A 57,671-nucleotide genomic window follows, 5' to 3' on the forward strand; every position below is an offset into this window, starting at 1 on the left:
GAAAACGGTTCCAGTTTTTTACCAAAACTCTTGGATTAATTTCAGGAGGCAAATGTAATGATTTCTACGACCGTGTGAATATTTTCATTTAAAATTGTGAGTGTTCCATATTCATTCATCCCAATCTTTTCCATCCGATCATTTCAAAATACTCCTTACTTCTCCGATATAAAAAAGCGATCCAAAGGCACATATTGCACCGCCTTTTGGCGTCTCGACGAGGCTTTTTTTCACCGCGGTTCCAACTGTGTCGCAGATTTGAATATTTTTGCAATATTCCTTCGCTGCTTTCGCCAGATCGGCAGCGGAGAGCGCCCTGCCACTGTTTGGAGTAACCGTGAACAGCTTTGCGCAGCCCGGCAGAATCTCTGCAAGCATGGACTGGTAATCCTTGTCGCCCAGCACTCCCATAATAAACGTCAGCGCTTGGCCCGGGAATAGGGAATCCAGGCTTTTCTTCAAGGCTGCCACACCTCCCGCGTTATGCGCACCGTCTATCAAAAAAAACGGATTCTTACTTAGTACCTCGAGCCGTCCGGGCCATCTCGCCTTTAAAAGTCCGTTTCGAATCGCTTTTTCCGTGATATTATACCCCTTGTTTTTTAGCACCTCTGCCACGTGAACCGCTACGGCAGCGTTTTTAACCTGATGTTCTCCCAGCAGGGATATTTTAAGAGCCGTATACTGTTTATAGCTGAAAGTTTGTCCTTCCATATTTTGCTCTATGATTTTTATCCCTGAAAAATCTGTCCTATGAAGCTTAGCACCTTTTTCTCTACAGGCTTTTTCTATGATCGCTGTGACGGAAGGAGGATTCGAATATGCCACAATATCCCCGCCGCGTTTGATAATGCCCGCCTTTTCTGCGGCAATCTCCTGTATTGTGTTCCCGAGTATGTTCATGTGGTCATAGCTGACCGCTGTTATTACGCCCAGGTCCGGCGTGTCGATCACATTGGTCGAATCAAGCCTTCCACCAAGCCCCACCTCAAGGACAACAACATTACAGCCCTGTTCGTAAAAATATTGAAATGCCATTGCGGTAAGAATTTCGAATTCCGTGGGATGACACCCGCCGTGTTCCAGCATGATTTTAATCTTGCTTTGAATCAATTCGGTCAATCCTGCAAACCGGGATTGTTCTATCTCAGCGTTGTTTACTTTGATCCGCTCTGTCACCCTTTGAATATGCGGAGAAGTAAAGATACCGGTCTTATAGCCGGATTCCATCAGGATACTGCTGATAAACGCTGCCGTCGAGCCTTTTCCGTTTGTACCGGCTATATGGATATACCGAAGCTTCTTTTGCGGGTTATCCATGCGCTCCAGCAATTCCGATATCGTATGGAGCCCGGGTTTCATTCCGAATTTTTGTGTATTACAGATAAATTCTAAAGCTTCCTCGTAGGTCATAGCCTATTACCACCCTGCTTTTTATATTTCATAAACACATAGTTTAAGCCTGATTGTGTTTTTTCTGCGCTGCGGGAAACCATTTTCCATTCATTCAATTGATCCAGATTCGTAAAATACGTATCGGCGTCATAGGAATGAAATATTTTTGTGACATAAGCCGTATCGCAATAGGGCAGCAGGAGCTGGTAGATACTTCCTCCTCCGATAACATACATATTTCTGCCGCCGTAATTTTTAAGTTCTTCCATCAGCTCTTTCAGGGAATGAACCGCTATCGCGTTCTCCACCTGAAAGTTTTTGTTTTTTGTCAGCACAATATTGGTTCTGCTCTTCAAAGGCATTCCTCCCGGTAAACTGTCCAGTGTCTTTCTTCCCATGACGACTACCTTTCCTATAGTCTTTTCGCGGAAAAAGGCCTGATCCTCCGGGATCTTGATGAGCAGTTCATTTTTTTTCCCGATTGCCCAATTTTGGTCAGCTGCTACGATCAGATGCATCTGTTTTAATGAGACAGGCCCGGATTGTACTGTCAGTAAAAATTCATGATACAGTTCCCGAATGCTCTTGCTGCATACGGGATGTATCCTTTCCGGAGCTATTTCATTCAAAGGCTTCAGCACAAATTCCCGTTCCAGCATTCTCGGATGCGGAATGGTTAACGACGCATCGTTCAAAACCAGATTCCCAAATAGCAGGATATCCAAATCGATGGTGCGCGGTCCCCAATGAACGATTCGTTCCCTTTTTAATGTTTTCTCTATGCCGCAGCAGATGCCTAACAGCTCATACGCGGTAAGTGACGTTTCGATCTCCGCGACCGCATTCAGGAAATCCGGCTGTTCCGTATAGCCCACGGGAGCAGTATTGAAATATGCGGAGACCTTGATAACTCTGACTCCGGAGGTATTTTCGAGCATCTCGACCGCCCGGTTGAGATGCGCCTCTCTGTCGCCAAGGTTTGAACCCAACCCGATATACGCGGTAACGAGACTACCACTCATCTTTGTCACCCCGTTTCCGTTCCAACTCAACCGCCGCATATTTTAGATGATGTCCCATTGGGGCCCATGGCTTTTTCAGCGTGATGCTTATTTCCGCAATGTCCGAATATTTTCGAAACAGATGCTGGATGATGTTCATGGCTGCGGCCTCAATCAGATTGCATTTACCAGACTGCATTACGGTTTGTACATCATTGCACAGGTCGGCGTAGTTGAGCGTGTCGTTCACGTCGTCGCTTGCCGCCGCTCTTTCCAGATTCGACCCGATCCGAAGGGAGACGAAAAACATCTGTCCGATTGTTCTTTCTTCCTGTGCAACCCCGTGATAAGCGTACACCTGCAAATCCTCGATGATGATCCTGTCCATTCGCAATCACCTCACCATACTGTCCGTCATTGCCGCGACCCTTACGTTTTGCAGCACATCATGTACTCTAACGATATCTGCCCCTTTCAGTATGCCGACTGACGTAACGGCCAATGTACCTTCCAACCTGTCATTTACCTCCAACCCAAGGGTTTTGCCGATGAAGCTTTTCCTTGACGCGGCAAGAAGGATGGGGTATCCCAGTTCTTTCAGCAGATTAAGATTCCGCATGACCGTTAAATTCTGCTCCCATGTCTTTCCGAATCCGATTCCCGGGTCCAGAATGATATTTTCATCCTTTACTCCTGCCTTGACGGCAAGCTCAATGCTTTCCCCCAATTCGGACAGAATGTCTTCCATCAGGTTGTCGTAGCCCGTGTTGGTTCTGTTATGCATGATACAGACCGGTACTTTACATGAAGCCGCAACATCGGCCATCTCTGGATCTTTTTTGAGGCCCCATATGTCATTAATCATATGAGCGCCGGCTTCAACCGCAAGTGCTGCTGTCTTGGCCTTATAGGTATCGACGGAGATCGGCAGAGCGCTCTCTTTGGAAAGCCTCTTGATGACGGGAATGACTCTACGAATCTCTTCCTCGGCCGACACCGGAACGGTGACCCCCGGCCTTGTGGATTCTCCCCCCACGTCAATGATATCTGCGCCTTCTTCCTCCATTTGCGCGGCATGCTTCAAGGCGGAGTCCATATCAAAATAATTTCCGCCGTCCGAAAACGAATCCGGCGTTACGTTCAATATGCCCATGATATAGGTCCGATTTCCCCATTTCCAAATCCTGTCTGCAATATTTAACTGATCTGTCATAATCAAGATTCTCCTTTTCAAAGCAGATTTCAATACGTTAACTCAGGATTTTTTCCGTCCGTAAACCGATTGCATACGTCTATGCTTTTGCAAAAAATGCAGGGTCTGCAAGCCTTATCGCTTTCATAGAGCACGGTACCCAAAAGAGATTTCCGGGTATCTTTTCTGCGATGAGTTTTTATGGCGTCCGTTATTTCTTCGGTGTCTTTACCGCTAACGCCGATATCCTCCAGAATTTCCTTTGCCAGAACAGCGCCTTCCAGTGCATGGTCCGATCCATCCCTGTATTGCTTCCATTTTGCGATATCATGAAGAAGCGCGGCCGCGTATATAATCTCTCTTGAAATTGGAAATTTCCTCTCCAGGCACATGATATAGGCCACTCTCGCCACGTCAAAAGAATGCTGCAAATCATGCCTGCAAAACAGTCTGTCTTTTTCCGCTTCGACATTCAGTTCCATATCCCTGATATACTGCGGATGTTTGAGAAGCTCATTTACCATCTTCATCAGAAACACTCCTTCCGTTAAAACCGGTAACGAATGTCTCATGTTTATTACAAAGTATCAGGAGTTTGTTCATCAGGTTTTGATCGCTGTTGAATCTTCCCCGCAAAGCCGTCGTCACGGTAAGCGCATTCGTATTTTTAATCCCTCTGGTCGCCATACAGGCATGCTGACCCTCGATGATGACGGCAACGTCCTCTGTCTGCGCGGCCTTCTGCATAATCTCCGCAATATCCGACCCGATCCGTTCCTGAAGCTGCAGCCTTTTGCTGACCATATCCGCGATTCTTACGATTTTGCTCAACCCCAGGACTTTACCGTTGGGTATGTATGCCACTGTCGCCATCATGTTGTACATCAGAGCAAGATGGTGTTCGCAGCAGCTGAAGATTTCAATATCCCTCACCACTACCAGGTCGTTGTTGTTTTCCGGCGTATACAGATCGTCTTCGAAGGTCTTGTGAAACATCCCGGCGATCTCATCATTTGTGTAGTTGATTCCCTCGAATCTTTCTTCGCACATCTTAGCCACACGGGCGGGAGTCTCCAGCAGTCCCTCGCGTTCCGGGTTCTCTCCCAAAGCCAATAAAAGCCCGCGTATGTGTTCTTCTATTTTCGTTTTATCTATTGACACTGTCATTTCCCTTTCTGCCAATCTGGCTGACAACCGACGGAGCAAAAGCCGGAGCCCCGTATTCCGATTCGTTTTCCGGTATGAAAATCCCCCCTTTATGTGGCAAAATTCCATGCCACATAAAGGGGGGATTACCCCAATATGCAGCAGCGGGATGCGAACCTTGTACCGTAAGCCTGTTAAAGCTTTTCGTCCCTCTGACAACTCCCCGTTCAGAAGGCACTGTAAATCAATGATTTACGCACAAAATTCTACTCTGCTCATGATTTTAAATTTGACAATCAGAACGAAATAAAAAAAGACCCACCAATCCAAGCATTACGCCCAGACGGTCGGCTTCCAAAACGCTGTACTCCCTGTGGTTAAATCCACTTCCGTCAGTCGTACAACACGTTTATGCTATCACTACTTCTCAAGATTGTCAACACCTCGGCCGGTTCGAATTGGCGATGTGCAGGGTGGCTGCACAAAATACAGGAAAAAACAGATGTAGATTGTTAACAATCCATGGCATGTGCCCGCTTTTTATTTCTAATTGACATTGATTTAGAAGCATGATAACATGAAACCAACTTCATATTTTGGGAAAGAGGGGGATTATGAAAACAAAAGTCAAAGAATTGCGAATGACGACCAAAATGACGCAACAGCAGTTGGCCGATTTGGTTCATGTTTCTTCACGGACAATCATTTCTATTGAAAAAGAACAGTACAGCCCTTCTCTTATGCTGGCTTATCGGATCGCGGAAGTGTTCGGAGTAACTGTTGAAGAACTGTGCTGCTTGAAAGAAAATAAAGAATTGGAGGATAAGCAATATGAAAATCTATGACAAAAAGAAATTTGGCTCCGGCTTAGTCTGTATGGCCTTAAGCTTGTTAAATCTGATCGCCAGCTTTTGGACTGGATTTGACGTGAGCGGTATCATTCTCATTTTGGCCCTCTTGCTTTTCGGGGTTGTATTGTTAGCACGCAGTCTTTCGTACAATTTGTCAAGAGAAGATCAGTTAGAAGGTTTGGATGAACGCAACCAACTTATTGAATTGAAAACAAAGAGTAAATCTTTTCGCTTGACACAGGGCATTTGTTTTGGATTAATGCTCGTATTCCTCGTCATGGGGAAAGTATCAGGAGAGAATTTGTTTATAAGTATGGGAGTTGGACTTGCATTTGCATATGCTGTTTCTATGTTTACGGAGATTTTTACATGCTTTTATTATGACAACCATATGTAGGAGGCCATATGAATAAGAGAAGTAAAATTGAACAACCGCTTCAAGATGAACAAGACGGGGAAACCGACATGTTTTACCATTAGATACAATAAAACGAGTAACTCAACATTTCACAACGTAAAGGCGGCATTCCACAACAATTCTATTGAAATTGGCTGTATGATTTGAAAAAATAATAAGATAGGCTACGTACAAAAATGTTGTTGGCACTTTCGGGACGGTCTCGAGCCGCTAAAACAACGTGTATGTGAACCGTTGTTTTAGCGGCTTATTTCTTCATCGCTCTGCCTCCTTTTTAAATATTAACTCATTACATGGAAAATCTGATGGGCAACACATCACCCGTCAGACCGTTACCCTGTGCAGTCTCTTGTAAACTGTACCTTGATAACGAATAACTAACAGTTTCATTTATGCCTATTTTATTTGAGGTAAGTTCAACAGCAAGACCACTTGATAAAGAAATCCGAAAACCATTAGCCTTGACTGGCTTGTACCTGAAAGCAGAGCACCGTTTGATACCCCTGCCCCGGCTCACTCTCAATGGTCATGGTGCCACAGTGTGCTTCCACAATCTGCCGAACCAATAGAAGCCCTAAGCCGTGGCGCAGGTTTAGCCGCTCGTCCGTGCTTTCCATGTAGTGGGTACTTTCTTTAAGCTCCCGCAGCTTTTCAGCTGAAAGCCCCACACCGTTGTCTGCAACCGTAAGAGTAATCACTGCTTCGGAGTAATCAAGAGTTAGCGAAATTTCACAGCCTTGCGGATTGTGACGGAAGCTGTTTTGCACCAAATTATTGATTGCACGCATAATTAAACGGGAATCACATTCCAGTATGACATTTTCAGCGGCAGGTTTAATCCCAACCTCCACCGGATAGGATTCAGAAAGCCCGCCATTCAGCAGTTCCACCGCATAGGATCGCAGAAGTTTAGATAAGCGCACCGGTTCCTTATGGAGTGGCTGCATTTCATATTCCAGATGTGACACCAAATTCAAATCCTGTACCAGTTCCTTTATTTTAATGCTTTGCTGTCTCACAATTTCAGCCTGATCCTTTACAGAGCTGTTTATGGTTTTATTATCTGCAATGCGTCCGGCGTATCCCAGAATCATGGACAGCGGCGTCCGTATATCATGGGAAACACCGCTGATCCAGTTCGCTCTTGCTTCGTTCTGTTTGCTCAAAATGCGAGATGCTTTATTGATACTTCCCGCAACCTCTGATAAATCACCGCCGATAGCCAGCGATACCGGCTTACCGTCGGAAAGCGTCTCAATCGCATCAATGATCGGTTCCGTACTTCGGATAATTTTCCGTCTGGAGAAGTAATAGGCTAAAAACAAAAATAAGAAGTCGGCGGTCAGCATTCCGGTCATATAGAGCGGAAGCGTTTGAATCGCATGGATCGAGAAATAGTTGCTGGTCAGCTTGGTATAGCTGTCTTTCGGATAGCCCAATACCAGCAGGCCATCTTCCGTGTTCCAGACAAAAACGGGATAATCCTTTAAATATCCTTTGGAAAAGAGGGCAACATCCTGAATAGTATAATCTCCGGGAATGTCTTTGGGTATATTAACGGCCCATATACGATTCCCGCCCTGGTTCAGGAACATGGCCCAAATATGAGCACTCTCCAGTTTTTGACGAGCATCGTCCGATACACCCTCTACCGTCGAGGCAGCGGCAATTTCCTCCAACATGGTTTGCGGTGAGGTATCTCCGTAGTCGTTTCTAATAACGCTCTGAAACGTAATACCAAAGGCCAGTACATTGAGCAGCGCCAACACAAGGTTAAAAGCGGCAAAGGATGCCAGATGTTTTGAGATATATTTTCCGAATGCTTTCATGGCGTCACTTCCTTATGTTCAGCTTATAGCCCAGCCCTTTGATTGTAATCAGGGAAACCGGTTTTGACGGATCTGTTTCAATTTTTTCCCGAATGCGCCGCACATGGGCGTTCAGGCTGTTCTCATACCCGAACGGATTGTCGCCCCAAAGGGCTTCGCAAAGCGAATCTATGGAAACAATTTTTCCCTCATTCCGCGCAAGGGTTTCCAGCAGGGTGTGTTCTTTTGCCGTCAGAGGAAGTACCTTGCCTGCTTTATGAACTTCGGCGCGGCTGAAATCAACCGTGCATCCGTCCAGCTTCAGGAGTTTCCTATCCATTTTGTAGCAACGGCGCAAAACAGCATAAACACGCAGCAGCAGTTCCTGTCCCATAAAAGGTTTTACGATATAATCATCGGCCCCCAGACCAAGACCGGCCAATTTATCCGCAGCCTCGTCCTTCGCCGTCAAAAAAATGATCGGCACATCGGTAAAAGAGCGCAATTGCTCCATAAGGGAAAAGCCGTCTCCATCCGGCAGCATCACATCTAAAATTGCTAAATCAGGCTTTTCAATTTCGGCAGCTGCGGTGCCTTCTTTTACAGAAGCGGCCAAGATAATGTTTTCAAAACCGTCATCCTTTAAAATGGCGGTTACCATTTTAAGCAGCTCCGGCTCGTCATCCACAAGCAGGAGCTTTTTTGTGTGTAAAAATGCCTGATCCATTCCTTCACCTCCAATAGGATCTATTATACCAAAGCATGTCCGTTTTGTGTGGTGATCGGCAAAAAGTAAGGTAAAAGTAAGGATAGGAGAATGTGGATGTCAGGTTGACGCTGTACCATAAGAGCATCGAAAGGAGATGTTCTTATGGATACCATGATTACAACGGAACAATTGACAAAAAAATATAAGAATTTCACATCTGTCAACAGTGTTTCGCTTCATATCCGGAAAGGCAGCATTTATGGCTTTCTTGGGCCGAACGGTGCCGGGAAATCTACCACCATGAAAATGCTGCTGGGATTGACGGCCCCCACAAAGGGCAGTTTTATCATCGATGGGAAGCACTTTCCAAATGACCGGATGGCCGTTCTGAGGGAGATCGGCTCCTTTATCGAATCCCCCTCGTTCTATGCCAACCTGACCGGACGTGAAAACCTCGATATCATCCGACGAATTTTAAAGCTGCCGGAAAGCTCGGTAGAGGATGCGTTGGAACTGGTTGGCCTCACAGAGTTTGGCGGTCGGCTGGCAAAGAATTATTCGCTGGGCATGAAACAGCGGCTGGGGCTTGCGGGGGCGCTGCTGGGCAGACCGCCCATCCTCATTCTGGACGAACCGACCAACGGCCTTGATCCCTCCGGCATCCACGAAATCCGCAATCTGATCAAATCCCTGCCGGAGCTCTATGATTGCACCGTGCTGATTTCTTCCCACATGCTGTCGGAAATCGAGCTGATGGCGGATGATATCGGCATTCTGAACCACGGCCGCCTGCTGTTTGAGGGCAAGCTTGGACGAGCTGCGGCAGAGTGCGCTGCAGGCCGGTTTTTCCTCGGATAATTTGGAAGAAATGTTCCTTTCCCTGATAGAAAAGGACAATGCAGCCAGAAAGCAGAGGGCACAGTTATGAACGCACTTGCCATCGAACTGCGGAAAGAAAAGCGGACAGGCGTAATTCCCGTCCTGCTGGTTGTCGGCGTTTTGGGAGCGGCATACGCCTTTGTCAACTTCATGTTGCGAAAGGACACTCTGCTGAACCTGCCGCTGGCTCCGATGGATGTTCTGTTGACCCAGCTCTACGGCATGATCATGATCTTAAATATGTTTGGCATCGTACTCGCCGCCTGCATGGTCTACAACATGGAGTTCAAGGGGAATGCGGTTAAGAAGATGTATATGCTGCCCATGAGCGTTCCGGGGATGTACCTTTGCAAATTTCTGATCCTGACCGTGATGCTTCTGGTTGCAGTTGCGCTGCAAAATCTGGCTCTGATGAATATTGGCATGACCGAGCTTCCACAAGGCACCTTTGAGATGGGTACGCTGGTGCAATTTGCCGCCTATTCGTTCGTTACCGCCATGCCGGTGCTGTCCTTCATGATCTTACTTTCCTCCCGTTTTGAAAACATGTGGGTTCCTCTCGGGATCGGAGTTGCGGGATTTTTAAGCGGGATGGCCTTGGCAAACTCGAAAGTTGCTTTGCTGATGATCCACCCCCTTTGTCGTGATGCTAAAGCCGGCAGTTGCTAGGAGCGCACAGCCGGATAGCACGGTGATCCTTGTTTCTTTGGTGGAAACGATCCTATTCCTTGGGGCAGGGCTGTGGATGGCAAAGCATCTGCGCTATGAATAAGGGGAATTAAAATGAGTTTTTTAGAACTGCTGAAAATTGAGTTTATGAAAGTGAAGCGCTCAAAAATCATTCCATTGATTTTTGTTGCCCCGTTATTGGTGGTAGCATCCGGGATTGCGAATTTGAGCAGCTATTTCACACCGGAATATACGAATGCTTGGCCTGCTATGTTCATTCAAAGTGCACTGGTCTATGCCTATTATCTGCTTCCGCTGAGCATGGTCGTTGTTTGCGTTATGATTGCAGGAAGGGAAACACAGCACAACGGCGTCTTAAAGATGCTGGCTCTGCCGGTCAGCCGGCATGCCCTTTCTCTGGCAAAGTTCTGTGTACTGATGTTCTATTTGTTCATGGAAATGGTTGTGTTCCTCGCAGTATTTATCGTTGCCGGATGGGTTGCCACAAACACGATGGGAGTCACCGAAACACTGCCTGTCCTTTACCTGCTCAAGTGGTGTGCGGGGCTGTTTCTTACGATGCTGCCCAGCGTGGCAACCATGTGGGCTGTTACTGTGTTGTTTGAAAAACCGCTGCTGTCCGTCGGCCTGAATCTGCTTCTTGTCATTCCCGGCGTCTTGGCCGCCAATACGCCGCTCTGGATTGTCTATCCATATTGCTACAGTGGTTATCTGGTGTCCTGCTCGCTGCACGAGTTTACAACGAATACCTCAGGGATAGCCTTTGAGCTGTTTCCGTTCCTGCCCTGTGCCGTCCTGATCTTTGCATTGGTGCTTACCATGGCCGTAACACAATTTGGAAAGAAAGAAATGAGGTAAAAAGATGGAAAACAAGAAACATCAAAAAACAAGCATTGCTGCACTGATTGTTAGCGTATTGCCGCTCGCAACCTTTATTCCTATTTTGCTGAAAATCACGATATCGGACGAAATACGTAACCTTTGGGCTGGGGCCAATATTCTTTCTATTTTGGCAGGGCTTTGTCTTTCCATTGTCTGCGTGAAAAGTAGCGAAAGCCGTAATGTTTTGAATATCATCTCTACAATAATATGTGTCGTCTTGATATTGATCGTAATTGGAATCATTATTCTGGCATTGTTTTTAAATTTTTTACAATAAGATGATTTGCTCCTTTGTCTAAATCGAATTTTGGGGTGAATTACCCGCCATATAAAAAAGCGGTAGTTTGGCGGGATACTTTACATGCTTAAATGCCGTTTGAAACCTTCCAAACCCGTGAAGTTTGGAGGGCTTTTCTATGTTATATGTGTAGGCGTGCTAACACCTAAAAGGTTTTTGACCTACGTTCTGGAATTGAAAGTCCTCGGTATAGTGGTGGAGTTTGAGGAAAATGGCCTCAAGACACAGACCAAGCTCTGCTGGAGAGTGTAACGGCAGTTCTGAATACGATATATAAATGAGCCTAGCCTGCTGGAGCTTCCTGCCCGCATCGGGAAAACTATTCCCTGACGGATAACCAAATCAACCGGGAGCTTGAAAAAGCGAGGTGGACGGCGACTACACCAAGCTGCTGATATTCGCTGTGCCGCTGCAAAATATGAGGCCGGTCACAGCGTCCAGCCCGCCGCCTTATTCTGCAGTTCAACCATGTGTTTGAATAGGCCGCCCTGCTGTAGCAGCTCTTGGGGAGAACCCTGCTGGGAAACACAACCGTTATCGAGCACTACAATCTTGTCCGCATCGGCAACGGTCCTCATACGGTGTGCAATGACTAGCACGGTTTTGTCCCGGATGAGCTGAGAGATTGCGGACTGAATGAAGGTCTCGTTTTCCACATCAAGAGAAGCTGTCGCTTCATCCAGAAGAATGATTGGAGCATCTTTCAAAAATGCGCGCGCGATGGAAATGCGCTGGCGTTCACCCCCGGACAGCTCCGAACCGTTTTCGCCGATCATGCTATCGAAGCCGTCCGGAAGCTTCTCGGCAAATTCATCGCAATGCGCGTATCGGGCCGCTGTCAGAACTTCCTCATCGGTAGCCTCCTTCCGGCCGACACGGATATTTTCCTTTATTGTATTATTAAACAGCGTAACATCCTGAAAAACAATCGAGTACAGCGAAAGGAGCGTCTCCGGATCGATTTTTGAAATATTCGTTCCTCCCACGGTGATTTTCCCGCAGCTTATGTCCCAGAACCGCGCGGCAAGCCGCGATACGGTCGTCTTTCCGCCTCCGGACGGGCCGATCAGTGCGGTCACTTCACCCTGCCTGGCGGTAAAGGATACGTCGCGCAGAACGTTATCTTTTCCGTTATAAGCAAAACCAACGTGATTGAACCGGATGTCACAGCCCTCATTTTTCAGAATAGACCCGCCGCTCTGAACAGGGTGATCAAGGATTTCGTTCATTCGCCCGGTCTGGACGTTGGCCGCTATAATGGCGGCGAGGTTTTGAAGTGCGGCCTGCATCGGGTCATACATGCGCGAAACCACAAGCAGGAACATAAAAAACGTCAAAATGTTGAGGTTTCCGTTGATAAGCAGGACTCCTCCGGTCAGCGCAACCGTTGCGATACCCAGTTTCAGAATCATCTGCGCGGAAGCGACAAATAAAGCGGTACCGAGCTCAGTTAAAATGGCGCGTTTCTCTACGGCCTTTATTTTTTTATCGAGTCCCGTAAGATAGTCTCTCTCGGCATTGTTCGCTTTCAGATCCCGGACAGATTCAAGGCACTCCTGGATCCCGTCGGTACAGGCCATCTTTACCGTCATCTGCTTTCGTCCAAGCGCGTTTTGAACTTTTGAGGAAAACAGCACGACGCAGAATGAGACGGGAAGCACCCAGATCGCTGCGAGCGCCATACGCCAATTGAAAAAGAACAGACTGACGGCGACAAGAAATGTTGAGGTTACCGCGCCGATCAGTTCCGGGATATAGTGAGAGAAAGCAGTTTCAAGTGATGAGCAGTCCGCCATGATCGTACTGGTCAGGTCGGATAGATCTTTCTTTCCGAAAAAAGATAACGGGAGTTTTCTGAGCTTTTCCGCAAGCGTAATCCGTCGGACACCGCTTTCCACATAGGTAGCAAGGTAGCAGGCGTTATACTGAATCCGCGAAGTCAGGAAAATCAGAAGAAGGCATATCGCGCACCCTATGATATAGAAGCTGATTCGGCTTCCGGGCACGCCGCCGTTCATAAGATCACCTACGAGGTAATAGAGAAGCCCTACCGGAACCATAAGGACGAAATCCGCCGCCGCACATGCGGCACAGCTTTTGACAAGATCTTTCGCCCCCTGTTCGGAGAGCGCGTATTTATGTTGGACGGTTTTAAGCAAGTTCATTTTTGGCACCTACCTTCCATTTCGCGGCACGGCTGTATTCTTGCCACATGCGTGTGTAAAGGCCCTCTCCCTGAAGAAGTTCTTCATGATTGCCGCATTCTTCGATATGTCCATCTTCCAATACGAATATCTTGTCGACTCCTGCAACGGCGGACAGTCGGTGGGCAATCATGAGAACGGTTTTATCCTTCGAAAGCGCTTTGAATGCCGCCTGCACCTTAAATTCATTGTCCGGGTCGGCGAAGGCCGTAGCCTCATCCAGAATAATAATCGGCGTATTCTTCAGCATGACGCGGGCAATGGTAATCCGCTGCTGTTCGCCGCCTGAAAGATAAACGCCTTTCGTCCCAATCACGGTGTCTATCCCGTTCGGCATTTTTGAAAGAATATCGCCGCACTGCGCCGCTTCCAGGGCTTTTATAACCTCCTCGCGTGTGGCGTCCGGTTTTGCCATACGGACGTTTTCTAAAATAGATGTTTTCAGCAGCCTGCTGTCCTGAAAGACAAAGGATACCGTGTCCATCAGCTGCTTTTTCGGGATCTCCTTGACGTCTACGCCGCCGATTATGATTCTGCCGCGGCTGACATCCCAGAAACGCGCGATGACGCTGGCAAGTGTCGTTTTGCCGCCGCCGGACGGACCGACGAGGGCGACATGCTCACCGGGTTTAATCTGCAGGGAAATGCGATCCAGCGCGTTTGCTTTCGTGTTTTGGTACCGAAACGAAACGTCGTCCAGCACGACGGAATTGTCTTTTGGACACAAAGGCCGTATGGGCTCTGGCATAGGCGTGAGCGCCATCACGCTGTCGATCCGCTCCAGCGCATCGGCGACAATCATTTGATTTTCACTGGAAAACATGATCTTTGTCAGTGTAACGGTTATAATCGGCGTAAATATAATATAAAAAAGCAGATTCAGCAGGAACGCATTGCCGACGCCGTTTTGCGTCATGAAAAGTGCCGCCGCGATGAGGACGGCAAACACGGCGTTGATCGCCGTCGTGTAAAACATCATCGGCAAACGCAGCTGCTTCGTGTAAGCAATGACCCATTTTTCGTAATTGTCGATGGACGCCTTGAACCTTTTAAACGAGAATACCGACTGCCCGAAGGTCTTGACGACAGGTATTCCGCGGACGTATTCAACGGCTTCATTGGACATTTGTCCCAGAGCATCCTGGTATTCCTTCATTTTCGTACGCATTTTAGCGCCGGTCATTGTTGCCATCAACGTAAATGCCAGCGCGATCGGAACGAGGCTTAAAAGGCCGAGCCTCCAGTCGAACAGGAGCAGAAGCGCCAGCATGCCGACCGGAGTCGTGATCGCTCCGGCACGGTCCGGCAGTTGATGAGCCAGGTAGGTCTCCGTAGCTGCGCTGGACTCGTTGACGATCTTTCTCAGCTTGCCGCTTCCGAAGCTGTCCATGAACCCGAGCGGAAGTGTAACGATATGATGCATTGCCTGACTCCTGATATTGGATGCGACCCTGAACGCAGCGATATGCGAACACATCAGAGCACCGATATAAATGAGCATCGATACGACCGCAAACAGAACGGCCATCCAGCCGTTATGCGCCAGATTGTGTGCCGCGCCGAAATCCGGCGCGACTTCAAGTACCTCTTCCATCATTTTCCATATGTATACGAATGGCAAAAGCGCGACAAGCGCGCTGATCGCGGACAGAATCCACGAGAATATCGTCAGATATCGGAAGTTTCCGGCATAATCAAAAAGCTTCAATAGGTCAGACTGTTTTTTCAATGGCTTTTTCCTCCTTTGAATTGTGTATAAAAAAAATTAATTAACCGTTGACCGCCGCTGTTGTCAAGCGGGTAGAATTCGCCGGCCACTCCGTTTTCCATATGCAGAACAGTGACCTCATATCAAGAGCTTGTTTTTTGCCGTCATAGGAGCAGCAAAAATCATGAAGCTCCAAGGTGTCTCCCGGAACTGCGGGAGGAGATTCGTTCTTCAGATTTGTAAGCGACAGCGGACGGAGGCCAAGCCTTCGCAGTTTTTCGGGCGGCAGAGCCGCAAACTCGTTCATTGGAAGATCAAGGCTGATTCTGCCGCCGCTCATATAAATCACCCTGTTGCAGATATCTTTCAGCCAGTGGAGCCTGTGTTCGGCGATCACGACAGTTTTGCCGCGCGACTTCCATAAAAGAATGGTACGCCTGAGGCTTTCTATCGCATCCATATCCAGGTTGGAGGTCGGCTCATCCAAGACAAAAACATCGGGATGCGCGGCGGATACCGAAGCGCATGCGACCTTTTGTTTTTCACCGCCGGACAGATTGAAGATACTGCGTCCGAGCAGTTTTTCCGCCTCCATATCGCGGGCTGCTTCATGTATTCTTGTTTTTCTGACCGTCACCCCAGCCGAAGGAGCCGAACAGAGCGATTTTTTTGCCGCTCAGCGAGTTTTCCAGGGCAGAGAACATAGGTCCGAACTCCGTATCATCCAACTCTTCGGTTCCCATCGCGGGGCAGCCAAATGCCACGGCATCATATCCAGGCAGTTTATCAGCCGAGAACCCTGAGGGAGTTAAGAGGGTATCTTCGTAGGATTTCCAATAACCGCTGCATGTAAAGTTTCGGCCGTTGTTTTCAATGAAACCGACGACGTCATGAAGCGGATAGCCAAGGAACAGGCCAATCTCATGCGGAAACTGCCGCTCAAGGCGAAAACGATTTGATAACTGCCGAAGAATACCTGTAAACCCATTTGAAATCGCATATCCCGATCGCTCCAGAAAATCACGGTTTGCCTGCTCGGATAGAATTCGGTTAATCCATTCCATGCGATAGGTATAGATTAGAAAGAAGCCTGTTTTGCATTGCTTCAAGAGGCAAACAGAGAGTCCGTATGCATGCAGTTCCAAATCCTGTCCCGAAACCGCTTTTTTTACAATGTCTTCGTCAAACGATTGGAAGCTGAACAGATTCGACGGCTTTACGCCGGCCAGCGTTGGAGCGCATTGCTCCACGAAAACCGATTCAAACGATCGCCTCATGTTCCTCTCCTTCCGGGGCATTCGCAATGATTCTTTATAATGGCCCGCAGGGCGTTCAGACTGCTGAGATGGGATTGTTCAATGCTTGCGTTACACCGTGCTGATTCCAATACCGCAATTTCCTTCATCTTATGCGAACCCGTATTTGCAAACAGTTTAATCAGATCGGGTGAACCAATCTTTCGTTTCAAGTTTCCCTTAGTTATCACATAAACCTTTGCCTTACAGCCATATGTTTCGCAGGTATCGACATAAAGCCGCTGCATGCAGCGGCTTCCGCCGACAATGACAACGCTCATGGCCTTCCTCCTTAATACTGAGTTAGAGTACTTTAACCAATGCTCTGTTTTTTAGCGCCTCTCGGCGCTTTTAACCCATAGACAAGACGGCTCACGCTCGTCAGTCCGATATTCCGCTGATCAGCCAGTGCCGTTTTTTCGCAATGTTTATTTTAACCGCATACCTTCCGATTGCCTGCGGCAACGCCCAGACGCAACTTATGGTCAGCATGGCAGTAAGCCCGTACGCGAAAGAAAGCATCGCGTCAGCATCCACTTTCATTTTTGGCGGTTCTTTCAATCTTCATAACCCTTTTGGTAAACAGTCAGGACATATCCCGCATAATTTCGCACATGCTCCCGATACGCTCATCGGATATCCCGGCAAGAAGCGCAAATACGGCGTTTCCGGCATCTTCCGGTGGTAATGCGAACTCTCGACAGAGGAACCGAAAGATAATCTCGTAATATGCGGAATAACGCACAGCCAGCTCACGGCCATTCTCCGTGAGAAATACCATGCCGTATTTCTCCTTTTGAACCAGCGCTTTGTCGCTGAGTGCTTCCATCATTCTGTATACGCTTGGTTTTGTGACATGGAGCGCTCGGGCAATGTCGACGCATCGCATTCCGCGTTCACCGCTGAGCGAATGCATGGTGATCAGATATCGGATGGATGATGCGGACAGTGTCTGCATTCTCATACATCCTTCCCTCAGGACTATTTTCCATGATGGCAGCTGCCGCTCATGGGGCAGCCCGCGCAGTTGCAGGAGGACCTGCCCTTCTTTTTTCTTCCGACCATGCTGATAATAACCAGCGTCACCACAGCGGCCAGAATAACGCAGATGATCATGGTCGCAAGGTTTTCAGTCAACCACATAAGCGTTTTATTGTCCTCCTCTCTTCGTTTTTTTGTTATATTCCGGATTTCGCGCCTATTTTTACATTGGATTTCAGCGTTTCGGACTCTTTATATGGTCTGAACAGCATGGTAACGATGAAAGCGACGTTGAGGATAGCAACGATAGAACCGATGACGTTTCCGTTGCCAGAAAACAGCATGCCGAGCTGATAGACGGTCAGCGCGACGGCATAAGCAAAGACGCACTGATATCCGATGGCGAACCAGGTCCACTTGGCGTTGTTCATCTCACGCTTGATGGCGCCCATGGCTGCGAAGCAGGGGGCGCAGAGCAAGTTGAAGATCAGGAAGGAGTAAGCGGAAAGCGGGGTGAAGACGGCGCGCATGTTGTTCCATACCTGCCAGCCGTTCTCCGCCACCTCGTCGAAGCCCCCGAACAGGACGCCAAATGTTCCGACGACGTTCTCTTTGGCAATCAGGCCGGTGATGGAAGCGACCGCACCCTGCCAGTGGCCCCAGCCGAGCGGAATAAAGATCCAGGCGATCGCGGAGCCGACGGCGGCCAGAATGCTGTTTTCCATATCGCCGACCATCCCGAAGGAACCGTCTTCAACGCCAAAGCTCGACAGGAACCAAATCAAGATCGCCGCCAACAGGATGACGGTGCCGGCTTTCCGGATGAACGAGGATGCGCGTTCCCACATGGAACGAAGCAGATTGGAAACCGTCGGCCAGTGGTAAGCGGGAAGCTCCATGACGAACGGGGATGGGTCTCCCGCGAACATCTTACTCTTTTTCAGCATGATGCCGGATATAACAATGGCGCAGATGCCGAGAAAATAGGCGCTGGGGGCGACCCACCACGCGCCGCCGAACAGCGCGCCGGCAATCAGGGCGATGATTGGAAGCTTCGCGCCGCAAGGAATAAAGGAAGTCGTCATAATGGTCATCTTGCGGTCCCGGTCGTTTTCGATGGTACGCGAAGCCATGATGCCCGGAACGCTGCAGCCCGTGCCGATCAGCATCGGGATAAACGACTTTCCGGAGAGTCCGAATTTTCGGAAGATGCGGTCCATGACAAAGGCGACGCGCGACATATAGCCGCAGGATTCAAGAAAAGCGAGGAACAGGAACAAAACTAGCAGCTGAGGGACAAAGCCAAGCACCGCGCCCACGCCGGCCACGATGCCGTCGAGGATCAGGCCTTCCAGCCAGTCCGCGCAGTGAATACTGTCCAGTCCGTTCTGCAATAAGACGGGAATGCCCGGCACCCACACGCCGTAGTCGGCGGGATCGGGTTCCTCCTTATCGGCGACCGCCAGATAGCTGTCGTACGTCACGGGGATTTCCTCTTCCACGTTTCCGACGTCGTCGTAGAGATAAGCGGTCGCGGCAAGCGCGGCCGCTTTTGTGGGATCGACGCCAGCTTCTTCCGCGGCGGATTCAAAAGCGCCTTTGATCGCGCCGGGTTCGGTATATGCATCAACTGCTTCAGAGTAAGCGGAGGAGCCGATGCCGAACAGATGCCAGCCGTCGCCGAACACGCCGACGTTGGCCCAGTCGGTCGCCCAGGAGCCCACCGTCGAGACAGAAATGAAGTATACGATGAACATGACCACTGCGAAAATGGGCAGCGCGGCCCAGCGGTTTGTCACCACACGGTCAATTTTATCCGATGCCGAGAGTCTCCCGGCCTTTTTCTTTTTGTAACAGCTCTTGATGACGGAAGCTATGTAGAGATATCTCTCGTTTGTGATAATACTCTCGGCGTCGTCATCAAGCTCCGTCTCCGCGGCTTTGATATCCTCCTCGATGTGATCGCGCACCGGTTGACTCAACTTCAGCGGAGTCAGAACTTTTCCATCGCGCTCGAAGATCTTGATGGCATACCAGCGCTGCCGCTCAGGCGGCATGTTGTGCACGGCGGCTTTCTCAATATGGGCAATTGCATGTTCCACGGCGCCGCTAAAGGTGTGCATCGGGATTGTCTTTGTGGATTTGGCAGCTTCAATTGCGGCCTCCGCCGCTTCCATAATCCCTGTGACCTTCAGCGCTGAGATCTCAACAATTTTGCAGCCGAGTTCACGGGACAGCTCGCTGGTCGTGATCTGATCCCCGTTTTTTCTCACTACATCCATCATGTTTACGGCGATCACTACAGGAATGCCGAGTTCCGTAAGCTGCGTTGTGAGGTAAAGGTTCCTCTCGAGGTTGGTGCCGTCCACGATATTGAGGATCGCGTCAGGCCGCTCACTGATCAGGTAGTTTCTCGCCACAACTTCCTCCAAGGTGTATGGGGAAAGGGAATAGATACCCGGCAGGTCCATAATGATGACATCTTTATGATTCTTAAGCTTGCCCTCTTTTTTCTCTACCGTTACGCCCGGCCAGTTTCCGACAAACTGGTTGGAGCCGGTCAGCGCATTGAACAGCGTTGTCTTACCGCTGTTCGGGTTGCCTGCCAAGGCAATTTTGATCTCCACTTTCTATATCCTTCCTTTCTGTGGTTAGAGTACTTTAACCAATCGGCATAAATAAATAGGGGCCCCATGATATATCCGACCTCGATCATTTCCGACTTTTACCGTCCCGCCGATCTTTACATCCCTGAGCGTTTTTATAAATCATTCCTCCTTCATATCATGATTTTGCTTGCCATCTCTCTTCTGATGGCAATGGGGACTCTTTGATATTAACGATAACATTGTCTTCCCTCATGAAAATGACCGTAACGCTGCCTTCGGCGACAAAGCCGAGATCCTCCACATCGGCTTTTCCACCGACTTTCCGGATCACAGCATCCTCGAGGTATCTTTAATTAGAGGAATCTAACCGACGACTCAAATTATTGGTTAGTCTTTGCTAACCAATAATAGTTTAATAGCTCTAACTAAATTTGTCAATAGATTTTTTGCCTATCTTGATTATCTGGTTAGAGTGTGTTAACCTGAAATCAATATCAAATGAAAGTCGGTTAAAATGCCATGAAAATATTCAGAGCGTTCGAGGATTACCTGGAGGCTATGTTGATGATGAAGGAGAAGCACGGCTATATTCGCTCCATTGACGTCGCCGAGGCGTTGGGTGTGACCAAGCCGAGTGTCACCTATACGACAAAGCGCCTGCGGGAAAATGGATATATTACAATGAATAAGGACGGCCTCATCACACTGACCGATTTGGGGATGGAAGTCGCCTCCCGCACCTGGAATCGCCACAAGCTGCTGACCGAATTCTTTATGAGGCTGGGTGTGGATGAAAAGACCGCCCGAGAGGATGCCTGCAAGGTGGAGCATGACCTCAGCGAAAAAACTTTTGAAGCAATATGCCGCCATGCGGACCTGGAAAAGCAAAAATACCCTGATGGGAAAGAATAAAAATTTCGTAAAGAGAAGGAAGGTTCTGCCGCGCTTATCTGCGGGCAAAACCTTTCTTCTTTTGATAGTGGCAGTCGCGGCATAGACCGCCACGCGCCAGAGTGTGCCGCCGGTTGAAGACACTGCCGCCGAGTCCGGCCATATCGTAATCGTAGGAGCACATAACGGGAGTAATTTCGGAGATACCCAGTATCTGCATGGCATCTCCGGGTGAGAACGAAATCGGAATGAAAGCTTCGACGCCGTTTCTTTCAATTCGCACATCTTTGCGCGCACGATGGATTCCCCTCGGGCTTTCCGCAATCATACTTTGTAAATTCGCTTGGCGGTATGCTGCCAGACATTCCCGGATGAAGAGTACTATTTATTCGGCCATGATCACCGGCGCTCGTTCCGGCGTTTTTCGCTCCCACGGCACCGCCGCGCCGTCACTGTATTTCAAGTGGCTATCTTTCTGATTAGCGTTTTTTCGCTTTCCGGTATACTTTCAGATTAGCATTTATAGTATCTAAACTGAATTACAAAACCCCTGTCCAGCTTCGTTTGGACAAGGGAACATAAAAATTGTTTTTTCTGTCTACTTTCTATTGACCAGTTCACTAAGCTGGAGGTTTTGGCTGATCTGTTATACGGAAGTAATCCCACTTATAATTCCGCGATATACCTTCTGAACAGAGTATAGGTAGCAGTAAAATAGCAAATCAGTACCAACAGAAACGCACCGCAAACCTCGGCTATATTTGTATAAACTTGGCTTATTGTAACATATGGAATATATTCTCGATAGTTCTTTATTGATAAATATGTAAGGACGATTCCTGAGCCTAAAAAAGCAATGATGACAGGAAGTCCAAACCACAATAGCATTTGTTGGCGGATAATTTTTCCGATCCATTTATGATCTATTCCTAAATTTTCAATAATTTGAAACCGCTGTTTATGTTCAGTTGCATCCATTAATTGCTGCAGGGAAAGAATTGTGAGGCAAATGACAATCAAAATGAGACTTGCGTATGTACCTCCAAGACGAAGCATCAGAGAATTTGAGATTCCTTCATTAAGTTGCAGCGTCTTTAAACGTACGAATCCACTGTTTTCTGGAATCGTTCCAATATGATTCATCCATTGCGTTATATCTTTTGACAGAGCTAAAGCGAAGTGATAGTCTAATGGACTTGTTGTATTGGCGGCATAAGACGTGGTTGCCAGCGTAAGTGTCTCACAAACATCATCAGGCAGAATATAAGCCATTTCCATGCCGCTCGTAAACATTCCCATCCCAACGTTTACTTGATAATCTGCGTCAGGAGCCTTTTTTAGCGTATAATTTCCAGCCGTAATGCTCTGATGCGTGTTATCAAAATGAGAAATATCATCAGGTAGTGCCGTATTTCCCCATGCCACAGCAAAACCACTTTCCGGCAAGACAATTTCCGGATGCCCTGATAGCCGCAGTAAGGCATTATAATCGCTCAGAGAAACGCCTAGAATCGGCAGATTCTTTTTTATTCTTCGGTCAAAGTCATTTTTTTGTAAAAAATAAGCCTCCACATTTGCAGAATTTGTAACCTTATAGCCCCCACGTTTTAGATAGTTATCAATATACGAATAGTCCAAAGCAGACTTAGGCAGGTCCTCCACTCGTTTTACGGTTTGATATTGAGAAAATATCTGTACGTCAAAAATAGATCGCACCGTTAGATAGCCATCTACCTCTCCCGTTAAAATTGGTAGCCAAGCGAGCAGCACTAGGGAACTCAATAATACACACGTCAGGATAGCCATGGTGTGGGAAGCGGTTTTCAGTTTTGAAACGATCTGACCCAACAGAAATAAATGAGTGTAATGGAACCGTGCAGAGTTTTTCTTTGCAACAAGCAGCAACCATGATAGACTGCTGAAAATTGATACAATACTGAATAATATCATAATTACCCCAAGGATAGAAGGGATCGTGGTGTAAAGTTCCATCAATATGCCTTCTCTGACCAACTCAGTAAAAAGATCCGTCATCCGTAAAAGAAAAACTCCGGCTGCCAGGCTTGCGACGGAGAGTATTGCGGCGGTCAGGCTTCCATTATGCTTCCAGACACAGGTTTCCAGCAGAAAAAATCCCGCCAGCACCAAAAAGAGCAGAGCGCTGAGGATACAAGGGACTACTGCCTCAATTCCCGCTTGGTTAAGTTTGTTCCAAAAGGGCAGGACACCGCACAAAGTCAAGAGCAGGATTCCCACATCTGAGAGCGAAGCGGCAATCAGGCTTTTCAACAGCATATCCTTTACGGTAACCGTACTCTCGGTTTGCTGTTCTTCATGAAGCATGTCTATGATCTTTTGCCGGCGGATTACATGAACGTTTCCAAGGCCAATCACCGCAAATAAAGCTGTAAAAAAAAGAAAAGTCCAAAGAACAGTATCTGAAAAAACTGAGAAATATAATCGGTACGGTTCTCCGAAGGATGCCATGATGATCACACTGACGAACTGTGACAGAAGGGTACCGAGCAGGATCCCAAAAATGACAGCAATCAGTCCCATCAGGAGCGTTTCAAGAAAGAACAGATAAGCAACAGTCCTCTGTTCCATACCAAGAATAATTTGAAGAGCGAACTCCTTTTTCCGACGCCGGATCATGTAGCGATTGACATAAGAAATCAAAAATACAAGCAGCAAGGCAATCAAGGGAATGATAATTCTCATTTTACTCGAAAAATACTCCAAATCCATCTGGATCGGCAACCTATTGTTATAGGACGGGCTGGTGATGGATAAAAAGCCATAGAACAGGCCCACAGAAAGAACTAATGTTAACAAATAAATCAGATAATCTCTTGCAGAGCGTTTTGCATTTCGAAATGCCATTTTAGCGTACATCGGAAAGATCCCCTCCCAACAAGGTCATAACATCAAGAATCTTCCCGAACAGTTGCTTGCGGGATTGACCTCCCCGGAGGATCTCAGTGAAGATATGGCCATCCTTAAGAAACAGGATTCGCTTTGCATGGCTGGCGGTAAATGCATCATGAGTGACCACCAAAATAGTCGCTTCAAGTTCCTGATTCATTGTCTGCATGGTCGTCAGAAGCATCTGAGAAGAATGACTGTCCAGCGCCCCCGTTGGTTCGTCGGCCAGAATCAGCTTTGGGTGATGGATTAAAGCTCTAGCGCAAGCGCAACGCTGTTTTTGTCCGCCAGAGACCTGGTAAGGAAACTGATTCATAATAGAAAGAATATCAAGCTTTTCGGCCATTTGTTCCACTCGTCGGTCAATCTCCTTGGGCGGCGTTTTATTGATCGTCAAAGTCATTGCGATATTTTCTCGAATTGTCAACGTATCCAACAGGTTGAAATCCTGAAAAATAAAACCGAGATTCTCCCTGCGGAACCGAGCTGATTCTCTGTCTTCGATTTCCGTAATATCAGCTCCGCCCAGAAGAATATGACCGGCACTGACAGTGTCAATTGTGGAAATACAATTAAGTAAGGTGGTTTTCCCTGAACCGGATGGACCCATAATTGCAATGAATTCTCCGTTCTGGACTTCGAAGTCGATATCATCAATAGCCTTGGTGATATTCCCCTTGTTTCCATAGTATTTTTCGACATGCTCGATTTTCAAAAGCGGTTCCATTCTTTTCACCTCCTCTTAATTCTAATGAGTGAAAGAAGAAAAATGTATCAATTTTTCTTACAAAGGCCTTACAGTTTTGTAAGATCTCAGATGGATGAAAAGCAGGTGGAAATTACTCCCGCACCTCAAAAAAATCACCTTTTGGAAAATCCAGTCCAACTGATGTTCCTTGTCCGCACTTTGAGGTCACGGTAATTCCGATACCGAGCTTTTCGCACAGGCGTTTACACAGGTACAGCCCTATGCCGGTGGAGTTTTGACTGTCCCTGCCGTTCTTACCGGTAAAGCCCTTATCAAAAATTCGCGGAAGATCGCTTTCCGATATTCCAATCCCGTTATCCTGAATGCAAAGAGTAACCCTGCTACGTTCCGAATAGGCCTGAAACGAGAGAGAAGGGACTTCTTCACTGTACTTTACCGCGTTTGAGATTATCTGACTAATAATAAAGCTAATCCATTTTTCATCCGTATAGACGATTCGTTCGCAGTTTTCCATCTGAACGGCAGCATGGCTTTGCAGTAGAAGCTGTTTGTTTTCCGCAATTGCCTTATGAATGGCATCCGACAGTACGATTTCTTTCACAAGATAGTCTTTTTCTACAGTATCGCTCCGCGCATAGTAGAGTGCCTGTTCTGTATAATTACGAATTTTTTCCAGTTCAATCAGCAACTTTTTTGTTAAACCTGACTTGTTGTTTTCATAGATCAACTGCATTGCGGCAATCGGTGTTTTAATGTCGTGAATCCATTGTTCTATGTATTCCCTGTATTCCTTCTTCTCTCGCCCTGATTGAGAGACCCGTTCAAGCATTGACTTATTTGAAGCTTTCAAGATTGCATAATAAATTTGATCATCTGCACGCGCAGGGCAATCCATGACCTCCGAAAGCAAATACTTCTGATCCAGATGGTCCAGCATAGACAAGAGGCGCTTGAAATAACGGTTGCGGAAAAAATACCGAGTATTTAGATAAACGAAGGCAACCAGAAACCACACGGCAATTAAAATTTCTATGATCCCATTATTTACCCTTGCCGCAGAAAGAAAGGCTAAGCAGCCAAGCATGGAAATGATGTGGGTGAGTATGCAGGGAATCTGGTCCTTAACATAATCCACATATCTCATATCATATACCCCTGGCGGTGTTTTGTCTGGATAAAATCCGTTAAACCGATCTGCCTAAGCTTTTCACGAAGTCTGGTCATGTTCACGCTGAGTGCGTTGTCATCAATGTAAAGCTGATTGTCCCAAAGATACTCCACTAAGTCAGCGCGGGGAACGATTCTACCCGCATTCCGGAAGAGAAAAGCCAGAATTTTGAGCTCATTTTTTGTTAGTTCGGTCAACTGGGCCTGATATTCTACCCGGCTACTTTCCAAATGCAAAATAACTCCCCGATATGCCATGACATCCTTCTCCCTGGATGGGTAAGCACGCTTGAATAGAGAAGCGATGCGGGCCAACAGGATAGAGGTATTGTAGGGCTTTGTGATAAAGTCATCGCCTCCCAACATGATACTGTTCAATTCATCCATATCAGTATTTCGCGCTGTGACAAAGATAATCGGTACAGCGGAGAAGGTCCTAATCTTTGAGCATACCTGAAAACCATCCTGACCTGGTAGGTTAATATCCAGCAGAATCAAATGAGGAATATATCGCCTAACAGCTTCAAAAATTGCTGTAAAACTATCTGGAAGAACAATCTCATATCCATTGCTCTGCAGGAGAATGGAGAGTTCCTCTCGAATTACAGAATCATCCTCAATCAACATGATCCGATCCATATAATCCCACCTTTCCCTAAATTTTTCTCAATCTTTCCGTCATCTTTATTATAAATTGAGGATTGAGCGAATTCAATGGTAAGCTTTATAGTTAAACCTACAGCAGATAGTATCTTTTTAAAGACGTAAGCGTCCAACCTGGCAGTCCCTTGATAACAGAGAGAGGCCCCGACTTGACGAAATGCAAGTCGGGGCTAAAGTTTAGTTTTTGTAGTATTGCCGCAGCATGTTACGTTGATGGGTATCCCAACCTCATGGAAATGAACTGCTTTCGAGCGATCTTAATACGAATACATGGACTACCCCCGTTCTATTGTAAGTCCAGGTTTTTGTCCGCGCCCCCTTTCGGTCAAAATCTTTTCGGCGTCGACAGAAAGTCCCGTCTGCTGATAAGTAACATTATTGCGAAAAATTCCAGGTGTCATCATTTTAAATTTTAAAAAATTTCGTGTAAATGTTTTTTCTGTGTTATAACCCACTTCGATTGCGACATCAATAATGCTTTTATTGCTCTGAAGCAGGAGTTTACAGGACTGGTTAACTCTGATGTAATTTAAAAAATCCTCAAAGTTTTTTTCCACCTCATACATTAAGATCTGATGAAGATCGATCACGCTGATATGAAAATTTTTCGCGACACTTTTTGCTGTCAGCTCATCCCTGGAATTCCGATAAATATAGGCTACAATCGCATATGCTTTTTGACTTTCCCGCACTTTGCAAATATCACTTACTTTTTGATAGGTTTTTCGGTACTCATTGGCTTTCATGCCGATTCGCGCTGCGAATACTTTGGATACATGGGAAGCGTCAACATAGCCAAGAATTCCCGCCAGTTCTTCCAGTGTAAAGTCAGTATACAACAGATAATTGATGGTTTTCGCAACTCGCATTTCATCAATTAGATTGGAAAAAGAAAGGCCGGTAACCTGTTTGACATACAGACTGATGGACGATTCACTGAGGTAAAAAGTTTTGGAAAGTGTTTTTAAATTCAGTTTCTTATTGAGATGAGTGTATATGTAACGAAAAATGCCGCAGCGATCTATATTGAGATTCTGTGCTTCCCTTTGGCTGAAAAGTTGGTCTTTTTCTCCTATTCGTATAAACAATACAATCAAATTGACGAGTTGATTATTGATATAAATATTGCTTAGTGCTTTGGGATGAATGGGTTCTATGGTTGACTCAACGCCGACTTCGTTGCGAATGATGGAAAAAATATTTTGTACTTCCGCCATTTGCTCTTTATCGCAATGCACAACCTGGTTCTCGCAAATCATATGGATCACGTCCATCGGCTGATTATCTGAATTATAGAAGGATTTAATAATTTCATTGATCATGTCAAACCGATAGACAAGAATGTAATATTGCAGCGTCTCGCTGACTTCTGGGACTTCACTAATTTCCCACGGAAGTATTGCTACAAACGAACCGGGCTCCAGATCATATTCTGTGTTTTGAATCCGAATTTTTCCCTTGCCTTTGTTAATTAAAAGAAATTTGATTATAATTTATTGTATTTAAAGATCTTTTTTATGAAATAGTCATAGCACCTTTTATACAGTTTATACGGGATTATGATTTTATATTTATGTCTAACTGTATATTTTTGCGGTCCATCCTTTATTTGATTGAATTCAAAGTACTAAAAATTAAAAGGTTAATGTCCTGATTGTGAGTTTTGTTTATTGTAAACTCTTGTCATGGAGAAAAAACAGGGAGGAGATTGAATTGGATCATATATCTTCGGTACTTACATACCTGGCAAACTTTCTGTGGGGATGGCCCATGTTGGCATTGCTTGTGGGCGGTGGCCTGTACATTAGCATCAATCTTGGATTTTTTCAGATTCGATATTTGCCGTTTATTTTAAAACAGACTTTTGGACAGATTTTTTCCAAACAAGAAGGCGAGGGCACCATTTCTCCATTTCAAGCAGCAACTTCCGCTCTGGCGTCCTCCATCGGAGCTTCTAATATCGTCGGTGTCCCGGTTGCGATTGCGATGGGAGGCCCGGGTGCGGTACTGTGGATGTGGCTTACCAGTATCATCGGGCAAGCTACGAAATTTTCAGAAGTGGTGCTTGGAATTCGTTACCGGGAAAAAAATCAAGACGGGGAGTTTGTGGGTGGGCCTGCCTACTATCTGCGGAAGGGACTAAAATCACCTTTTCTTGCTGTCATGTGCTCTTTTGCATTTATGATTGAGATTGTCCCAAGTATTTCCACACAGTCGCTTTCTATTTGTCAAACGGCAGAGACTATTGGAATTCCAAAACTTGCGACCGGTATCGTGGTGACGATTTTAGTTGCTTTAATTGTGTTCGGTGGAATCACAAGAATCGGAAAGGTTACGGAAAAGTTGGTTCCGTTTATGGCGCTGATTTTTACGGGATGTTCCTTAATCGTGATTGGAGTGAATATCGTAAATGTACCACACGCACTGGTACTGATTTTTCAAGGGGCTGTAACACCCATGTCTGCTGTTGGCGGCTTTACAGGCTCTGATATTGCTCAGACCATGAGATGGGGTATTGCCAGAGGCCTGTACTCCAATGAAGCGGGAATGGGGAGCGCACCCTATGCGCACTCGGCCGCCATTACGGATCATCCGGTACGACAGGGATTTTGGGGTGTCTTCGAGGTAATCGTAGTAACCGGTATTGTTTGCACGATGACGGCACTTGTCGTTTTGACCAGCGGAGTGTGGACGCAGGTGAAATCAGAAGATGCGGCTTCCATGGCGTCGGTGGCTTTCCAGAGCGTATTTGGAGAGACTCTGGGAGGAGGAATCGTTTCCATATGTATGTTGCTGTTTGTTCTGTCAACCGTTATTGTTATTGTCTTTTACTGTGAAAAACAGGCGGAAGCGTTATTTAATTCAACGGTTGGAAAAGTGATGCGGGTTGTATGCCTCGCTGCTATTATCTATGGCACAATTGGTGACCTGAGTCTTCTGTTTTCTATTTTGGACATTCTTCTTGCCTGTGTTGTTTTCCCAAATATGATTGGTGTAATCGGAATGAATAAAGAAGTAAAAGCGCTGAAAAACGAGTTTTTCTCTGATCCTCAATTTTATCCAGCGGCGAAAGCACGGAGGGTGCCGGCATTTAAGCCGCAGGAAATTCATCAGCCAAAATAAGCAGACGGATGTCTGTTTAAAACAAAAAAGGAGAAATAGATTATGAGCACAAACGTACGAGGAAGAAATTTTTTAAAACTGCTGGACTATTCACCCAAAGAAATCCGGTATTTTTTGGATCTGTCAAAAAACTTTAAGAACATGAAAAAAAATGGAGTTCTTCATCCTTATTTAAGTGGCAAAAATATTGTTCTTCTGTTTGAAAAAACGTCAACCAGGACGCGCTGTGCATTTGAAGTAGCGGGAAGGGATCTTGGAATGGGCGTTACATACCTGGAACCCGGAAGTTCACAAATGGGGAAAAAGGAAAGCATTGCAGATACCGCGAAAGTGCTTGGCAGAATGTTTGATGGAATTGAATACCGTGGATTCAACCAGAAAATTGTTGAGGAACTGGCTGCAAATTCCGGGGTACCAGTCTGGAATGGCTTAACAGACGAATTTCACCCAACGCAGATGCTTGCAGATCTTCTAACGATCGAAGAAAATTTTGGAACGCTCAAAGGTGTTCATTTCACCTTTATGGGGGATGCCAGGAATAATGTGGGGAATTCCCTTATGGTGGCTTGTGCCAAGATGGGGCTTAATTTCACCGCATGCTCGCCGAAAGAGCTGTTCCCCAAAAAAGAGCTGGTTGATTCCTGCAGGCAAATTGCCGCTGAAAGCGGTTCAACCATTACTCTGACGGAGAACGTGGAGGAGGGTACGAAAAACGCAGATGTAATTTATACCGATATTTGGGTATCCATGGGAGAGCCGGACGATGTATGGGAAAGCCGCATAAAACTTCTGAAACCATATCAGGTAAATGCACAACTGATGAAGAATGCGTCCGAAAGAAGTATTTTTATGCATTGCCTGCCATCCTTCCACGACAAAAACACGCAGATTGGCGCCGATATCGCGAAAAAATTCGGACTGCCTGAAATGGAAGTTACAGATGAGGTTTTTACATCGAAACGTTCCGTTGTCTTTGATGAGGCAGAAAACCGACTGCATACGATCAAATCCGTTTTGTATGCCACATTGTGCTGAGAGGAGCAATTTTCATGGCAAAGAAAAAAATTGTAATTGCTTTGGGTGGAAATGCACTTGGAGACACACCACAACGGCAGTTGGCTTCTGTTAAAAAGGCAGCCGAGATCATTGCGGATCTTGTAGCGGAAGGAAACGATATTGTCGTCGGCCACGGCAACGGCCCGCAAGTTGGCATGATTAATGAGGCAATGGATTATTCTGCCTGCGGCAAACCACATACGCCCGCCATCCCTTTAGCGGAGTGTGACGCGATGTCGCAGGGATACATCGGTTATCATCTGCAGCAGGCTCTTCAACAAAGCCTCTCTTCCAGAAAAATCGATCAGGAAGTCGTTTCACTGGTCACACAGGTTGTTGTTGACCAAAACGACCCGGCCTTTCAGAACCCGACAAAACCGGTTGGCAGATTTTATACACGGCAAGAAGCGGAGGCAATTCAACAGGAAAAGGGCTTCCGCTTTATCGAAGATGCCGGCAGAGGATACCGCCGGGTCGTTCCGTCACCGAAACCGTGCAGGATTGTGGAACTAAATGCCATTCGAAAAATGGTGGAAAATAAAATGATTGTCATTACGGTGGGCGGCGGCGGAATACCGGTTGTTCAGGCAGGCAAGGACTACCGAGGAATCGACGCAGTCATTGATAAGGATATGTCCTGTTCGAAACTTGCACAGGATATGGACGCGGATACGCTGTTGATTTTGACGGCCGTTGACCATGTGTGTCTGAATTACAACAAACCGGATGAGAAGGAGCTTCCCTCCATGACCCTTGAACAGGCAGTGAAGTATATCAAAGAAGGCCAATTTGCCGCTGGCAGTATGTTGCCAAAAGTTGAGGCCTGCATGAATTTTGTACGTCTGTGCCCTAGCCATACTGCGATTATTTCTTCCCTTGAGAAAGCAGACGAGGCCCTTCGTGGAAAATCTGGAACGGTTATTTCTTCATGGGAAAAAATAAACAAACACCTCTTTCAGCAAAAAGAAGTGTCTGTGGGTCTTACATAAAGAACCAAAGAAATTTTTTGCCGGAAAACAAAGAGAGAGAGAAACCAAGTTTTGTTTCCCTCTCTTTTTGCGCGGCGCGTTTTTCAACTGCGGGGGCATAGCTTGCCCTCATTTTATTCAGAGAAAGGATGGCTTTTTTGAATCAGAATATTAGAACCGTTCTTTTTGCAAGGGGGGCTCTGCTATGTGTTGCCGCTATATGGGGCAGCTCCCTGGTTGTGGTTAAAAATACGGCCAACAGTTTACCGCCTCTTTTTTTACTTGCCATGCGGTTTACCCTCGCCTGTGCCGTTCTCTGCGCTGCCTCTTTTCGTAAATTAAAAGTTGTCAACCGGGACTATTTAAAAAGCGGAGCCGTGATAGGCCTGTGCCTATTTAGTGCTTATGGGATACAAACGATTGGCGTTCTGTCTGCCATGCCGGGAAAGAGCGCTTTTCTATCTTCCGTTTACTGTGTAATTGTTCCATTTTTATTTTGGGCGGTGGAAAAAAGACAGCCGGATCGGTACAACATTCTTGCTGCGGTTCTCTGCATTTTGGGGATCGGCCTTGCTTCGGTGACTGAGGATTTTTCCATTAGTAAAGGAGATTCTCTCGCTCTCCTCAGCGGGTTCTTTTTTGCCGCGCATATTGTTTCGGTGGCAAAGTTTGGAAAGGGGAAAGATCCATTTATAATTACAATTCTTCAATTTGGCTACAGTGCTGCATTTTCATGGCTGCTTAGCCTTGCACTGGAGCACGAGGCCATTCAGTGGAGTCAAGGGGCCCTATGGGGGGGTTTATATCTTTCTATTGTATGTACCGGCGCTGCACTTCTTTTACAAAACATTGGGCAAAAATATACCGATCCTTCCAGCGCGTCGATTATTCTGAGCCTTGAATCGGTTTTTGGCATTCTGTTTTCCACCATCTTTTATCACGAAGCCTTAAATTTGCGGCTTGTTACCGGCTTTGCTTTGATTTTTACTGCAGTCCTTATTTCTGAAACAAAGCTTTCTTTTATTAGACATATCAGGGGAAAGCGCCATGCTGAAAATGAAACGTAAAAGTAACAGGAATCATAAGAAAGCGGGATTCAAATTAAATCGCCTAAATCCAATGCTGCGCCTTGGCCTCCCAGCTTTGACCGATGTGAAATCCCATCGTCCCGCGGAAAGAAAAAATTTTGGACAATTTTCTTATAGTATATTCTCTCTGGAATACAAATTCAATAAGATTCGTCGCTTTCAGGTAGGCTGCCCGTTTGAAGTTTTCAGGGCAGCCCCTGCTTATTTTCAACAAAGGTCCTTTTACCGCATTGGGCAGTCATTTTTGGTTATTCAACCTATTCAATCATAACTACAGCAATTCCATTTTAAAATGCGAAAAAGGGATTGTTGCGAAATAGCTTCTCCAAAAAAGTTGCACAAAAAATGCGCTTTGAATGGGCTGAAAAGTCCGTTTCAAGGCGCATTTTCTTGCGGTTTTGGGGGGGGTTCATTTGTACAACTTGCTATTGCAAATTCGTTTTGCAACACCCCCAAGTCTCACACTGAACTGGAAAAGCTGTAAGACCGTTCTTTACTGGTTCAGAGTAATATTATATACGGACGACCGAATAAATAGATTCATTTTTATCAATGAAATGATTGCCACAGTGTGATCGGCTCCGATTTTTAATGTACTTTAGTTTTTACCTTTTATCATCTAAAAGCTGAATTTTGAAAATATCTGTAACACCACCGCGGTCAGTTAGCAAAGTGATGGAAACCAAGTCACCCTCGTCCAAATCAGAAAGGCTAATTGGAGTGTTGTGCCACTCCATTCTTGTTTCCTCCGATACATCATAGTTAAGCTCACCGCGATAACTTTGATCATTGAGAGAAATGCCTTCGACTAATAGGGCGTTGTCATTGACTTCTTTTACTTTTGCATAGAAGGTCTGAATATCGAAGATTGACGTCTGCGATGAGCTTTCCTCATAATTATCGTAGGCAACCTTATACCCCACAAAATAGCTTATCGATATACCAACGATTAAAACCACAATTGTCAGTATGATTGCAACTTTATAAGGCGGTGTCATCGGGATACGTGTGTGTTCATTCGTTTCTAACACCTTATTAATATTTCGTTTATACGCGTGAAAATAGACAACAACCGTGGCAACCAACAAAGCAGCAATTGCTAAAACTATAAGAAAAAAGATTGGGAAACCCATTACATTACCTCCTCGTATTCCAAAATATTCTTTGAAGATGTAATAGTAACTTCTCGTTACATCGACTTTGCAACCATTCGTCATTGTTAGAATAAACTTCATGGAAAGTGTAGGGGCAATTTGTTTTACGTATGAACTCAACTTACAGGATTAAGACCGATAGCTTTGTGCGATTAAAGCCGCCGGTTTTAATTTAGTGTTGACGAAATTAAAAAAATAAGTATAATTTAATTTAGCAATGGCTAAATTAAATCAAAAAGAGAAGGTTATGGAATGGACAGGATGCTTGTACTCAAAGCTATTTCCGATGAAACACGGATGAAAATTATGTCGCTGCTGTTGCATCATAACTATTGCGTTAGAGCATTGGCGAGAAAATTGAATCTTTCCGAGGGAGCGGTATCGCAGCATCTGAAGGTTCTTCGGGATGCCGGGCTCCTGACCGGAGAAAAGAAGGGCTATTTCATGCACTACGACGTAAACCGCGAGGTCCTTCATGCACTTGCCGCCGATATTGAGACACTGGCATCCATGGAACGGGAACTTTGCACCCCGGAGGAAAGCGGATGCCACTCCTCCGAACAGGAGTATTGTCATACACAAAAGCATGGCAATGAAGAAGTCCGTGAATCCTGTCATGGCGCAGATTTTGCAAAAGGAGGAAATGGTCATGAACACCCCGGACATTGTCACTGTCACAAATCTGAGTAAACACTACGGAGACTTCACCGCGGTAAACGGCATCTCCTTTTCCATTCGGCGGGGCGAGATTTTCGGTTTTCTCGGCCCCAACGGCGCGGGGAAAACTACCACCATCAATATGATGATCGGCCTTGCGAGACCTTCCGGCGGTTCCATTCTCATTGACGGGATCGATGCGGTGAAGAACGTCAAAAAGGCACAGTCCATCATGGGCATTGTTCCGGATGAAAGCAATCTCTATGACGAAATGGACGGCTTTGACAACCTTTGCTTCTGCGGTTCTCTTTATGGTATGAGAAAAGCCCTCCGGGAAACGCGGGCGAAAGAGCTTTTGGAGCAATTCGGCCTGACCCAGGCGGGGAAACGTCCATTCAAAGCGTATTCCAAAGGGATGCGGCGGAAACTGACCATTGCGGCGGGCATTATTCATAAACCGGAAATGCTTTTTCTGGATGAGCCGACCACGGGGATTGATGTGGAAAGTGCCCGGCAAATCCGTCAGCTTCTGCTGAAACTCAAGCAGGAAGGAACCACTGTTTTTATAACCACCCATTATATTGAGGATGCCGAGCGCATCTGTGACAGGATCTCTTTTATCGCAGGCGGCGGCATTGTGGCAAGCGGCACGGTGTCGGAATTAATGGACAGCGTCTCTCACGGGCATAGCATTCGTTTCACTGCAGATGCGAACCTGAAACCGCTTGCGGGAGAATTGCAGGCACGTTTTGGCGGCTGTACCGTCAAGGCGGAATCGGATCACGCCATAACCCTTTTTTCTGAAAAACGGATTGCGCTCTCTCCTGTCCTGCAATACCTTGATGGTCAGGGAATCTCCGTTTTTGAGGCCACGGAGTTGCGGCCTTCTCTGGAAGATGTTTTTGTTAAAGTGACCGGAATTGAGGCCGCAAAGCTGAAAAAGGAAAAGGAGAAAGGGGGCGCGGGAAGATGAAAACATGGATTGCCTTTGGGAGCATTCTGAAAAAAGATGTTCAAAACTACTATCTCAAACCGCCGAATATCAGCTGGGGCATTATCTTTCCGCTGTCCTGGACATTGATGCAGATGATCCGTTCATCCGGCGGCATGAATCTGTCCGATATCCGGCAGATGCTTCCGGGGCTGATGGCCATGAGCGTATTGTTCGGCACTACCTCCATGCTGGCCGTCACCATTACTTTCGAACGCAAGGGGCGCTCCTTTGACCGGCTCCTGCTGGCCCCGATTCCGCTAAGTACGATGGTGGCCGCCAAGGTGTCCGGTGCTATCCTGTTCGGACTATTTAACGCTTTTGTCCCTGTCATCTTCGCGGCGTTTTTTGTTGACCTTGCCGGGATCAACTGGGGCGCCGTGCTGCTGGCGGTATTCCTGATCGCTGTGACCTCCACGCTTTTGGGACTAATGATTGCCGTTTCTGCGAAAGAAGTGTTTGAGGCGCAGACATTCTCAAACTTTTTCCGGTTTCCTATGCTGTTCTTATGCGGGTTGTTCCTGCCGATCAGCAGTCTGCCGATTTTTTTGCGCCCCTTGTCCTACCTGCTGCCGCTGACCTACGGAACCGATCTGCTCAGCGGTTCCATTCTCGGCGTAAGCATTCTGTCGCCTGTCCTGTGCATCTTGGTATTATTTGCTTTTACCGCAGCACTTTTTGTTTTCTGCCAGTATAACATTCGCAAGAAATGGATTCTGTAGATAAGCTGCTTTGCTTCCCGACAATTCCATAGATAGCTCTTTTAACGTTATCCACAGGCTTTTGATAAATAAGGATTGTAAGTACAATCCCGATCACATCCTGCAACGGGTCCGGCTCACCAGATAGCTTTTCACCACCGTCCGGGCGGGGTCGGCAAAGGGACTGCGAACTGGCCTTTGGGACGCGGCGTTTGGTCTGCATTTGAGTTTTTCAGTATATCCCCTATCGCTTGATCGATGCGTCCACGACCTCGAAATGATATTGAATCGCCTGAACCGCGCCATCCGCGTCGTTGCGGCTCAAGGCCTCCACCAACCTTTCATGCGCCGTGTATAATTGCTCGGCCTGCTCCTTGTCCTGCACAATGCTTCCATACATAATCCTGATGAAATCATTGATGGTTGACAGCATGGCCATAAAAAGCGCGTAAATCAGCTTGTTTCCGGCGGCTTCACAGAGGAGCGTATGAAACCTTTGATCAAGCAGGGAGCCTTTTTCTGCGTCCGGTTCTTCGCGCATTCTTCGAACCAGATCCGCTAGCTTTGCTGTCTGCCGGGGTAAAATGCGGCCTGCCGCCAGGCGTGCCGTCTCCGACTCCAAGCCTCTGCGAAGCTGACTCACCTGCAGGTAGTTGGTTTCACCCATCAGCAGCATAATTCCGAGCGTTTCACTCAGATTTTGCTGCAGGTCACAGGATATAAAATTCCCCCCACCGTGCACGCTCGAGATAAAGCCCATCAGGCTCAGCGTTCGCATCGCCTCGCGGACAGAATTTCGGCTTACCCCAAGCAGCTCCGCAAGATCCCGCTCTGACGGCAGACGTTCGCCCCGATTCAGATTTCCACGCCAGATTTCGTCCTTAACATAGTTAATTACCCGTTCATAGGCTTTTTCATTTTTTTCCGGTTTTATATCCATAGAAGCATCTCCTTGCAGCGGCATTGTAAATCCGTGATTTTTTCAAAACCGGTTTTGCGGGTCCCGCCCGAAAAATCGCTGGATCTTATTTCCATATAACTGCGTATTATAGAACTAATTGTAGCACTATATTGTAGCATTTCCTTATTTTTTTCTCAAGAGTGCTTCTATTTCCAATTAGGATCAGACAGGCCGCCGGCTGAATTCAGCCGGCGGCCTGTCTGATCCTGAATAAAAATGAAAAGAGCCGATTTATTTAACGCCCATCCATCCCGAAACAACCATCCGCTGCACCTCGCTGGTTCCTTCGTAGATTTCAGTGATCTTGGCGTCGCGCATCATGCGTTCAAACGGATATTCGCGGGTGTATCCATAACCGCCGACCAGCTGAAGGCAGCGGCGGGTCACATCGCTGGCGGTGTCGGCGGCAAACAGCTTTGCCATCGCGGCGAGATGGGAATATCGGTCCCCGTCCTGCTTGGCCTGAGCCGCGCGGTATGTCAGCAGGCGGGCCGCGTCGACATGCGTCTGCATATTGGCCATCTCAAACTGCGTGTTCTGGAACTGGCTGATGCGCTTTCCAAACTGTATCCGCTGGTTCAGATAAGGAATTGTCTGGTCAATACAACCCTGTGCGATGCCGACAGCCTGCGCGGCAATGCCGATGCGGCCGCCGTCCAGCGTCATCATCGCGATCTTAAAGCCTTTCCCGAGCTCGCCCAGCAGGTTTTCTTTTGGTAGTTTGCAGTCCTCAAAAATCAGCTCGCATGTAGCGGAGCCGCGGATCCCCATTTTCTTTTCATGGGAACCGATGCGAAAACCGGGCGTATCCTTCTCGACAAGAAATGCGGAAATACCCTTTGTGCCCAAGCTTTTATCCGTCATTGCAAAGACGACGTACACGGACGCATACCCGGCATTGGTGATGAAAATTTTGGACCCGTTGAGAAGCCAGCAATCGCCTTTGTCCTCGGCGACCGTGCGCTGCATGGCCGAATCGGTCCCGGCGCCGGGTTCGGTCAGGGCGAAAGCCCCCAGCTTTTCTCCGGAGCATAAATCCGGCAGGTACTTTTTCTTCTGCTCCTCCGTGCCGAAGGCAAAGATCGGCCAGGTGCACAGGGAGGAGTGCGCGGAAAACATGGTCCCGGTGGCCGCGCAGTGCTTTGAAATCTCCTCCACCGCCGCAATATAGGCCAGGTAGCTTATTCCGGCTCCGCCCACCTCTTCCGGGTAGGCCATGCCCATCATGCCCATTTCGGCCAGCTGATGCCAGGTTTCCTCGGGAAAACGCTCCTGATCGTCAATCTCCGCGGCCATCGGCGCGACTGCCTTGACGCAGAAATCATGCAGCATATCCAGAATATCCTGCTCTTCATCGGTAAATTTGAAATTCATGACGGAAGACTCCTTTTCTATAAGATCGGATCGCTTCAGGCTTTCACCTTTTTGATTTCATCTGTCAGCAAGGGTACAATTTCAAAGAGATTGCCCACAAAGCCGTAATCTGCAATACCGAAGATCGGGGCGTCAAAGTCCTTGTTGATCGCCACGATCACGTCGGACGAGCTCATGCCGGCCAAATGCTGGATCGCGCCCGAAATGCCGCAGGCGATGTACAGCTTAGGGCCGACGGTTTTGCCGGTCTGTCCCACCTGATGGGAATGGGAAATCCAGCCTTCGTCCACCGCCGCGCGGGATGCGCCGACGGTGCCTCCCAGCACATCCGCCAGCTCGCGGATCACCCGGAACCCCTCCGCTCCGCCGACTCCGCGGCCGCCGGATACGATAATGTCGGCGCCCTCCAGATCGACGATTTCGGCTGAAGCCTCACGGATGGTCTCCAGCAAAGTGGTACGGATTTGGTCCGCGGGCACATGGAAATCCTCACGGATAATCTCCGCCCTGTCCTCGCAAACGTCGGGTTTCTTAAAGACTCCCGGGCGCACCGTTCCGAGCTGCGGGCGGTGGTCCGGGCAGAGGATCACCGCCATCAGGTTGCCGCCGAACGCCGGGCGGGTCCAGGCGATGTTGCCGCTGGCCTCGTCAATGTCCAGCGCGGTGCAGTCCGCGGTAAGGCCGGTGCCAAGGCGGCAGGACAGGCGCGGGCCGAGGTCGCGGCCGTTCGGGGTCGCGCCGATCAGCATGCTTGTGGGAGCGTGTTTTTTGAGCAAATGTGCCAGTGCGGCGGTATAGGCGTCCGTCGTATACCGCCGGAATTCCTCGCCGTCGACCACGATTATCTGATCCGCTCCGTGCACGCCCGCTTCCTTCACGGCTGCGTCCGTGTGGCAGCCAATCACAACGGATACCAGCTTGCCGCCCTGTTTGTCGGCCAAACGGCGGCCGGGGTTCAGCAGTTCAATCCCGACGTTTTTGGCGGTGCCGTCCTCGTTCGTCTCCAGCAATACCCACAGGTCCTTGGTTTTGGTTCCCATTTCCGATGCCTCTCTTTCAAATCACGTGCGCCTTGCTCAGAAGATCAAACAGCTTGTGAGCGGACGCTTCGACGGTTTCCTCTTTGACCACAACGCCGGCTTCTTTGCGCGGCGGCACATACGTGCGCTTCACCTTTGTGGGCGAGCCCTTCAGCCCGGCGTGCGCCGGGTCGATGCTCGTGAGCTCCGCCGCGGTAAGCTGCGCGATTTTCGCCTTGCGCGCCGCGATCTTGCGCTTGATGGTGGGGAAACGCGGATCAAAAGAAGGCTTTGTGAATGTAATAAGACAAGGCGTCTTCACGCCGATGACTTCCTTGCCGTCCTCCGCCTCGCGGTACACATGAAGGCCGTCGGCTTCCGACTTCACTTCCAGGGCGCAGGTTACCTGGGGATACCCCAGATGCTCCGCCAGTTCCGGGCCGACCTGAGCGGTGTCTCCGTCGATTGCCTGCTTGCCGCAGAAGACCGCGTCGAATTTTTCATTTTCGAGTTCTTCCACTTTTTCAATTGCCTTGCTGAGAATATAGCTTGTCGCCAGCGTGTCGGAACCGCCGAACGCGCGGTCCGTCACCAGGTACGCCTTGTCGGCCGCAATGGCCAGGCATTCGCACAGCGCGGTCTCCGCCTGCTGCGGGCCCATGGAAAGAACCACGATTTTTGTGTCGGGCGCGTTGTCTTTGATGCGGGCGGCTGCTTCCAGCGCGTAGCCGTCGAACGGATTGACAATACTCGGGACACCGTCCCGGATCAGTGTGTTGGTGTCCGGATCGATCTTAATTTCATTTGTGTCCGGCACCTGCTTGACACATACCAGAATATTCATTTTATTCCTCCTCGTATAATAAGTTTTGTAGGGCGAAAACGCCCCAAAAATAGAATACCGGCAGGCTTTGAGATGCCCGTGATATAATGCTGTCAAGTCGGCAGGGACAAGCTCTAATTCCTCCTGTTGGGCCGTAAGGCTGCTTCACAGATAGTCTGTTCCCCTGAGCCGGAAGTTAGCTGCAAACTCATTAGCTGTTTGCCGGAAGCAAGGCCGCCCTTTTAGCAGTGAGGGATATCGCATTGGCCTTTTCCGGAATGATTCTAATACGCGAGGTTGCTGATGCTCCGGTTATCATGGGTATCTTAAAACCTGCCGACTTGAAAATCCCACTGTGGGGGAGGTGATATTTTTGAATCCACTTTACGTTGGCATTGATGTGAGCAGCAAAAATAACGTCGCTTACCTCATGAAGCCGGATGGAGCCAAACACAGCAGCTTTTCCGTGCAGAACAACCGTGGTGGTGCTAAACTGATGTCTGAGAGAATTGTGTCCGCACTTACCGCGATGCAGCTCAGCGACGTGATGATTGGCCTTGAGGCCACCTCCATCTATGGGGACTGCCTCGTTTATGCGCTCCGGGAAGATGGCAGATTGGGACGGTTTCAACGGAAGATCCATGTTCTCAATCCCAAGCAGGTCAGAAAGTTCAAGGAAGCCTATTCCGATCTGCCCAAGAACGATTTCGTGGATGCCTTCGTGATTGCCGACCATCTCAGATTCGGCAGAATTGCCTCAGAGGTTTACATGGACGATTATCGCTACAAGGCCCTTCAAACACTAACCAGAGCACGCTTTTTCTCTGTCCAGAACCTAACGCGGGAAAAGCAGCGTTTTGCGAATTACCTGTTTCTCAAGTGCTCTGGGTTGGCTCAGGAAAAAGTCCTTTCCCAAAATACCAGCGCCACCACCATTGCCCTGATGGAACGATTTGAGACAGTGGATGCACTGGCTTACGCCGACATAAAAGAGTTGACCGACTTCATCGTGAAATCTGGACGAGGGAGGTTTGCCAATCCAGAAGCTACCGCGAAGGCGGTGCAAACCGCCGCCAAAGGCTCCTACCGGCTTCCCAAAACCGTGAACGATTCTGTCAACCAGGCCATGTCGGTCTCGATCGCTGCCATGCGGGCATTGGAAAGCCAGATCAAGACGCTGGACAAGGCTATCGAGCAGCAGTTCGAGATCATCCCCAATACGCTGACCTCTGTCCCCGGTATTGGTAAGGTGTATTCAGCGGGTATTATTGCTGAGATCGGTGACATTCACCGCTTTCAGTCTCAGGCCTCTCTGGCTAAGTTTGCTGGCCTCGTTTGGTCTCAGCACCAGTCCGGAGACTATGAGGCTGAGAATACCCATCTAATCAAGTCCGGAAACCGATTCCTTCGGTACTATCTGCTGGAAGCTGCCAACTCTATGAGAAGATGCGACTCGGAGTTCCGGCGCTACTATGACCTCAAGTTCAAAGAGGTCAACAAGTTCCAGCATAAACGCGCACTCGCTTTAACTGCCAGAAAACTGGTTCGGTTGGTCTTTCGGCTGCTGAAAGACAACCGCCTGTACATTCCACCGGAAGAGTATTAAACTCTGATGGTATTGTTACCCTGTTTTTTAAATTGCAAGGGCAGGGCTTGAAAAGGTTTGCCTTTTTTATCCAGCCAGTACGTTTATGGTGGCTTTTTTATCCGTTCCATTTGCACTTACCCTCTTGACTTCATACCATTAGACTATCAAAGTCCCTTGTCTCACAGTTTCATGCAGACCTTGCCGGGGTTCAGAATCAGCTTTGGATCAAAGACCTTTTTAATTCCAAGCATCAGGCCCATGTTGACCGAACCCGCCGCCTCCTCCAGATAATGCACCTTGCCGAGGCCGATCCCGTGTTCGCCGGAAATCTGGCCGCCGAATTCCATGGTTTTCCGATATATGGAATCAAGGAACTCTCTGACCTGCTTTTTAAACTCCTCCCGATCCATATCGGTGGAACATTCGTAGATATGTAAATTGCCGTCGCCGGCATGCCCGAAGTACTTTACCTCAAAATCGTAATTCTTTTTCGCCTCATCGACAAACTCAACATAAGGAGCAATTTTATTTACCGGAACCACGACGTCGCACTCGTCGAGCAATTTTGTCTGCTCCTCAATGCCTTCAAGGAAAGACGAGCGGGCCGCCCAGATGTCTTTCAGCTTCGGCGGAGTGTCGGCCACCAGAACATCCAGCGCGCCTTCTTCCAACAGCATCTCGGAGGCGCTCTCCACAATCGGATCCAGCTCCTCCATGGAATTTCCGTCGAAAGTGATCAGCAGATAGGCGCCGATGTCCGTGCCTTCTATTTTGCGCGGAAAAACCTGCTTGCCAAGATACTGCTCGGAGGATACCAGAATTTCCTTCTCAAAGAATTCCAGCGCCTGGGGCTGATAGTGCTTCATAAAAAACTTCGGCACAACGGAGATGCAGGCGGCCAGATCCTCAAAGGGAGCCATCAGGCTCACCGTAGCCTGCGGAGCGGGGATCAGCTTCAGCGTCAGCTCCGTGATGATTCCCAGCGTGCCCTCGGAACCGATCATCAGGTTAACCAGGCTGTAACCGGAGCTCGTCTTGGAAACCGTGCCGCCGAAGCGGGTGATTTCGCCGTTCGGCAGCACAACGGTCATGGCGCGGACATAGTCTCGGGTGCAGCCGTACTTCACCGCGCGCATCCCGCCGGCATTTGTGGCCACGTTGCCGCCCAGCGTCGCCATCTTTTCGCCCGGGTCCGGCGGATACATACAGCCGTGCTTCAGCGCGTCCTCGGCAAGCTGCTGCAGTAAAACGCCGGGCTGAACGGTGACCGCGAAGTTTTCCAGATCGTAAGATAAAATCCTGTTCATGCGCATGGTGCAGATCACAACGCCGCCGCAAATCGGGGTGCACCCGCCCACCAGGCCGGTGCCCGCGCCGCGGGTTGTGACGGGGATATCGTGCTCATAGCAGATTTTCATGATCGCGGAGACTTCCTCGGTACTTTGCGCGTCGATGGAAACATCCGGCATCCGGACCCCGTAAATCGGCATTTCGTCCTTGGAGTAATCGGGGTTGACGTCCGCGCCGGTCACGACACGGCCCGGAGCGGCCTTTTCCAGTTCGGCAATAATCTCCGGAGTTACCTTAAGATAATTTGGCATGGTTAATCCTCCCTCTAAAAATAGATTGATGTCTGCTGATAAGAGTAACTCAGCTTTATTCCTTCACCATGACGGAAATACCGTTTGGAATTACAACCAGATGGGCGTTGGCGCCTTTCAGCCGCCTGGCTTCCTGAAGCGCGGTATCCACATCCGGCGCCCAGGCCATCTTCATTTCTTCGATGGTTTTCCTCTGTTCCGGGTTTGTGACGTAGATGACGTGATGTTTGCAAAGCACACGGCACAAAATCTGAAATTCCCACTGGTCCGGCTTTGTCCGGTCCTGCGGGGTCGCGAGGATCTGTTCCATGAGTTTTTGCGGGGAAACGCAGTCTTTCAGCGCGTGATAAAAGCTTTCGCCCCCGTGGCCGTCGCCGCAGGCGCTGACCATAATCAGCACGGCACCCGGAGCAGCCGCGGCTTCCGCCGCGGTCAGCCCCTTCACGCTTTGGTAGATGTTCTGGTCCAAAGGATAGCCGCCGTTGCTGGAAATTACAATGTCGCCTCGCCGCTCCGGCTTTACCTGGCAGTATTTCAGCAGCAGCTCGCAGCCCCGGCGGTGCGCCGTAATAAAGTTCCCGGCAAAGGCTGCCGCAACGCGCTTGTTTTCGTCAATGATTACGTTCACGATGTAGGCCAGATTGGCCATTTTTGCCGCGGCGAGCATATCCTTGTGCAGCGGGGTTGCCGTCCAAAACACCGGTGCGCGCATAAGGGGATGCGATAAACTTTGAGCAATGGTTTCCAAGCACAGTCACCTGGTCGCAGACTCCGGGAAGCACGCTCTTCCGTCCGCCGGAGAAGCCCGCGAAAAAATGCGGCTCGATAAATCCCTCCGCAACAAGCAAATCGGTCTCAACCGCCGCTTTGTCGACCACGCAAGCCGCACCGGAGGGCAGCACGCCGATCCGCACATTGGCGGAAGAATCCCGGCTGTCGTGGATTACGATCTTTTCCCTTTCGACAATTTCCGGGCCCAACTTTGCCACCAGCTCTTCCTTGCTGCTCGGGCGGTGGTAACCGGTCGCTACCAGCAGAGTCACGTCGATCTCCGGATTGCCCTCGCGCAGTTCTTTCAGCATCGCGGGGACAATGTGCTTGCTCGGAACCGGGCGCGTGTGGTCGCTGAGGATGACGGTGCAGGTTTTTTTGCCTGCCGCGAGTTCCCGAAGGCAGGGCGAGTCAATCGGATGATCCATTGCGGCACGCACAAGACCGTCCTCCGTATCGGCCGCTTTCAGTTCCGCTACACTGGATTCCAGAATTTCCGCATGGCTCAGATCTTCGTTCAGCCGCATTCCGGACTTTCCATAAGGAATGATTCTTGACATCGGGCACCTCCAATTTTTTTTGCTTGCTTTCCGAACAAATTTACAATAGAGCAAATTCAGAAGCAGGGGAAATAAAATAAATTGGTCGTTCCAGTCGTTTCGCTTACCATCCTACCACTTTTCCACATAAATACAATCCCCCAAAGTGCAGTTCTATTTTTCCAACAAATAAGGCAGTACATTTTAGTCATATATTACAAAATGATTTAATATAACTAAATATATCTAGACTTTATGCTTAGGCCGATCTATAATATGCATAAAATAAGCGCTCTTCCCCAAAGATTTTTTCGAGCTACACATCTGAGATCGTTCGGCTCATTTGCATTGGATTGGTAGAACCAAAATACGCAAATTGTGGCTTTGGAGCCACTGAAATAAAAAGGGGAGGTCCTGATTTATCATGCTTCAATCCTTTCTTGCTCTGGTACCGATCGTCTGGCTGATCTTTGCTCTTACATACCTGAAAATGCCCGGTCACAAAGCGTGCATCAGTGCATTGGCTGTCGCCGCCGTTCTGGCGCTTTCGCTTTGGCACATGCCGGCGGCGGATTGCGCCACGTCCGCTCTGGAAGGCTTCGCCACCGCGCTCTGGCCGATTATTCTGGTCATTATCGCGGCCATCTTTACCTATAACCTTTCCCTCAAAACCGGCGCAATGAACATCATTAAGCAAATGCTCACCGGCGTTTCCTCCGATAAGCGCATCCTGATCCTGCTTGTCGGGTGGTGTTTCGGCGGATTTCTGGAAGGGATGGCCGGCTTCGGCACGGCGATTGCCATACCTGCCGGAATGCTGGCCGGTATGGGAATGGATCCGATTATAGCCTGCGTGGTATGCATGATTGCCAACGCTTTTCCAACCGCATTCGGTTCGGTCGGTATTCCCACCGTGACCCTTCAGGCTGTGACCGGCCTGAATATGCTGCCGCTGGCCTTCACGACGGTGTTCCAAATGGTGCCGTTTATGATTCTGGTGCCGTTCCTGATGGTGATTGCGGGCGGGGGCGGCGTTAAAGCGCTCAAAGGAGTTGTTGGCATCACGCTGATGTCCGGCCTTTCCTTTGTCCTTCCGGAACTGATTGTTTCAAGGTTTCTCGGGCCGGAACTGACCGTCATTGTCGGCTGTGTCGTTTCGCTGTTCTGTACTTTTTTGATGGCCAGAGCGCGGAAAAACAAGCCGGTTCCCGCCGAGTACGACATGAGTGCGGGTATTTCAGAAGAATCGTCTCAGCAGGAGGGACGCCCGATGTCGCTCGCGGTGGCCAGCCTGCCGTTTATTCTGATCTTTGTCTTTCTCCTTTTGACTTCAAAGCTGGTTCCGCCGGTTAACAGTTTCCTTTCTGTTTTCAAGTCTACCATAAGGATTAATACGGCTCCCAACGCCGGTTCGATCTCCTTCAGCTGGATCAATACCCCCGGCATCATCATCTTTCTCGCCGCCATCATCGGCAGCCTTGTGCAGAAGGCCGGCGGCAAGATGATGTGGCAGGCGTTGACCGGCACCGTAAAGCAAATGTCCAAAACGATTGTCACCATCATGTCCGTACTTGCCGTTGCGAAGATTATGACATACTCCGGCATGATTTCCGATATGGCTCATCTTTTTGTCACTCTGACCGGCCGAAACTATCCGTTCGTGGCGCCGATCATCGCCGCGGTCGGCGCGTTTGTCACCGGAAGCGGAACCAATACGGAGGTCCTGCTTGGCACCTTGCAGACGGCCGCCGCTCAGCAAATCAATGTATCGCGCTATTGGCTGGCGGCGGCAAACTCACTGGGCGCCGGGATCGGCAAAATTATGTCGCCCCAGTGTATCGCAACAGCGGTTGCCGCGGTCGGGCTTGTCGGACAGGACAGCAAAGTGCTGCGTGCGGTTTTGAAATGGGCGTTGATTCTGCTTGTGCTTGCCTGCGCCGTAATCGGTTTTGGCGTTTCCCTGACACCCGCCTGAATTTATTCCGGTTATCATTTCCGGCTGTGGTTTGCCGGTCCGCGATACGATTTTCTCACCTTTATGAAGAACAAACCTCTTAAACGAGATATTGTCTCGATGCAAACGATATGACAGGACCGGGAAACTGTGCGTTCGCGCCAGTTTCCCGGTCCTGTTTTTGTTTTATTGTTCGCGAAGTGCGTGCAAAATATTACCGGTACCTGTAAAAAAGTCTTGACATGTTCTACAGGTACCGGTATAATATCTTCGTACGGTACCTGTAGAACAGGCGCCTGCAGAAAACGCAAGGAGGAATTCTCGATGAACGAGACGAATTCAGAATTATATGAAAAACTGGGAAGACTGATGAGATTGCTGCACAAGCACCATCTGCGCGCATATGCGGAAAGAGGCCCCATGGCCGACCCCACGCGTGGGCAGGGCAGGCTGATCGCGATTTTGAAAATGCAGGACGGCATCTCTACCAAGGATTTGTCGTATCTGCTGGGTATCCGCATTTCTTCTCTCAATGAATTGTTGTCCAAGATGGAAAAGGCCGGCTACATTAAGCGCGAGCCATCCGAAACCGATAAGCGTGTGATGCTTGTCAAACTGACTGAAAAGGGAAAAAACGAACAGCAGCAGGAATGGAATCCCGACGCAATTTTCAATTGCCTTTCGGAAGAGGAGCAGGAGGCATTCGGAGCTTATCTGGATCGGGTCATCCATTCGATCGAAGCCAATCTGGGAGAAGAAATGGATGAAGACGAGCGCGAGTGGTGGATGCGCGAAGCACGGGAACGCATGGGGGATGAAAGGTTTGAACGATTTGCCGCCATGCGGCAAGCCGGCTTCATGATGCGGGGTTTTGATCCGCACGGCGGCTTTGACGACTTCCACGGAGGTCGGGACGGCCGCTTCAAGAGGCGCAAATAAGGGGTATTTATGAAAAATCAAATTTTCCCAACACTCGCCGCCTTCGTCGGAACATCTAAAAAGAGGAGGATTCCTCCGTGCTGAAACTCGTTAAATATTTGAAGCCCTATGCCGCCCTGATTCTCATTGCAGTCATGCTGCTCGGCATTCAGGTGGTCTGTGATCTTTCCCTGCCGAATTACATGTCCGATATCGTCAATCAGGGAATCCAGCAGGGCGGAATCGTCAACGCAGTCCCGCAGGCAATCCGTCAGAGTGAAATGAACAAGCTCACTCTGTTTATGAACGCAAACGAGAAAAAAGAAGTGCTCGCCGATTACACGTTGCTTGACCGCTCAGCACTTTCTACCGATGCATACGGCAGGGCCGTTAGTCAATACCCCGCTCTTGCCAAAGAGGCCGTCTATCAGCTGAATTCCATTGATAACGCCGAAAATAACAGGCTCAATTCCGTTCTGGGCAAGGCTTTCGTGGCGGTATCGCTCGTCGACAAGCTCGCGGCGCAGGCTGAAAGCGGGCCGATGAGCCTGGGCGGAACGACAATCCCAAAAGGGACGGATCTGTACGGCCTGCTCCAAAAGCTGCCCGCTTCGCAGCTTGAACCGATGCGGGCGCAGATCAATCAGAAAATAGGTGTCATGACAGATTCCGCGATCACCCAGTCTGCCGTTTTATCGGTAAAGACGGAATATCAGGCGATCGGCATGGACACGGACAAAATCCAAAGCGGAACCATCACCCGAACCGGCTTGTGGATGCTGCTGTTCGCCCTGCTTTCCGCAGCCTGCACCGTGCTGGTGGAGGTGATCGGCGCGAGGGTTTCGGCCGGCTTCTCGATGGATCTCCGCAGGCAGGTCTTTACCAAGGTCGAGAGCTTTTCCAGCCGGGAATTCGACCGGTTCTCCACCTCATCCCTGATTACCCGCACCACCAACGACGTCACGCAGATCCAGACGGTGGTTTTCATGGTCATCCGGATGATGATCTATGCGCCGCTGATCGGCGTGGGGGGCGCTGTCATGGCGCTGCAAAAGAGCACCTCCATGTCCTGGATGATCGCAGTCGCGGTGATTATTCTCGTCGGCATAATCCTCACGCTGTTTTCTTTCTGCCTGCCGAAGTTTGAACTCGTGCAGAAGCTCACCGACAAACTGAACCTTGTGACAAGGGAAAGTCTTTCGGGCATGCTGGTCATCCGCGCGTTCAATACGCAGAAGTTTGAGGAAAAGCGCTTCGACGGCGTCAATTCCGACATTACAAAAACCAATCTGTTTGTCAACCGGGCGATGGCAACTTTAATGCCCGCCCTTACCCTGATCATGAACGGAATGTCCCTGCTGATCGTCTGGGTGGGCGGGCACCAGATCGCCCAATCCGGTATGCAGGTCGGTGATATGATGGCGTTCATGCAGTACGCCATGCAGATTTTTTCGGCCTTCATCATGATCTCGGTGCTATTTATCATGCTCCCGAGAGCTTCCGTTTCGGCGCGGCGCATTGCCGAGGTGATCGACACCGACCTTTCCGTCAAAGACCCGGAGCGGCCGGAAGCGTTTTCTGAGTCTCAAAAAGGAACGGTCGAATTCAAAAATGTTCATTTCCGGTATCACGGAGCGGAACGGGATGCTTTGAGCAACATTAGTTTCACTGCCCTGCCCGGACAAACGACCGCGATCATCGGGTCCGCGGGTTCGGGCAAAACCACCCTGGTCAACCTGATTCCGCGTTTTTACGATGTGACGGAAGGAAAAGTCCTGGTGGACGGAATCGACGTGCGCAAAGTTTCGCAGCATGCGCTGCGCGAACGGATCGGGTATGTTCCGCAGAAGTCGTCCCTCTTTCAGGGAACGGTCGAAAGCAATCTGAAATACGCGGATGAACATGCATCGGAGGACACTCTTCAAAAAGCCGCCGAAATCTCGCAGTCCATGGAGTTCCTTGCATCGAAGCCAAAAGGCTTCGAAACGGAGATCGCGCAGGGCGGCAAAAATGTTTCGGGCGGCCAGAGGCAGCGGCTCTCGATTGCCCGCGCGCTTGTGAAAAAGCCGGAAATTCTGATCTTCGACGACAGCTTTTCCGCGCTCGACTTCAAGACGGACTCCCTGGTGCGCAAGGCGCTGAATTCCGAAACCGGAGACAGCACCGTGATCCTGATTGCCCAGCGAATTTCTTCGATTATGGGCGCAGACCAGATCCTTGTGCTGGAGGAAGGGCGGATTGCCGGGATAGGCCGGCACGACGAGCTGATGGAGACCTGTGAAACCTACCGGGAGATTGCGCTTTCCCAGCTCTCAAAGGAGGAACTCGCATGAGTGAACAAAAGAGTCGCAAAGAATCAAATCCGTCGCCTCCCCGCGGGCCGGGCGGTTTCGGCGGACACGGCATGATGATGCCCGGGGAGAAGGCGTCGGATTTTAAGGGGACGATTGGTCGGCTCATCAAATATCTTGGGTCCTATAAGCTCCCGATCCTTATCTGCTTCGCTTTTTCCGCCGCAAGCGCCGTCTTTTCCATTGTCGGGCCGAAGGTCCTGGGTCAGGCGACCACCAGGCTGTTTGAGGGCGCGATGGGGAAAATAGCGGGCAGCGGCGTGGGAATCGACTTTTCCGCCATCGCGCGGATTCTGCTCACGCTGGCGCTGCTTTACGTACTGAGCGCGCTCTTCGGATACATTCAAAGCTGGATTATGGCGGGGGTCTCCGTTAAAATTTCCTACCGGTTCCGCAAGGATATCTCGGAGAAGATCAACCGTCTGCCGCTCAGCTATTTTGACGGCGTCAGCCAGGGCGAGGTGCTCTCACGGGTCACAAACGATGTGGATACGGTCAACCAGACCCTGAATCAGAATATCTCACAGATTATCTCCTCCGTCACGACGCTTGTCGGCGTGCTGGTGATGATGCTGACCATCAGCTGGCTGATGACGCTTGTTACGCTTCTGATCATTCCGCTGTCATTGATCCTGGTGACGGCTGTGGCAAAATTTTCGCAGAAATACTTTGCTCAGCAGCAGAATTACCTTGGCCATGTCAACGGACACATTGAGGAGATGTACGGCGGGCATCTGGTGATGAAAGCCTTCAACGGGGAGGAGAAAAGCGTTGAAGAATTCGACAAACTGAACAGGGTGCTCTATGACTCGGCGTGGAAGTCCCAGTTTTTGTCCGGCCTGATGATGCCCGCTATGAGCTTTATCGGCAACCTCGGTTTCGTCGCAATGTGCATCCTCGGCGGCTGGCTGGCCATCAAAAAGGCTATTACGGTCGGAGATATTCAGGCGTTTGTCCAGTATGTCAAATCATTCACCCAGCCGCTGGCACAGGTGGCGGGTATTTCCAACACGATTCAGCAAACCGCCGCTGCGGCCGAAAGGGTCTTCGAATTTCTGGATGAAAAAGAGGAAAGTCCGGACGCCGGGCAGACAGACATTGCGCAGCCGCTGGCGGATCAGGTGGAATTTAAGAATGTGCGTTTCGGCTATTCCCCCGATAAAATCATCATCAAAGATTTTTCGGCGTCGGTGAAGCCGGGCCAGAAGGTCGCCATTGTCGGCCCGACGGGCGCCGGAAAAACCACCATTGTGAAATTGTTGATGCGGTTTTATGAGCTGAACGGCGGCTCTATCCGAATCGACGGGCGCGACAGCCGGGATTTCACCCGGGAAGAGCTGCGCTCAAAATTCGGAATGGTGCTGCAGGACACTTGGCTTTACAACGGCACCATTATGGATAATATTCGTTACGGGCGGCTCGACGCCACCGATGAGGAAGTGATGGAAGCGGCGAAGGCCGCGCACTGTGACAACTTCATCCGAGCGCTGCCGGACGGATACAATATGGTCCTTGACGAAGAAGCCTCCAACATTTCGCAAGGGCAGAAGCAGCTGCTGACCATCGCCCGGGCAATCCTCGCCGACCCGAAAATATTGATCCTCGACGAAGCGACCAGCTCGGTCGATACGCGCACCGAGGTGCTGATTCAAAAGGCCATGGACCGCCTGATGAAAGGCCGTACAAGCTTCGTCATTGCCCATCGTCTTTCCACCATCCGCGACGCGGATCTGATCCTTGTGATGAACGACGGAGACATTGTGGAGCAGGGCCGTCATGAGGAATTGCTTGAGCGGGGAGGCTTCTACGCGAACCTTTACAACTCCCAGTTTGAGCTGGCGCAGGCCGGATAACTGAAAAAGGCTGCCCAGAGCGCAAAAGGCCGGTTTCCGCTTCTGCGGAAACCGGCCTTTTGCTGCTGGCGGCTGCGCGTCCGGACTTGGTTCATTTTTACGGATCAGTTATCCTCTGATAATTCCCGAATTCCTGACGAAAGAAATCTACGTTAGGCAAGGCTGTCCGTGTCGGAATCCGCAGGATGACGGTGGTTCCTTCGTTCACGGTGCTTGTAAAAGACAGGCCGAATTCTTTCCCGAAGTAGAGCTGTATCCGGCGCTGGATGTTTTGCAGGCCGTAACCGCTGCTTTCGGTAGTCAGAATATTCTGAAGTTTGGCCGGCGAAATCCCGCAGCCGTTGTCTTCCACGACGAACCGTATTTTCCCGTCTTCCAGCTCCGCGGAGATTTTGAGCAGTCCCCGGCCGGGGACAACACGATGGTCTATCCCATGAACAATGGAATTTTCAACCAATGGCTGCAAAATCAGGTTAGGCATTTTATAACCGCTGACGGAAGGGTCGAATTTTTCCTCGAATTGGAAGGAATGGCTGTGCATCATTTCCTGAATTTTAATATAGGAAACCGTGTTTTCCCACTCGTCCTCTACGGATATTTCCGGATTGCCCCGGTTTAGCGTCGTACGGTAGAATGTGGAAAGCAGCTGCGCCATTTCACTGATTTCATCCTGACCTGACAAAATGGCCTTGCTGTTGATGAGGGAGAGGCTGTTATAAAAGAAATGGGGATTAATCTGCGCCTGGAGGGCCTTTATTTCATATTCCTGCTTTTCGGTTCTCGCTTTGTAAACCTCGTTAACCAGTTGCTGGAGTTTCTCTACCATCGTATGGAACTGCCTCGACAGCACGCCGATTTCATCCTGCCCGAATTCGCTTGGGGGCAGATCAATAAAAAGACCGTTCCGTTCGATGGACTGCATATTTCGCGTCAGGGATTCCAAAGGGCGGACAATCACAAAAGAAAGAAAATGGGTGAGCAGATGAAGCATGACGGTGCAGCCTATGACAACCAGCAGAACGGTCAGTAAAATCGGCCATGTATTGTTTCTGACCGTATTCAACGGGCGGATTAAGTATAAGCTCCACCCTTCCGAGGGCAGCTCCTGCCGGATTCCGATATAATTTTGCCGCAGAGAGTCTCCTTTTAAGCGGGCGGCGATTTGGCCGTCCGGGATCATCAGTTCTTTTCTGCCGAAATCCTGGTACGCGTAGAGAACCGTGTTGCCGTCCAGCAGAAACACTCCGAAATTATGGGTGAACAGCGTGTCCAGCTGTGAGTAAACCTTGTTGTAATCCAGCTTGATCGAAAGATAGTTTTTGCGTTTTTGATAGGCCGAAAAAATCGGACAGGAAAGATATGCCGCCTGATTCTCCCTGGAAATATAGAAAGTTGGTTTTGTCGCATGCACCGCAGTTGAGTACCACGGCATTTTTTTTGCTTCATTGATTGTCTGAACGGTATCTCCGTGCGGGTTTAAATTTGATGAAGTATAGAGCGTTTCGGAAAGGACATCCCCGTTCAGCAGCGGGACGGTTGCAAACAGCGGATCCACAATGTCGCGGTAAGTAAGATACATCTCAAAATTATTCGAATAGGTCCGGCTTACGGCTTGACCGATGTTGTCATTCCATGCGATATTGGAAATCATATTCCGGTATGTGTCAAGCCTGCTCTGCAAAACCAAGGCGGCTTGTTCCACCGTCTCCGACTCGGCCTGCTTTTCCCGGTTTATCAAAAGAGTCTGGATTTGCCCGTAACAGAATATGCCGAGAGCAAGAACGGGGAACAGACCTGCGCCGATGCACACCAAAGACACTTTTTGACGGAAATTGATGTTTCGGTACCATCTTAAAATTGTTTTCCGCATTGGCGCTGCTCCTAATGCGATGTCCGGAAGGATTCCGGAGTCTGACCGAAGGTTTCGCGGAAGCTTCTGCAGAAATAGGAGAAATTGGGATACCCCACGTCTTTGGAAATATCCTGAATTTTCTGGTTCGTATTTAACACGCGCTCTTTTGCCTGTTCCATGCGCACGGTTTTGATGTACTTGTTGATTCCGCAGCCGGTCTTTCGGATGAACAGGTCGCTCAGATAACGGGGCGAGAGGTATACCTGTCCGGCCAACCGGGTCAGGTTCAACTCCTCTCCGTAATGATTTTGGATATACTGCTTGACAATGCAGATCGCATGCTCGGCGGAATCCTGTCCGACGTCAAGGCTTTGCAGAACCCTGGCAAGCGTATCCGAAATGAGGACCCTGATCCCGTCATAATATGGGCATAGATATATTTTTTCAACCATCTCCTGCAGCTCATCTTTCCCGGCAGACAAAGCCTTCCATAGGATTTGCGCCAGCCTGGAGAAAATATAGCACACGCTGATATGGGACTGCTTTTTTTTGTACTGATATTTCGCCATAAGCAGATTTACGCTCTTTTGCAGACTGTATCCGTCCTTAAATTCTATGGCGTCCGCAGCGGCTTGGAGAAGGGCGTCGTCATCCTCAAGATTTTCCAGATCGTTTGGGCTTTCGTCCGAGATGGGGTAGATATAGCGGTTCATAAAAAAGAAACGTTCATCCAGCGCTTGTTCCGCCTGTGAGTACGCGGCCGCAATGGAATCGGTACCGGAAAACGGACTGCTGATGGAAAGGTAACAGCTTTTCGCAAAGACGGAGGAGAACCGCTTCTGCAGACACTGGGCTATGTAAGCGACAGGCCGGTGGAGAGTTTCTTCTTTTTGAAGGAAAATCACGCTTTGGTTTGGGTTCAGATTCAAAAAGTGAAAAGGCTGTCCCCCGAACACCTCGCCGGCTGTCTTTTCAAATTGATTCTGCGGGAACCAGCTGAAAACCGGGTCGTCAAACTGCAGCAGAAACAGCCTATCGTACTTCTCCAGAAAATCGAGGTCTTCTTTTCCGTATTTCCTGTAAAGCAGCTCGGCCCTGGTTCCGTACAGAAGGCCGGAAAGGATATAGTTTTGCAGGTAAACGGAGGCAAGGCGCTCCTGCCTGACGGTACGGGCCTGAGCGTCCAGCCTTTGAATTGTTTTGATCATTATTTTTTTCAGCTCTTCCGGATGAATGGGCTTGAGAATGTAGTCGACGGCGCCCAGCGAAAGCGCCTTTTTGACATAGGGAAAGTCGTTGTAGCCGCTGAAAAAAATGATTTGAAGATCGGGATACATTTCCCGCGCGCGGGACGCGAGGTCCGTCCCCGGCAGAAAGGGCATGCGAACATCCGTAAAGAGAATGTCCGCCTTCTTTTTCCGGAGCATTTCAAGAGCCTCGCGTCCGTTTTCCGCTTCATCTATCGACAACTGGAAATGAAATTTTTCGAGTAAAAAAGCTATTGTTTTTCGTTCATCCTTTTCGTCGTCCGTAATCAAAATCCGGTACATGAAAAAGACTCCTTTCGCTTAAAATTTATCACAAGTGTTACGGAATGTATAGCATATAGACAAAAAAACTGTTCAAAATCAGAAAAATCAGGAGAATAGTACAAAAAACCGGATTCTTTATCATTTACAGTACGAGCTCTGCGAGAATATACTAAAAGCGTTGTAACCGCCCCACCGCCGCAGGAAAGACGTGGGGAACTTACGAAATTTTTAGAGGAGGTTTTGGTTCATGAAAAGAATCCAGCATGCAAAACGCGCCGTTGCGCTTGTATTGTCGGCGGCTTTGCTGGTCGGCGCTTCCGCGTGCGCAAAGACCGATACGCAGAACCAGAGTGCCGCGCCGGCGGCTGTTTCCAAATCGACGGATCCGCTGGCGAAGTACTCCCAGACGGTTGTGATCAACACAGGGCGCCAGACGGCGACAAACCCGCGCTTTCCCAAGGGGGATACCTACGAAAACAATGCGTACACACGTTTTCTGAAGCAAAAGCTGAACATAACGATAAAAGACGCGTTTGAAGCGAACGGCGCGGACTACGACCGTCAGGTCTCGCTTGCCATGGCCGGAAACAGTCTGCCGGATATGATGCTGGTCGACAATCACAGCGACCTTAAGGAAATGGTAGACAACGATCAGATTATGGATCTTACCGACGTCTATAACCAATACGCCAGCGACAAGATTAAAGAATACTACAATTCCTACAAGGATGTTTATCAGGGGGGCGCTTTCGGAAAATGCACGTTTGACGGAAAGATCATGGCGATGCCGGATGTGGGCGGAGACGCGGGCTCCAACGTCGCGTGGATTCGCCAGGACTGGCTTGATCAGCTTGGCATCAAGGTTGACCCGGACGGCGACGGGTGCATTACTCCGGATGAACTGAAAAATGTAGCCAAACAGTTTCTTGCAAAGGACCCCGGCAAAACCGGGAAGCCCGTCGGCATCCCCGTGCAGCCGACTCCGACCGACGGCAGCAACGACGGCGGTTCCTTTACGCTGACCGGCATCGCGAATGCGTACGGCGCTTTTCCAAAGCACTGGGTGAAAGACGCGAACGGAAAAGTGGAATACGGTTCCGTTCAGAATGAGACGAAAGAATTCCTTGCCGCCATGGCGGGCTGGTTCAAGGAGGGAATCCTGGATCCGCAGACCGGCACGCGCACCTGGAACGACTGCCAGAGCCTTTTGGTAAACGGCCAGACCGGAATTGCGTTCGGCCAGTGGCACATGCCGGATTGGTGCTTCAACCTGGTCAAGGAAAAAGATCCGAACGCGGAGTTCCGGTGCTATGCCATTGCGGACAAAAACGGAAAAGTAAATTACATGCACGTGGCGCCGAGCGAAAAATACCTGGTCGTACGCAAAGGCTACCAGCACCCGGAAGCCGTCATCAGAGTCCTGAATCTGTTTTACGACGCATTAAACGGAAAAGACGCCTCGACCGTCATGCCCAATATCAACGAGGCGATGAAGATGGATAACGCCACCAAACCGGTGAATATGGAAATTCTGGACTCCGAACTGAATCTGAACAGCTATCAGCAGATTTCAGCAGCCGTAAAGGATCCCTCCAAGCTTAAGGACATCGATATGTCGGAGGACAAGATGATTGTCGGCGAGATCAACGAATACAACAAAGACCCTAAGTCCGCGTCGGTGGAAGACTGGTCACACTACACTTCCCGCTTGTTCGGCTTAGGTCTCTATTATAAGCTTACCGAAAAGAATTTGTTTGACTGGAGAATGCCCGGATTTACGGGTACGACCGATTCGATGGAATCCATGTGGACAAATCTGGATAAACAGGAGAACGAAGCAACCATAAAAATTATAACCGGCGCGGTTCCGCCGAGCTATTTTGATACGTTTGTAAAGAATTGGAAGTCGCAGGGCGGCGACCAGATTACAAGCGAAATCGAGTCCCAAAATGCCGGCAACTAGAAAAGAAATGGGGCTGTGTCGCCGAACACAGCCCCGCTTTATCAAGGAGGATTTCCATGGAAGTAACCCATAAAGCCGGGGCGCGAATCACTGCCTCCAATCGGCTGCGCTCTCAGGAAACAATGTTTCACGTTATGATGCTGCCGGGCATGATATTTCTGGCGGTTTTCAGTTACATTCCTATGGTCGGCGTCGTGATGGCATTCCAGAATTTTTCCGCGGGCAAGGGGATTTTCAGGTCTCCGTTCGTCGGCCTCAAGCATTTCCGGTATATGTTTTCCCTTCCGGATATCTGGGAAATCATTCGCAATACGCTGACGATCGCCATCGGCAAGATGCTCCTTACCACCCTTTTGGCCATCGTGTTTGCCGTTTTGCTCAATGAAATCCGTCAGCGTTGGCTGAAGCGGACG

51 protein-coding genes, 4 pseudogenes and 2 riboswitches (2 of these 57 only partly in view) are annotated in these 57,671 nt (G+C 49.0%); of the genes and pseudogenes, 23 read left to right on the plus strand and 32 right to left on the minus strand.

Going from position 1 to position 57,671, the window contains the following annotated elements; all coding sequences use genetic code 11:
* Positions 1 to 39, plus strand: the 3' portion of a protein-coding gene (locus HCR03_RS18755; RefSeq protein WP_066643064.1) for a phosphopentomutase. Its footprint begins 1,173 nt before the window's first position; the window shows 39 of its 1,212 coding nt (coding positions 1,174-1,212); its start codon lies off the left edge, out of view; the stop codon is at positions 37 to 39.
* Between the two features lie 99 nt (positions 40 to 138).
* On the opposite strand, the gene HCR03_RS18760 is transcribed toward HCR03_RS18755, so the two are convergent.
* From HCR03_RS18760 to folE, 6 genes and pseudogenes are all read right to left on the minus strand, one after another.
* The gene (locus HCR03_RS18760; protein ID WP_066643061.1) at positions 139 to 1,413 is read right to left on the minus strand and encodes a bifunctional folylpolyglutamate synthase/dihydrofolate synthase; all 1,275 of its coding nucleotides are present in this window, start codon (positions 1,411 to 1,413) and stop codon (positions 139 to 141) included.
* Positions 1,410 to 2,417 carry a 2-amino-4-hydroxy-6-hydroxymethyldihydropteridine diphosphokinase gene (folK, locus tag HCR03_RS20400; protein ID WP_330601064.1) on the minus strand — a complete coding sequence of 336 codons (1,008 nt, stop codon included), beginning with the start codon at positions 2,415 to 2,417 and terminating at the stop codon, positions 1,410 to 1,412. Before folK ends, HCR03_RS18760 begins: the two co-directional genes overlap by 4 nt.
* Positions 2,407 to 2,784: a dihydroneopterin aldolase gene (gene folB, locus HCR03_RS18775; RefSeq protein WP_066643058.1), complete on the minus strand. Its 378-nt coding sequence runs from the start codon at positions 2,782 to 2,784 to the stop codon at positions 2,407 to 2,409. The genes folK and folB overlap by 11 nt, the downstream gene beginning before the upstream one ends.
* A 6-nt stretch (positions 2,785 to 2,790) precedes the next feature.
* Positions 2,791 to 3,609, minus strand: a complete 819-nt coding sequence (gene folP / locus HCR03_RS18780) for a dihydropteroate synthase (RefSeq protein ID WP_066643056.1) — start codon at positions 3,607 to 3,609, stop codon at positions 2,791 to 2,793.
* 29 nt (positions 3,610 to 3,638) lie between these two features.
* A complete protein-coding gene (locus HCR03_RS18785) occupies positions 3,639 to 4,118 on the minus strand; it encodes an HD domain-containing protein (protein ID WP_066643054.1) in 480 nt (159 codons plus the stop codon).
* 43 nt (positions 4,119 to 4,161) lie between these two features.
* A pseudogene (gene folE / locus HCR03_RS18790) lies at positions 4,162 to 4,749 on the minus strand (GTP cyclohydrolase I FolE); the annotation flags it as partial.
* Positions 4,750 to 4,894: 145 nt separating this feature from the next.
* Positions 4,895 to 5,010, minus strand: a riboswitch (THF riboswitch).
* A 54-nt stretch (positions 5,011 to 5,064) separates the two neighbouring features.
* A riboswitch (ZMP/ZTP riboswitch) is annotated at positions 5,065 to 5,144 on the minus strand.
* Positions 5,145 to 5,348: 204 nt separating this feature from the next.
* Here folE and HCR03_RS18795 point away from each other — a divergent pair.
* Positions 5,349 to 5,579, plus strand: a complete 231-nt coding sequence (locus HCR03_RS18795) for a helix-turn-helix transcriptional regulator (RefSeq protein ID WP_066643052.1) — start codon at positions 5,349 to 5,351, stop codon at positions 5,577 to 5,579.
* The gene (locus tag HCR03_RS18800) at positions 5,566 to 5,982 is read left to right on the plus strand and encodes a hypothetical protein (protein WP_066643050.1); all 417 of its coding nucleotides are present in this window, start codon (positions 5,566 to 5,568) and stop codon (positions 5,980 to 5,982) included. Before HCR03_RS18795 ends, HCR03_RS18800 begins: the two co-directional genes overlap by 14 nt.
* A 476-nt stretch (positions 5,983 to 6,458) precedes the next feature.
* Here the strand turns inward: HCR03_RS18800 and HCR03_RS18805 are convergent, their stop codons facing one another.
* Together HCR03_RS18805 and HCR03_RS18810 are read right to left on the minus strand one after the other, a co-directional pair.
* The gene (locus tag HCR03_RS18805; protein ID WP_066643047.1) at positions 6,459 to 7,832 is read right to left on the minus strand and encodes a sensor histidine kinase; all 1,374 of its coding nucleotides are present in this window, start codon (positions 7,830 to 7,832) and stop codon (positions 6,459 to 6,461) included.
* A 4-nt stretch (positions 7,833 to 7,836) separates the two neighbouring features.
* Positions 7,837 to 8,538 carry a response regulator transcription factor gene (locus HCR03_RS18810; protein WP_066643043.1) on the minus strand — a complete coding sequence of 234 codons (702 nt, stop codon included), beginning with the start codon at positions 8,536 to 8,538 and terminating at the stop codon, positions 7,837 to 7,839.
* A 144-nt stretch (positions 8,539 to 8,682) separates the two neighbouring features.
* Between HCR03_RS18810 and HCR03_RS18815 the strand changes: the two are divergent.
* From HCR03_RS18815 to HCR03_RS18830, 4 genes and pseudogenes are all read left to right on the plus strand, one after another.
* Positions 8,683 to 9,448: pseudogene (locus tag HCR03_RS18815) on the plus strand (ABC transporter ATP-binding protein).
* Positions 9,445 to 10,171: pseudogene (locus HCR03_RS18820) on the plus strand (ABC transporter permease). Before HCR03_RS18815 ends, HCR03_RS18820 begins: the two co-directional pseudogenes overlap by 4 nt.
* Before the next feature lie 11 nt (positions 10,172 to 10,182).
* Positions 10,183 to 10,947 (plus strand): ABC transporter permease, encoded by a 765-nt coding sequence (locus HCR03_RS18825; protein ID WP_187035870.1) that lies wholly within the window; start codon positions 10,183 to 10,185, stop codon positions 10,945 to 10,947.
* Between the two features lie 4 nt (positions 10,948 to 10,951).
* Positions 10,952 to 11,248, plus strand: coding sequence for a hypothetical protein (locus HCR03_RS18830; protein ID WP_187035872.1), 297 nt, complete (start codon positions 10,952 to 10,954; stop codon positions 11,246 to 11,248).
* 449 nt (positions 11,249 to 11,697) lie between these two features.
* Here HCR03_RS18830 and HCR03_RS18835 read toward each other — a convergent pair whose 3' ends face one another.
* The 9 genes from HCR03_RS18835 to feoB all read right to left on the minus strand — a co-directional run bounded on the left by HCR03_RS18835 (position 11,698) and on the right by feoB (position 20,084).
* The gene (locus HCR03_RS18835; protein ID WP_187038172.1) at positions 11,698 to 13,428 is read right to left on the minus strand and encodes an ABC transporter ATP-binding protein; all 1,731 of its coding nucleotides are present in this window, start codon (positions 13,426 to 13,428) and stop codon (positions 11,698 to 11,700) included.
* On the minus strand, positions 13,421 to 15,202 hold the full coding sequence (locus HCR03_RS18840; protein ID WP_187035874.1) for an ABC transporter ATP-binding protein: 1,782 nt from the start codon (positions 15,200 to 15,202) through the stop codon (positions 13,421 to 13,423). Before HCR03_RS18840 ends, HCR03_RS18835 begins: the two co-directional genes overlap by 8 nt.
* A gap of 40 nt (positions 15,203 to 15,242) precedes the next feature.
* Positions 15,243 to 15,776, minus strand: coding sequence for an ATP-binding cassette domain-containing protein (locus HCR03_RS18845; RefSeq protein WP_156990980.1), 534 nt, complete (start codon positions 15,774 to 15,776; stop codon positions 15,243 to 15,245).
* 13 nt (positions 15,777 to 15,789) lie between these two features.
* Positions 15,790 to 16,458, minus strand: a complete 669-nt coding sequence (locus HCR03_RS18850) for a DUF3793 family protein (protein ID WP_187035876.1) — start codon at positions 16,456 to 16,458, stop codon at positions 15,790 to 15,792.
* A complete protein-coding gene (locus HCR03_RS18855) occupies positions 16,455 to 16,757 on the minus strand; it encodes a DUF2325 domain-containing protein (RefSeq protein ID WP_156990982.1) in 303 nt (100 codons plus the stop codon). Before HCR03_RS18855 ends, HCR03_RS18850 begins: the two co-directional genes overlap by 4 nt.
* Positions 16,758 to 16,857: 100 nt before the next feature.
* The gene (locus tag HCR03_RS18860) at positions 16,858 to 17,019 is read right to left on the minus strand and encodes a hypothetical protein (RefSeq protein WP_187035878.1); all 162 of its coding nucleotides are present in this window, start codon (positions 17,017 to 17,019) and stop codon (positions 16,858 to 16,860) included.
* 43 nt (positions 17,020 to 17,062) lie between these two features.
* Positions 17,063 to 17,434 (minus strand): metal-dependent transcriptional regulator, encoded by a 372-nt coding sequence (locus tag HCR03_RS18865; protein ID WP_066643012.1) that lies wholly within the window; start codon positions 17,432 to 17,434, stop codon positions 17,063 to 17,065.
* Between the two features lie 23 nt (positions 17,435 to 17,457).
* The gene (locus HCR03_RS18870; protein ID WP_083209925.1) at positions 17,458 to 17,619 is read right to left on the minus strand and encodes a FeoB-associated Cys-rich membrane protein; all 162 of its coding nucleotides are present in this window, start codon (positions 17,617 to 17,619) and stop codon (positions 17,458 to 17,460) included.
* A gap of 35 nt (positions 17,620 to 17,654) precedes the next feature.
* The gene (feoB, locus tag HCR03_RS18875; protein ID WP_187035881.1) at positions 17,655 to 20,084 is read right to left on the minus strand and encodes a ferrous iron transport protein B; all 2,430 of its coding nucleotides are present in this window, start codon (positions 20,082 to 20,084) and stop codon (positions 17,655 to 17,657) included.
* A gap of 501 nt (positions 20,085 to 20,585) precedes the next feature.
* On the opposite strand from feoB, the gene HCR03_RS18880 reads away from it, so the two are divergent.
* A complete protein-coding gene (locus HCR03_RS18880; protein WP_066648449.1) occupies positions 20,586 to 20,978 on the plus strand; it encodes a metal-dependent transcriptional regulator in 393 nt (130 codons plus the stop codon).
* 34 nt (positions 20,979 to 21,012) lie between these two features.
* Here HCR03_RS18880 and HCR03_RS20205 read toward each other — a convergent pair whose 3' ends face one another.
* The 6 genes from HCR03_RS20205 to HCR03_RS18910 form a co-directional block, all read right to left on the minus strand.
* Positions 21,013 to 21,177, minus strand: coding sequence for an L-2-amino-thiazoline-4-carboxylic acid hydrolase (locus tag HCR03_RS20205; RefSeq protein WP_267459199.1), 165 nt, complete (start codon positions 21,175 to 21,177; stop codon positions 21,013 to 21,015).
* 446 nt (positions 21,178 to 21,623) lie between these two features.
* Complete coding sequence (locus HCR03_RS18890; RefSeq protein ID WP_066648443.1) at positions 21,624 to 23,852, minus strand: FtsX-like permease family protein; 2,229 nt, start codon at positions 23,850 to 23,852, stop codon at positions 21,624 to 21,626.
* Positions 23,842 to 24,609 (minus strand): ABC transporter ATP-binding protein, encoded by a 768-nt coding sequence (locus HCR03_RS18895; protein WP_066648440.1) that lies wholly within the window; start codon positions 24,607 to 24,609, stop codon positions 23,842 to 23,844. Before HCR03_RS18895 ends, HCR03_RS18890 begins: the two co-directional genes overlap by 11 nt.
* Before the next feature lie 112 nt (positions 24,610 to 24,721).
* Positions 24,722 to 25,735: a sensor histidine kinase gene (locus HCR03_RS18900; protein ID WP_187035885.1), complete on the minus strand. Its 1,014-nt coding sequence runs from the start codon at positions 25,733 to 25,735 to the stop codon at positions 24,722 to 24,724.
* Positions 25,732 to 26,397, minus strand: coding sequence for a response regulator transcription factor (locus tag HCR03_RS18905; protein ID WP_187035887.1), 666 nt, complete (start codon positions 26,395 to 26,397; stop codon positions 25,732 to 25,734). The genes HCR03_RS18900 and HCR03_RS18905 overlap by 4 nt, the downstream gene beginning before the upstream one ends.
* 299 nt (positions 26,398 to 26,696) lie before the next feature.
* Positions 26,697 to 27,743, minus strand: coding sequence for a helix-turn-helix transcriptional regulator (locus HCR03_RS18910; RefSeq protein ID WP_187035889.1), 1,047 nt, complete (start codon positions 27,741 to 27,743; stop codon positions 26,697 to 26,699).
* Between the two features lie 448 nt (positions 27,744 to 28,191).
* Between HCR03_RS18910 and HCR03_RS18915 the strand changes: the two genes are divergently transcribed.
* The 5 genes from HCR03_RS18915 (at position 28,192) to HCR03_RS18935 (ending at position 32,927) form a co-directional block, all read left to right on the plus strand.
* Positions 28,192 to 29,544 (plus strand): alanine/glycine:cation symporter family protein, encoded by a 1,353-nt coding sequence (locus tag HCR03_RS18915; protein ID WP_187038173.1) that lies wholly within the window; start codon positions 28,192 to 28,194, stop codon positions 29,542 to 29,544.
* Positions 29,545 to 29,586: 42 nt separating this feature from the next.
* The gene (argF, locus tag HCR03_RS18920; RefSeq protein ID WP_187035892.1) at positions 29,587 to 30,579 is read left to right on the plus strand and encodes an ornithine carbamoyltransferase; all 993 of its coding nucleotides are present in this window, start codon (positions 29,587 to 29,589) and stop codon (positions 30,577 to 30,579) included.
* Between the two features lie 14 nt (positions 30,580 to 30,593).
* On the plus strand, positions 30,594 to 31,589 hold the full coding sequence (gene arcC, locus HCR03_RS18925) for a carbamate kinase (protein ID WP_187035894.1): 996 nt from the start codon (positions 30,594 to 30,596) through the stop codon (positions 31,587 to 31,589).
* 137 nt (positions 31,590 to 31,726) lie between these two features.
* A complete protein-coding gene (locus HCR03_RS18930; RefSeq protein ID WP_228725028.1) occupies positions 31,727 to 32,635 on the plus strand; it encodes a DMT family transporter in 909 nt (302 codons plus the stop codon).
* Entirely contained in the window at positions 32,616 to 32,927 is a 312-nt protein-coding gene (locus tag HCR03_RS18935; protein ID WP_187035897.1) for a hypothetical protein, read from the plus strand. Before HCR03_RS18930 ends, HCR03_RS18935 begins: the two co-directional genes overlap by 20 nt.
* Before the next feature lie 334 nt (positions 32,928 to 33,261).
* Here HCR03_RS18935 and HCR03_RS18940 read toward each other — a convergent pair whose 3' ends face one another.
* Positions 33,262 to 33,789 carry a hypothetical protein gene (locus HCR03_RS18940; protein ID WP_066643699.1) on the minus strand — a complete coding sequence of 176 codons (528 nt, stop codon included), beginning with the start codon at positions 33,787 to 33,789 and terminating at the stop codon, positions 33,262 to 33,264.
* A gap of 273 nt (positions 33,790 to 34,062) precedes the next feature.
* Between HCR03_RS18940 and HCR03_RS18945 the strand changes: the two genes are divergently transcribed.
* Genes HCR03_RS18945 through HCR03_RS18955 form a run of 3 tightly spaced genes read left to right on the plus strand, consistent with a single transcriptional unit; the run spans position 34,063 to position 36,180 of the window.
* Positions 34,063 to 34,500, plus strand: a complete 438-nt coding sequence (locus HCR03_RS18945; RefSeq protein ID WP_066643697.1) for an ArsR/SmtB family transcription factor — start codon at positions 34,063 to 34,065, stop codon at positions 34,498 to 34,500.
* Entirely contained in the window at positions 34,460 to 35,440 is a 981-nt protein-coding gene (locus HCR03_RS18950; protein WP_066643695.1) for an ABC transporter ATP-binding protein, read from the plus strand. Before HCR03_RS18945 ends, HCR03_RS18950 begins: the two co-directional genes overlap by 41 nt.
* A complete protein-coding gene (locus HCR03_RS18955) occupies positions 35,437 to 36,180 on the plus strand; it encodes an ABC transporter permease (protein WP_066643693.1) in 744 nt (247 codons plus the stop codon). Before HCR03_RS18950 ends, HCR03_RS18955 begins: the two co-directional genes overlap by 4 nt.
* Before the next feature lie 223 nt (positions 36,181 to 36,403).
* Here HCR03_RS18955 and HCR03_RS18960 read toward each other — a convergent pair whose 3' ends face one another.
* From HCR03_RS18960 to HCR03_RS18975, 4 genes are all read right to left on the minus strand, one after another.
* Positions 36,404 to 37,099, minus strand: coding sequence for a FadR/GntR family transcriptional regulator (locus HCR03_RS18960; RefSeq protein ID WP_066643677.1), 696 nt, complete (start codon positions 37,097 to 37,099; stop codon positions 36,404 to 36,406).
* 252 nt (positions 37,100 to 37,351) lie between these two features.
* Positions 37,352 to 38,494: an acyl-CoA dehydrogenase gene (locus HCR03_RS18965; protein ID WP_066643675.1), complete on the minus strand. Its 1,143-nt coding sequence runs from the start codon at positions 38,492 to 38,494 to the stop codon at positions 37,352 to 37,354.
* A gap of 35 nt (positions 38,495 to 38,529) precedes the next feature.
* Positions 38,530 to 39,534, minus strand: coding sequence for an electron transfer flavoprotein subunit alpha/FixB family protein (locus HCR03_RS18970; RefSeq protein ID WP_187035899.1), 1,005 nt, complete (start codon positions 39,532 to 39,534; stop codon positions 38,530 to 38,532).
* 16 nt (positions 39,535 to 39,550) lie between these two features.
* Entirely contained in the window at positions 39,551 to 40,357 is an 807-nt protein-coding gene (locus tag HCR03_RS18975; protein ID WP_066643666.1) for an electron transfer flavoprotein subunit beta/FixA family protein, read from the minus strand.
* Between the two features lie 352 nt (positions 40,358 to 40,709).
* On the opposite strand from HCR03_RS18975, the gene HCR03_RS18980 reads away from it, so the two are divergent.
* The gene (locus HCR03_RS18980) at positions 40,710 to 41,942 is read left to right on the plus strand and encodes an IS110 family RNA-guided transposase (protein ID WP_187034258.1); all 1,233 of its coding nucleotides are present in this window, start codon (positions 40,710 to 40,712) and stop codon (positions 41,940 to 41,942) included.
* Positions 41,943 to 42,103: 161 nt separating this feature from the next.
* Here the strand turns inward: HCR03_RS18980 and HCR03_RS18985 are convergent, their stop codons facing one another.
* Together HCR03_RS18985 and larA are read right to left on the minus strand one after the other, a co-directional pair.
* The gene (locus HCR03_RS18985) at positions 42,104 to 43,525 is read right to left on the minus strand and encodes an FAD-binding oxidoreductase (RefSeq protein WP_066643664.1); all 1,422 of its coding nucleotides are present in this window, start codon (positions 43,523 to 43,525) and stop codon (positions 42,104 to 42,106) included.
* Positions 43,526 to 43,580: 55 nt separating this feature from the next.
* Positions 43,581 to 44,856, minus strand: a pseudogene (gene larA / locus HCR03_RS20770) (nickel-dependent lactate racemase).
* A gap of 403 nt (positions 44,857 to 45,259) precedes the next feature.
* Here larA and HCR03_RS18995 point away from each other — a divergent pair.
* From HCR03_RS18995 to HCR03_RS19010, 4 genes are all read left to right on the plus strand, one after another.
* Complete coding sequence (locus HCR03_RS18995; protein ID WP_187035901.1) at positions 45,260 to 46,810, plus strand: L-lactate permease; 1,551 nt, start codon at positions 45,260 to 45,262, stop codon at positions 46,808 to 46,810.
* Between the two features lie 303 nt (positions 46,811 to 47,113).
* Positions 47,114 to 47,728, plus strand: a complete 615-nt coding sequence (locus HCR03_RS19000; protein ID WP_187035903.1) for a MarR family winged helix-turn-helix transcriptional regulator — start codon at positions 47,114 to 47,116, stop codon at positions 47,726 to 47,728.
* A gap of 77 nt (positions 47,729 to 47,805) precedes the next feature.
* Positions 47,806 to 50,040: an ABC transporter ATP-binding protein gene (locus HCR03_RS19005; protein ID WP_187035905.1), complete on the plus strand. Its 2,235-nt coding sequence runs from the start codon at positions 47,806 to 47,808 to the stop codon at positions 50,038 to 50,040.
* Positions 50,037 to 51,911, plus strand: a complete 1,875-nt coding sequence (locus HCR03_RS19010; RefSeq protein ID WP_066643644.1) for an ABC transporter ATP-binding protein — start codon at positions 50,037 to 50,039, stop codon at positions 51,909 to 51,911. Before HCR03_RS19005 ends, HCR03_RS19010 begins: the two co-directional genes overlap by 4 nt.
* A 97-nt stretch (positions 51,912 to 52,008) precedes the next feature.
* Here HCR03_RS19010 and HCR03_RS19015 read toward each other — a convergent pair whose 3' ends face one another.
* Entirely contained in the window at positions 52,009 to 53,781 is a 1,773-nt protein-coding gene (locus tag HCR03_RS19015; protein WP_187035907.1) for a sensor histidine kinase, read from the minus strand.
* Between the two features lie 11 nt (positions 53,782 to 53,792).
* Complete coding sequence (locus HCR03_RS19020) at positions 53,793 to 55,313, minus strand: response regulator transcription factor (RefSeq protein WP_187035909.1); 1,521 nt, start codon at positions 55,311 to 55,313, stop codon at positions 53,793 to 53,795.
* Positions 55,314 to 55,542: 229 nt separating this feature from the next.
* Between HCR03_RS19020 and HCR03_RS19025 the strand changes: the two genes are divergently transcribed.
* Entirely contained in the window at positions 55,543 to 57,258 is a 1,716-nt protein-coding gene (locus tag HCR03_RS19025; RefSeq protein ID WP_187035910.1) for an extracellular solute-binding protein, read from the plus strand.
* A 122-nt stretch (positions 57,259 to 57,380) separates the two neighbouring features.
* Positions 57,381 to 57,671 carry the beginning of an ABC transporter permease gene (locus tag HCR03_RS19030; protein WP_407926885.1) on the plus strand. It continues 576 nt past the right edge of the window, so the window shows 291 of its 867 coding nt (coding positions 1-291); its start codon is at positions 57,381 to 57,383; the stop codon falls past the right edge of the window.

The sequence above is a fragment of the Caproicibacter fermentans genome, assembly GCF_014303955.1.
Classification (GTDB): Bacteria; Bacillota; Clostridia; order Oscillospirales; family Acutalibacteraceae; genus Caproicibacter; species Caproicibacter fermentans.

What these genes read in the sequence shown, in the direction of transcription:
- HCR03_RS18760 (WP_066643061.1), bottom strand. Translation starts at nt 1,413, where the DNA reads ATGACCTACGAGGAAGCTTTAGAATTTATCTGTAATACACAAAAATTC.
- folK (WP_330601064.1), bottom strand. Translation starts at nt 2,417, where the DNA reads ATGAGTGGTAGTCTCGTTACCGCGTATATCGGGTTGGGTTCAAACCTT.
- folB (WP_066643058.1), bottom strand. Translation starts at nt 2,784, where the DNA reads ATGGACAGGATCATCATCGAGGATTTGCAGGTGTACGCTTATCACGGG.
- folP (WP_066643056.1), bottom strand. Translation starts at nt 3,609, where the DNA reads ATGACAGATCAGTTAAATATTGCAGACAGGATTTGGAAATGGGGAAAT.
- HCR03_RS18785 (WP_066643054.1), bottom strand. Translation starts at nt 4,118, where the DNA reads ATGAAGATGGTAAATGAGCTTCTCAAACATCCGCAGTATATCAGGGAT.
- HCR03_RS18795 (WP_066643052.1), top strand. Translation starts at nt 5,349, where the DNA reads ATGAAAACAAAAGTCAAAGAATTGCGAATGACGACCAAAATGACGCAA.
- HCR03_RS18800 (WP_066643050.1), top strand. Translation starts at nt 5,566, where the DNA reads ATGAAAATCTATGACAAAAAGAAATTTGGCTCCGGCTTAGTCTGTATG.
- HCR03_RS18805 (WP_066643047.1), bottom strand. Translation starts at nt 7,832, where the DNA reads ATGAAAGCATTCGGAAAATATATCTCAAAACATCTGGCATCCTTTGCC.
- HCR03_RS18810 (WP_066643043.1), bottom strand. Translation starts at nt 8,538, where the DNA reads ATGGATCAGGCATTTTTACACACAAAAAAGCTCCTGCTTGTGGATGAC.
- HCR03_RS18825 (WP_187035870.1), top strand. Translation starts at nt 10,183, where the DNA reads ATGAGTTTTTTAGAACTGCTGAAAATTGAGTTTATGAAAGTGAAGCGC.
- HCR03_RS18830 (WP_187035872.1), top strand. Translation starts at nt 10,952, where the DNA reads ATGGAAAACAAGAAACATCAAAAAACAAGCATTGCTGCACTGATTGTT.
- HCR03_RS18845 (WP_156990980.1), bottom strand. Translation starts at nt 15,776, where the DNA reads ATGGAGGCGGAAAAACTGCTCGGACGCAGTATCTTCAATCTGTCCGGC.
- HCR03_RS18850 (WP_187035876.1), bottom strand. Translation starts at nt 16,458, where the DNA reads ATGAGGCGATCGTTTGAATCGGTTTTCGTGGAGCAATGCGCTCCAACG.
- HCR03_RS18855 (WP_156990982.1), bottom strand. Translation starts at nt 16,757, where the DNA reads ATGAGCGTTGTCATTGTCGGCGGAAGCCGCTGCATGCAGCGGCTTTAT.
- HCR03_RS18860 (WP_187035878.1), bottom strand. Translation starts at nt 17,019, where the DNA reads ATGAAAGTGGATGCTGACGCGATGCTTTCTTTCGCGTACGGGCTTACT.
- HCR03_RS18865 (WP_066643012.1), bottom strand. Translation starts at nt 17,434, where the DNA reads ATGCAGACACTGTCCGCATCATCCATCCGATATCTGATCACCATGCAT.
- HCR03_RS18870 (WP_083209925.1), bottom strand. Translation starts at nt 17,619, where the DNA reads ATGTGGTTGACTGAAAACCTTGCGACCATGATCATCTGCGTTATTCTG.
- HCR03_RS18880 (WP_066648449.1), top strand. Translation starts at nt 20,586, where the DNA reads ATGAAAATATTCAGAGCGTTCGAGGATTACCTGGAGGCTATGTTGATG.
- HCR03_RS20205 (WP_267459199.1), bottom strand. Translation starts at nt 21,177, where the DNA reads ATGCAGATACTGGGTATCTCCGAAATTACTCCCGTTATGTGCTCCTAC.
- HCR03_RS18890 (WP_066648443.1), bottom strand. Translation starts at nt 23,852, where the DNA reads ATGTACGCTAAAATGGCATTTCGAAATGCAAAACGCTCTGCAAGAGAT.
- HCR03_RS18895 (WP_066648440.1), bottom strand. Translation starts at nt 24,609, where the DNA reads ATGGAACCGCTTTTGAAAATCGAGCATGTCGAAAAATACTATGGAAAC.
- HCR03_RS18900 (WP_187035885.1), bottom strand. Translation starts at nt 25,735, where the DNA reads ATGAGATATGTGGATTATGTTAAGGACCAGATTCCCTGCATACTCACC.
- HCR03_RS18905 (WP_187035887.1), bottom strand. Translation starts at nt 26,397, where the DNA reads ATGGATCGGATCATGTTGATTGAGGATGATTCTGTAATTCGAGAGGAA.
- HCR03_RS18910 (WP_187035889.1), bottom strand. Translation starts at nt 27,743, where the DNA reads ATGATCAATGAAATTATTAAATCCTTCTATAATTCAGATAATCAGCCG.
- HCR03_RS18915 (WP_187038173.1), top strand. Translation starts at nt 28,192, where the DNA reads ATGTTGGCATTGCTTGTGGGCGGTGGCCTGTACATTAGCATCAATCTT.
- argF (WP_187035892.1), top strand. Translation starts at nt 29,587, where the DNA reads ATGAGCACAAACGTACGAGGAAGAAATTTTTTAAAACTGCTGGACTAT.
- arcC (WP_187035894.1), top strand. Translation starts at nt 30,594, where the DNA reads ATGGCAAAGAAAAAAATTGTAATTGCTTTGGGTGGAAATGCACTTGGA.
- HCR03_RS18935 (WP_187035897.1), top strand. Translation starts at nt 32,616, where the DNA reads ATGCTGAAAATGAAACGTAAAAGTAACAGGAATCATAAGAAAGCGGGA.
- HCR03_RS18940 (WP_066643699.1), bottom strand. Translation starts at nt 33,789, where the DNA reads ATGGGTTTCCCAATCTTTTTTCTTATAGTTTTAGCAATTGCTGCTTTG.
- HCR03_RS18945 (WP_066643697.1), top strand. Translation starts at nt 34,063, where the DNA reads ATGGACAGGATGCTTGTACTCAAAGCTATTTCCGATGAAACACGGATG.
- HCR03_RS18950 (WP_066643695.1), top strand. Translation starts at nt 34,460, where the DNA reads ATGAACACCCCGGACATTGTCACTGTCACAAATCTGAGTAAACACTAC.
- HCR03_RS18955 (WP_066643693.1), top strand. Translation starts at nt 35,437, where the DNA reads ATGAAAACATGGATTGCCTTTGGGAGCATTCTGAAAAAAGATGTTCAA.
- HCR03_RS18960 (WP_066643677.1), bottom strand. Translation starts at nt 37,099, where the DNA reads ATGGATATAAAACCGGAAAAAAATGAAAAAGCCTATGAACGGGTAATT.
- HCR03_RS18965 (WP_066643675.1), bottom strand. Translation starts at nt 38,494, where the DNA reads ATGAATTTCAAATTTACCGATGAAGAGCAGGATATTCTGGATATGCTG.
- HCR03_RS18970 (WP_187035899.1), bottom strand. Translation starts at nt 39,534, where the DNA reads ATGGGAACCAAAACCAAGGACCTGTGGGTATTGCTGGAGACGAACGAG.
- HCR03_RS18975 (WP_066643666.1), bottom strand. Translation starts at nt 40,357, where the DNA reads ATGAATATTCTGGTATGTGTCAAGCAGGTGCCGGACACAAATGAAATT.
- HCR03_RS18985 (WP_066643664.1), bottom strand. Translation starts at nt 43,525, where the DNA reads ATGCCAAATTATCTTAAGGTAACTCCGGAGATTATTGCCGAACTGGAA.
- HCR03_RS18995 (WP_187035901.1), top strand. Translation starts at nt 45,260, where the DNA reads ATGCTTCAATCCTTTCTTGCTCTGGTACCGATCGTCTGGCTGATCTTT.
- HCR03_RS19000 (WP_187035903.1), top strand. Translation starts at nt 47,114, where the DNA reads ATGAACGAGACGAATTCAGAATTATATGAAAAACTGGGAAGACTGATG.
- HCR03_RS19010 (WP_066643644.1), top strand. Translation starts at nt 50,037, where the DNA reads ATGAGTGAACAAAAGAGTCGCAAAGAATCAAATCCGTCGCCTCCCCGC.
- HCR03_RS19015 (WP_187035907.1), bottom strand. Translation starts at nt 53,781, where the DNA reads ATGCGGAAAACAATTTTAAGATGGTACCGAAACATCAATTTCCGTCAA.
- HCR03_RS19020 (WP_187035909.1), bottom strand. Translation starts at nt 55,313, where the DNA reads ATGTACCGGATTTTGATTACGGACGACGAAAAGGATGAACGAAAAACA.
- HCR03_RS19025 (WP_187035910.1), top strand. Translation starts at nt 55,543, where the DNA reads ATGAAAAGAATCCAGCATGCAAAACGCGCCGTTGCGCTTGTATTGTCG.